This window comes from Janibacter terrae NBRC 107853 (assembly GCF_001591405.1).
Lineage (GTDB): Bacteria > Actinomycetota > Actinomycetes > Actinomycetales > Dermatophilaceae > Janibacter > Janibacter terrae.
Genome location: NZ_BCUV01000010.1, coordinates 54,891 through 110,765, shown reverse-complemented (window position 1 = coordinate 110,765; position 55,875 = coordinate 54,891). Strand labels below are relative to the sequence as shown.

Sequence of the window (55,875 nt, the reverse complement as noted above, 5' to 3'; positions counted from 1 at the left end):
GGCGCTGGCTCTAGCGGTGTCGGTAGGGCGCACTTGAGGTGGATACATCAGCGTCCAGCCCCTGCCCCGCGAGGAGCTTCTCGACTGCAGTTCCCTGCCGAGGCGCACTGCTTGGTCCGACCCTCACCGCTTTGATTGCGTCTCCGGAAAATGGAAGCTTGAGGTAGGGCAAGAGCCCGCCTGCTCGCGTGCGTAGCGACGGCAACTTCTGCGGGCTGACGGCAATCAAGGGGACTGCTGCACGAATAGGTGACAACTGAACTGGCTTGCCCGACGGGCAGGCTTGAGAGGATGTCGCTGTGCCCAAGCCCTACCCCCGCGAGTTCCGTGACGACGTTGTTCGTGTCGCCAGGAGCCGGGATCCGAAGACCCCGCTGGAGCAGATCGCGAAGGACTTCGGGATCCACCAGACCACGTTGAACTCCTGGATGCGCGCCGCCGACGTCGAAGACGGCACCAAGCCCGGGATGACCGAGGACCAGAACGCCCAGCTACGCGAGTTGAAGCGGCGCAACCGGCTCCTCGAGCAAGAAGTCGAGGTGCTGCGCCGGGCGGCTGCCTACTTGTCGCAGGCCAATCTGCCGGGAAAATGATGTACCCGCTCGTCCGCGAGCTGGCCGTCGACGGGATCCCCGTCACGGTGACGTGCCGGGTACTCAAGATCGCTCGCCAGCCCTACTACCGCTGGCTCCAGGCGCCGGTCACCGACGCAGAACTGGTCGAGGCCTACCGCGCCAACGCGCTGTTCGACGCCCACAAGGACGACCCGGAGTTCGGGTATCGGTTCCTGGTCGACGAGGCCGCTATCGCAGGTGAGGCGATGGCGGAGCGGACCGCGTGGCGGATCTGTTCCCAGCTGGGGTGGTGGTCGGTGTTCGGCAAGCCCAAGCACGGCAAGGCGAAGAAGCCCGGTCCACCGGTCCACGACGACCTGTGCGCCGTGGTCGACAAGCACGGCGTCGTCCGGCACGAGTTCAAGGCTGATGCCGCGAACGAGTTGTGGCTGTCGGACATCACGGAGCATTGGACCGCGGAAGGCAAGCTCTACGTCTGCGCGATGAAGGACGTCTACTCCAACCGGATCGTGGGCTACTCGATCGACTCGAGGATGAAGTCGCGACTGGCGGTCGCGGCGCTGAACAACGCGGTCGCCAGGCGCGGCGACGTGGCCGGCTGTGTGGTTCACACGGACAGAGGATCGCAATTTCGAAGCAGGAAATTCGTCCACGCACTCAACCGGCACGGCATGGTCGGATCCATGGGCCGCGTCGGTGCGGCCGGGGACAACGCGGCCATGGAGAGCTTCTTCTCACTGCTCCAAAAGAACGTCCTCGACCGCCGCGCCTGGGCCACCCGCGAGGAGCTCCGGATCGCGATCGTGACCTGGATCGAGAGGACCTACCACCGACGCCGACGCCAGGCCGGCCTCGGACGATTGACCCCTGTTGAATACGAAGCCATCATGACCACGCCCGCCACTCAGGCTGCGTGACCCAACCTGTCACCCGTTCGTGCAGCAGTCCCCTTCTTCCGGAACGAAATTATCTGGAAGCGAACCGGGGCGCATGGGTCGGCGAAGCGGTACGCGCCCTTGCACGACGTGGTGTTGATGTACAGCAAGTCAGCCGCCTACACCTGGAACCAGAAGTACGGACCGTACGAGGAGGACTACCTCGACACCAAGTTCGCCAAGACCGACGACTCAGGTCGGCGGTTCCAAGACATCAGCCTGACCGGCCCGGACACGAGGACGGGCGACAGCGGTAAGCCATGGCGAGAGGTTAACCCCACCTCGATCAATCGGCATTGGGCGTTGCCGAAGTACCTCGTTGACCAAGGAATCGTCACAGCGGGAGCAACGACGCAGGAGAAGCTCGATCAGCTCGACGAAGCGGGATACATCTACTGGACCTCGAGGGGAACCCCCCGGCTCAAGTTCTTCGTAGAGGACGCAGCGGGCATGCCGCTTGCCGACATCTGGCCAGATATCCGCCCGCTGAACTCCCAAGCTGCCGAACGTCTCGGGTACCCGACTCAGAAACCACTGGCACTCATGGAGAGGATCATCGAAGCCAGCAGCAACCCCGGTGACGTAGTCCTTGACCCGTTCTGCGGATGCGGGACCACCGTCGACGCGGCGCAGAACTTGGGGCGACGGTGGATCGGGATCGACATCACGTACATCTCAATCGACCTCATCATCAAGCGACTCCAGCACACCTTCGGCGACTCGATACGAGACACGTTCACGACCAACGGCATCCCTCAGGACCTCGGGGCTGCCCAGGCGATGTTCACGAAGTCAGCGTTCGAATTCGAACGTTGGGCGGTCACGTTGGTGGCGGCTCAGCCGAACCAGAAGCAGGTAGGGGACAAGGGTGTTGACGGTGTTGGGCGTTTCCTCCTCGATTCCAAGGGCAAGAATGTCGGCCGCGTTCTCGTCTCCATCAAGGGGGGGAAGACCATTACCCCCTCGATGGTGCGCGACCTCGACGGCACATTGACCGCGCAGAAGGCTGAGATGGGCATCCTCGTGACGTTGGCTCCGGCGACGAAGGGGGTAAATGACGCTATCGCTCACGGAGGGGTCTACACCCACCCAGCCAACGGGCAGGCGTTCCCACGCCTCCAGCATGTGACCATCGCTGACCTGCTTAAGGGTAAAGGCCCAGCATTGCCGCCGATGCTACGTCCGTACATCGAAGCCAAGCGACAGGCCGAGACCGCGGAGCAGTCAGGACTTTTCTAGACCTCCAACAGAGCAGTACTGGGCCTTGAGCGGGCGTCAGAGGTCTTGAGGTGTCTCACTCGCGTCGGGGCGAGAATGTTCGTTGGAAGGGTCGCGTTGGAGGAGTCGCCGACCGATGTGTGCGAAGCGTGCCGGACTGTAGTCGACTGGAAGAAGCGTGGTCGCGAACAGCAGTGCCCCGGCACCAAGCAGCAGGATGGCGACGCCGAGCAGGGTGGTGCCGTTGATGAGGGCCGCGACTCCAAAGAGCGTGCCTGCCACCCCGAGCGGCAGGAGCGCGATGTTGAGCAGGGTGGTGCCGTTGATGGGGGCCGCGACCCCCAACAACACGGTCCCGACGCCGAACAGCAGGAGCGCGACCCCCTCCAAGGCGGCGCCGTTGATGAGACCCGCGACCCCGAACAGCATGCTCGCGGCACCGAGTAGCAGGAGCACGCCTCCGAGTGGCCGGGCCGTGGCCCGGACCGTGGTGGCGCCGGCGCCGTTGATGAGGCCCCTGACTCCGACCACCAGGGGCGCGGCGGCGAAGAGCAGGAGTGCGACCCCAAGCAGGGGGTCGCGGTCGAGGTCCCCGAATCCGAGCAGCAGGACTGCGACCCCGACCAGTAGGACGGAGACCCCCTCCAAGGGGCCGACGTTGATGAGGGCAGCGACCCCGAACAGCATGCTCGCGGTACCGAGCAGCAGGTACGCGACCCCGTCCAGGGGGGTGCCGTTGATGAGGGTCGTGACCCCGAGCAGCAGGATCGAGATGCCGAGCAGCAGGCACGCGACCCCCGTCGCTACGTCGCCTATGTGTGCTTGGGTCCGAAGTGATCGCCATGTCATCAGGACGGCGGCTAACCACAGGAGAGCGATGGACCCGAGACTCAAGGCGATGTTGTCCACATTTGCCAATAATGGAGCAGACCCTATATAGGCGCTGAGCAGGACGATGGAGACGCCTCGACCCAAGGGGGTCGGCCCATAACCGCCGGTGGAACGACTGAAGAACCCGCCGGGCAAGGTCAGCATGATGACGACCGTCAGCACGGCAACTAGCAGGACAATCCACCACTTGGCCTGTGTGGCCGACGATATCCAGCTCACTCCCAACCCCACGATGAGCACGCTTACGATCCAGAGCGCAGCACGGTTGGCTGGAGACGATGTGGGGACCACCCCATTCATCGTGCCACGGGCCCGGATCTGCACCCTCGCCTTACATGTTCCGCGCTACCCAGGGAACCGTCCCCATGCCGAGCACCAGTGTGTGTGCGTTGACGATCGTCAAATGCGACACTGCGATGGCAATGACCGTTCATCGCACAGGCGGCCCATGTCGAGAAGCGCTCAAAATTGGAGCAACGCGATTTCTATCTAAGATACGAAGATTCTGGTTGGGCGCACTCCGCCGATGAGGCCGTGCGGCATGATGTCGCGTCCAGCCAAGGTGGTCGGCGCTACTGACTGTCAAAGGCCGATGGCTCGTTGATATTCAGCCCTGGCGGGTATCTGGCGCGGTCAGGAGTCCTGTTGTCTGGCACTGGTGAATTCTGATCACGCTTCCCGACGATCGGAGGATTCTGCGCGTGCGTTTGGAGAGGATTCTGATCGACCCGACCTTCGCGTAGGTTGCTGGGCATGACTGAAGTCGGCCCCGAACTCATTCGTGAACTGTTGAGGGACCAGCATCCGGATCTTGCGGAACTACCGTTGCATGAGGTCGACGGTGGGTGGGGCAACCAAATGTGGCGATTGGGTGAGGATCTTGCCGTTCGCGTCCAGCGGATGAACGCCACGACGGAGTCACAGCTTCTGGAGAGACTTTGGTTGCCGCAGCTCGCTCCGCGCCTTCCTTTGCCCATCCCCGTCCCGGTCCGTGAGGGGGTGCCATCACGGGCGTTGCCGAAGATCTGGACGGTAGTGACGTGGATTCCTGGACTGCCCTTGGACCAGACCGTGATCACTCGCCCCGATGATGCAGCTGAAGCCCTCGGTGGATTTCTTGAGGCGCTGCATCGGACAGCGCCCGCGGACGCACCTATGGACACCGTTGGTCGGGCCGCGCATCCGAAGGACTGCGACGACGGATTTGATTACTTCTTCTCTGCTCTGGACCCGGCGACGCTCGACGGGCAAGGCGCACGGGCGCGGGAGATCTGGAATGACGCGACCGCGGCCCCCGCGTGGGACGGCCCTGCGGTGTGGGTGCACGGCGACTTGCATCCAGCCAACGTCGTGGTCAACAACGGCAGCATCTCCGGGATTGTCGATTTTGAAGGCGTGCATGCCGGTGATCCCGCCGCTGATATCGCTGCCGCGTGGGTGCTGCTACCGGATGGCGCTGCTGAGCGATTTTTTGCCGTCTACTCGGGCGCCGATGAGGCGATGGTTCGCCGAGCTCGAGGTCACGCTCTCCTGAAAAGCCTGTTCCTGATGTTGATGGGGCAGAACGGTCTTCGAGGAGTCCCGGGAGGTAAGCCTGCGTGGGGGGCCCTGGGCAGGGCGTCGCTCGACCGCGCCTTGGCCTAGGGCGTGTCTGCCAATGATCGGGCGTGGGGCGGCGCAGGGTGGATGGCATGGTTCGTGGCGATGTGATCAGTGATGAGTTGTGGCAGGTGATCTCGTCGGTGTTGCCGCCGTGTCGCGAGACGGTCGCTGCGCGACCTCCTCAGCCACCGAAGGGGTGGGCCGCCGTCATCCCCACGGGTCCGCGGACCAGGCCGGGTCCACCGGGCCCCGCCCGGCGACCCAGGCCATGAGCATCTGCCGATCCTCCCCATCCAGCCGCTCCGGGAGCGTGGCGAGCAGGACACCGAGGTCCCAGGCGACGTACTCCTGCGGCCAGTCGGCCGCGGTGTAGGACAGGCCGAGGTCGACGTGGTGCATCTCCACCTCACGCAACCGGTGCGCCGGGCAGGCGGTCACGGGGTATCCCTCGCCACCGGTGAGGTACCCGTACGGCCACCCCTGCGTCTGGGCCTCGACGAAGGCATCGCGCAGCGCCTCCTGGCTGGAGCGCAGATCGGCGAGGATCTCGGCAGCAGGTCGACCTGAACCGTCCTCGATCTCCCCGGCCCGCTGCTCCTCCCCGCCGGCGTACTTGGCCAGACCCGTGCCGTCGAGCGCGCCCCGGACCCGACGAGCGTGCCCGTCGGCGTTGCGGGCGAGGTGGGTGAGGACGTGACCCACGGACCAGCCCGGCAGCAGGCTCGGCGCCCGCACGTCCTCGTCGTCGAGGGCGGCTGCCGTGGCCTCGAGCCGTTCCTCCGCGGCCAGACACAGGTCGATGGCCAGATCTGCTTCCTGATCGAGGTCACTCATGGCCCACAGCGTCTCAAAACCGTCGACGACCCCGCTGCCCTGTCCGCCCCGCGGCGATCGGTCGCGCACCTTCAGTGACTGTCGCCTGGACCCTCTTGACGCCCTCTTCTGTGCCGCCCTATGCTGCATAGCATTGTATAACAATACATGAGCCAGCGACGACAACGAGGTCAGAACACATGCAGATGGACGAAGGGCGTTACATCACGACGGGCTCCTTCCGAACCCACTACTACGAGGTGGGGACCGGTGAGCCGGTGATCCTCATCCACGGCGGCGGCGCCGGAGCCGACGGATGGTCCAACTGGATGACCGGCTCGGCCGACATTTTCGGTCAGCGGATGCGAGCCATCGTCCCTGACCTCGTCGGTTTCGGTCGCTCGGACAAGCCCGACCCTGCGGCATTCACCTACGACCAAGACACGCGTAATCAACAGCTCATCGACTTCATCGAGGCGCTCGAACTGGAACGCGTCAACCTCATCGGCAACTCGATGGGCGGGGCCACCGCGCTCGGAGTGACGATGGAGCGCCCTGATCTGGTCGCCAACCTCGTCCTCATGGGCAGTGCCGGCTACAGCAACACTGTCAGCCCCGAGTTGTCGACGATCGTCAACTACGACTTCACCCCTGAAGGCATGCGCCAGGTGGTGTCGGCGTTGACCAACCCGGACTATCGGGCCTCAGACGCTCAGATCGACTACCGCTACCAAGCCTCGATCGATCCAGCAACCCGCGAAGCCTATGCGGCAACAATGGCGTGGGTGCGCGACGTCGGAATGGCATATCCACACGACGAGATCGCCAAGATCAAGACGCGGACCCTTGTTGTCAACGGCAAGGACGACAAGGTCTGCCCCCCGGACTTCGCCTACGGCATTCTCCAGCTCATTGAGGACTCGACAGGCATCTTCCTCCCCCGCTGCGGTCACTGGGCAATGATCGAGCATCCCGAACTCTTTGCCCGTCTGACGCTCGACTTCCTCCTCCCTTCGCAGGACACGGCCGCCTGAGCGCGAGCCGAAAGGACCACAGCCATGGATATCAAGCAACTGGGCTACCTCGGGCTCAACTCCACCCACCCCGAAGCCTTCACCACGTACGCCACAGAATTCCTGGGACTACAGGCCACGCCTGGCGAAGGCGGGACCACTCAGTTCCGCATGGACGAGCGATACCAGCGGATCACGGTCGAACCCAGCCACGTCGACGGCGGCGCCTACTACGGCTGGGAGATCGCCGACAACAGCGCGTTCGCTGCCGCGGCCGATGAACTCAGCGATGCCGACGTCCGGTTCGAGGAGGCCAGCCAGCTCGAGCTGGAAGTCCGTCGCGTCGAGCGAATGATCCATTTCCGCGACCCCGCCGGCAACCGCGCCGAGCTGTACACGGGGGCAGCTGACGGCGATGGGGAGTTCACCTCCGCCCGCGACATCCCCGGGTTCATCACCGGGGACATGGGACTCGGTCACGTGGTTCTCGCGGGGCCGGACGTGTCCGCGCTGCAACGATTCTACGTGGACACCCTGGGCTTCAAGGTCAGTGACACCATGCGCCAGCCCTTTCAGGCGACATTCCTGCACACCAACCCACGCCATCACAGCGTCGCTTTCGTCGACGGGCCGTTCTTCGGCATCGACGAGCCCTTCCTCCATCACTTCATGCTCGAGGTGGAGCAGATCGACGACGTCGGACGCACCTATGACTTGGCCCAGGACAGCGGCGTCCCCATTGCCATGTCGCTCGGCCGCCACACCAACGACAACATGTTCTCCTTCTACGCGACCTCTCCTGTGGGCGTGCACACGGAGTTCGGCAGCGGCGGCATCCTCATCGACGACGACTGCTGGGAGGTCCGGGAGATCCCCGGCCCCGATCTCTGGGGACACCGACACTGACCACCTCGCGCCACTCCCGACGCATTCCACCGCTTTCCAGGAGAATCCATAAGTACACCACACGAAGTCGAGACCGAGGTCCTCGTCGTCGGCGCCGGACCGTCAGGGGCTACGGCCGCCGCACTGCTGGCGACGTACGGCATCGATTGCATGGCCATCAACAAGCACGCGAGCGTGGCGAATTCGCCACGCGCTCACATCACCAACCAACGCGCCCTCGAGGTATTCCGCGACCTCGGCATCGAAGATCAGGTGACCGGCTGGGCAACCCCTCAGTCCCAGATGGGCGAGCACGTCTTTGCCACGAGCCTCTCCGGTGAAGAGCTGGGACGCCTACGCACGTGGTACACCCACCCCCGCTTCCAGGCTGAGCACGATCTGGCCAGCCCCACAAGCATCTGCGACATACCGCAGCACCTCCTCGAACCCATCCTCGTGAACACCGCCTCCTCTCGCGGCAGCACCGTCCGGTTCAACACCGAGCTGCTGACGATCACCGACGCCGGCGACCACGTCGTTGCGCATGTCCGAGACCGGGTCACCGGTGGCGAGTACTCGATCCGAGCTCGCTACGCGATCGGGGCCGATGGAGGTAACTCCATCGTCGCTCAGCAGGCTGGTTTGCCGTTCGAGGGCGAGATGGGCGTGAGTAGCTCCATCAACGTCGACTTCGAGGCCGATCTGAGCCACCTCGTCAGTCACCGGCAGGGTGACATGTACTGGTTCATCCAGCCCGGAGTGGGCCACGACGGCAACGGTATCGGTGTCCTGCGCATGATCCGTCCATGGACGCGCTGGGTGGGGGTCTGGGGTTTCGAACCCTCCGATGGTCCGGCAGACCTGAGCGACGCCAACGGCGTACGTATCGCTCACAAGCTGATCGGGGACTCGTCCGTGCCTGTCCGGGTCGAGTCGATGTCCACGTGGGCGGTGAACAAAATGGTGGCCACCGACAACACCGCTGGACGCATCTTCTGCGTGGGGGATGCCGTTCACCGGCACTCCCCGATGAACGGACTCGGTTCCAACACCTCCGTCCAAGACAGCTTCAACCTGTGCTGGAAGCTCGCGCTCGTGCTGCGCGAGCAGGCCTCATCCGCGCTGCTGGAGACCTATCGGGATGAGCGGGTTCCAGTAGGTCGCCAAATCGTCGACCGGGCATCGCGGAGCAACGACCTCATGCCTCCACTCTTCATGGCGCTCCAGGTCCCACCGAACTGCGACGAGCAAACTCTCGAGACTGCTATCAAGCGGCTCGCCGAGCCGACGCCCGAGGGTCTGCAGCGCCGCCAAGAGTTCGACGCCGCCCTCGCCGGCACCCTGCTGTGCTTCAACGCCCACGGCATCGAGCTGAACCAGCACTACGACTCCGCAGCGGTTGTCACCGACGGCAGCGACGTCGAGATCCCTGAGCGTGACGAGGAGTTGCACTACTTTCCCTCCACGCGGCCCGGTCGGCACCTGCCGCACGCCTGGCTCACACGGGACCAACGTCGAGTGGCCTTGCTCGACCTGTGCGGTCGAGGACAGTTCACCCTGCTCACCGGAGTGGCTGGCGACGTCTGGCACGAGGCGGCCCGCACCGTCGCTGACGAGCTAGGTGTCGCCCTCACCATCCACGCCATCGGTCGTGGTTGCGAGCACCAGGACAGCTACGGCGACTTCGCTGCTGTCAGGGACATCGAGGACGACGGTGCGCTGCTCGTGCGCCCTGACCACATGATCGGGTGGCGGGCAGCCGACTCCTCCGGGGACGCGGCTGCTCGGTTGCGTGCCGCTCTGGGCGCGATCCTCGGGCGCGCGTAGTACTAGTCACGCCAGCCGGGATTGAAGACCCCGTCGAACTCTTTCTGGTCCAAGGACAGCACCCGCTGGACAACCCGATCGAGGTGCGCGACCATCTGCTCGCGTGCCTCGTCGGGTCGTCCCGCAGTGACCGCCGCGAGAATCTCCTCGTGGTCCTGCATGGAGGCGGCGAAATCCCACGTGTTGGTACCCGCGAAGTGCCGTAGCCGATGCAGCGGTAGTGGTAACAGTTGCCACTGGCGGGCGAGCAGCTTGTTGCCGCACCGGCGCACGATCCCACCGTGCACCAAGTCGTCGTGCTCGGTGAACGCCTCCGCCCCATGGTCCGGGTGGGGTCGCCTCATGTCGGCAACCACCTCGAAGAAGTAGTCGCGGTTGTCAGCCCGGTCGATGTGCGCGGCGACGAGCTCCGAGGCGAACCCCTCTAGCGCCATCCGCACCTCGAAGTAGTCATGGATGTCCTCACGACTGAGAACCCTCACGACGGCACCCCGGTTCGGGTAGAGGTCCAGGATCCCCTCCGCAGCCATCCGCTTGAGTACCTCACGAAGGGGGACTCTGCTCACCCGGTGACCGGTGGCAAGCCGCGACTCCGTCAGGCGTTCACCGGCGACGTAACGTCCCGCCGCGACCTCGGCGAAGATCTCCGCGTAGACCCGATCGGCCACCGATGGCGCCGGGGACGGGTCGACACCGGTGGAACCACCCTTCGGTGCACGGGACGCGGGCGGTGCACTCACGCAAACGAGGCTACCTGCACCGGACCGCAGTCGGCGTCCACCGCTGCGACGGGACAGCGCAGTCAGCCCGCTGCGCACTCGATGCACAGCCGGGCGGTGGGCCGGGCCTCGAGGCGGGCCGCGGCGATCGCTCGACCGCACCCTTCGCAGGCGCCGTACGTCCCGTGCCCGACCCGCTCGAGAGCCGCGTCGATCTCGCCGAGACGGGCCCGGGCCTGCTGGACCAGCGCATCCAGCTGCGAGCGCTCGAAGGCGATCGTCGCTCCCTCCGGGTCGTGCTCGTCGTCGGCATTGCTCCCTTCACTCGCCTCGACGAGGGCAGTGAAGTCCCCGGTGAGGGTCGCGAGGCGGGCGAGGGTCTCCCTTCGCTCGTCCTCGAGCAGGGGGCGTGGGTCGGTCATGCCGTCAGCGTGTCATCTTCTCGACCGCAGGAACGAGCACCTTCTCGACATCCGGCTTCATGGTGCGCGTGTACGTGTCGGTGACGTGCGAGGTCTGCCGGTAGATGAACACGCCGCCGATGACGGGGACGCAGGTCTTCTCCGGGCAGATGGCCTCCCGGAAGTCGATGATCCTGACGCTCGGCACCTTCTTGGCCGCGGCGCGGAACTCGTCGACGGAGCTGGACTCGACGCCCTCCTGCTTGTCGAAGGTGCACGCGGCGAGGTCGTCCATGTGCTCGGCGGCGCACTTGTAGACCTCGATGCCCGGACTCGGGTTGTCGAGGATCGCGAGCACCGGGATGCCGTGGTCGTCGAGCTCCTGCCACGACGCGGCGAGGGCGTCGGTCATCCCCTTGTGGGAGAGCGACTCGAGATCGTCGGGGTCCTCGAGGGCCTGGTCGATCCGGCTCGTCGTGAGGACGAGGTCCGGCTTCATGTCGAGGGCGATGTCCCTGACCTTGCTGTTCCAGTCGGCGCAGCTGGTGTAGATCTTCCCCTTCGCCAGCTGCACACCGGAGCTGAAGGCGCACGCCGACTTGGTGTACGACACCATCTTCCAGCCGTTCTCCTTGGCGAGCTCGTCGAGGACGGTCTGCCACTGGAGGATCTTCGAGTCGCCGACGACGAGGATCGTCTGCTTGCCGTCCGGGTCGCCGTACTCGCAGCGGATGGGCTCGGAGCTGTCCAGGCCGGCCTGGCACTCGTCCTCCTCGGCCATCGGCGCGAGGTCCTCGGTCACCCGGCTGATGTCGGGGACGAAGCCCTCCACGTCCTTGAGGCTCGCGACCGTCCCGGGGCGCGGCTGGCCGGCGGCGGGCTTCTCGTGCAGGACCGCCGCGCCCGGGGCGGCCGCGCCCCCGTCCGCGCCCGTCCCGCTCGAGGCCGGGACGGCCAGGACGAGGACGAGACCGGCGACGACGCCGATCGCCGAGAAGTTCGCGCCCATCGACAGGCTGAGCGGGTTGGAGACCGACAGCTTCGTGGAGAAGCGGATCGGGTTCTCGATGAAGCGGTAGGACAGGTACGCCGGGATGACGGAGAAGGCCGCCACGGCCAGTCCCCGCTTGAGGCTCAGCCCGTCCCAGTACGACTCCGCGGACACGAGCAGCGGCCAGTGCCAGAGGTAGAGCGAGTAGGAGAGCCCGCCGACCCACACCATGGGGCGAAGGGAGAGCACCGCGCCCGGTCCCATCGGGCTGCTGCTGAACCCGGAGACGATGACGGCGGCGGAGCCCAGGGTCGGCACGAGAGCGGCGTAGCCGGGCCACGCGGTCGCGGACGACAGGAGGAAGCCCCCGGCGACGACGGCGGCGAGGCCGACCCAGCCGAGCCCGGCGGGCTCTTCGCGGTTCGTGGTGAACGGCCGGGTGTGATCGGTGTTCACGCCGCTGTTCGGGAGGCGCTGCTCAGCAGGATACGGGTGCGGTAGTTGTGCGGGTTGCGGAAGCCTCGTCCGGTGCGCTTGATTTGCTTGATGCCGGTGTTCGCGGCCTCGACCTTCGCGGTGGTCGCGCCGGTGACGACGAGGACCTCGATGGCGTCCCACCATGCCACGACGGTCTCGTACAGCGCGGTGGTCTCGGGCATGTCCGCGACCACCGCGTAGTAGCCCAGGCGCATCCGCTCGTTCCAGGCGTCGGCGAGCGTGTCGACGGCCAGCAGGCGGCGTAGTTGTTCCTTGATCGCCCACGCTGCGGACAGCTCGTCGGTCGGGTCGTCGATGGCGAAGACCCGATCCAACCGGGCCCAGGCCCGCTGCGAGAGGGTGTCCGCGCCGCGCAGCAGCAGCAAGCGGTGCGCCCACGCCGGGTCGTTCTTGCGGCCGCGCCGGCCGTGCTGAGCGCGGGTCAGGCGCTGCCGCACCCGAGTGACCATGTCGTTGCCGAGCTTGACCAGGTGGAACTTGTCCACCGAGACCGCCGCTCGGGGCAGGTGCTCGCGCAGCGCCTTGCGGAACGCCGCCGAGGGGTCGATCGCGACGACTTGCACCTGCTCGCGCCACGCGGGTGAGCGCTCGGCCAGCCAGGCGCCCACGGCGGTGGAGTCGCGCCCGTCGACGATGCCGAGGACCTGCCCAGTGGCCAGGTCGACCAGCGTGGTCATCCACGGCTCGTACCGGCGCCCGGCGCCAGCTTCGTCGCGGAAGAAGCGCACTGAGCGGTAGCGGTGCTCATCGATGCCCAACCGGGTGACCGCGATGTCGTCGACGTCGGGCAGCACAGCCGCTGCCGCGCTGGTCAGGGCGGTCTGGACCAGCCACCACGAGATCCGGTGGGCGCGCGCGACCTCCGCGGCAGCACGGCCGGAGTCGATGACCGCCGCCACGATCTGCTCCTTCAACCGCCTCGTCGAGCGCGCGAACCGCGGAACCTGTGTGGTGGCCTCGGCGAACGTGCCTCTGCTGCAGCGTGATTCGGAGCAGAACCAGCGTCGTTTGGCCCACAGCACCTCCACGGCGCCGGCGACCGGGACGTCCCGGACCCGTTGCAGACGACGGGAGTGGGCCTTCGTCGCGATCACGCCGCACTCCGGACAGCCGGGTGGATCGGTCGAGGCGACCGTCACCCGCCGGCCGCCTTCGGGCAGGTCGACGGCGTCGATGACGCGGTAGTCAGGCAGATTGAAGATCGTGCTCGCAGCATCACGCCGCGAGACCGTAGGCTCGTTCACAGGCTCGTGGTCCTCTGTTCTGGGATGTCTCGACAACACCCATCACAGCAGGGCCACGAGCTCCTACGCCGCTACGACGCGGACCTCTCCTTCACCACGAACCACGGAGAGCCACATAACATCGATCTGATGATGGGCTTCGACGGTGTGCTGAATAAGTGCTGCGACCTCATCTTCAGACGTGACGTCAACCCTAAAAAATGAGGCATTCCCGCCCTCTGTGACGATTTTCCTTCGGCCTGAATCCATCCTCGTTTCCAAACGATGGAGAACCCAGGATGCTTCATTGTCGCGTCAAGCCGCTGACGGCATGGCCTCGCGGCCAGGGTAAGCTGCGGCGAGCGTTCGGAAGATCTGCCGGCTGATGTAGCGCTTGAGCTCTCTTGGTCAAGTCGCTGCGGCAAGGAGCTGTTCGCCGCGGTGTCGCGAGGGGTCGTAGACGCTGTCGGTGGTCCAGCATGCCCAGATGACTCGGATCCATCCGCGGGCGAGGATCCGGACGGCGTGAGGATGTCGGGCGCCGCGCGCACGTGCTCGTTGGTAGGCGTCGGCCGCCCAGGACGAGGAGTGTCGGGAGTTGTCGGCGAAGCTGGTGATCGCGACGCGTGCAGGGGGCCCTGACCCCGGTTCTTGGACACGCTGAATCCAGCATCTGCTGGGAAGCGAGATGATCGAAGAACCATGGCCAGGAAGAACTACTCCGAGGAGTTCCGTCGTCAGGCCGTCGACTTGTACGAGTCCACACCGGGGGCCACGGTCCGCGGTATCGCTGAGGACCGGGGCATCGTGCGTGGCACGCTGCGCCACTGGCTCGAGGCGTACGAGACGGGCAAGAAGACCGCGGCTGACGGAACGTTGACCTCCAGCCCACTGCAGTCCAAGCCGCCGACGAGCCTTGCGGGGTCCGTCGATGAGACGCCGGAGCAGAAGATCGCCCGACTCGAAGCCGAGAACGCGACGCTACGCCAGTTCGTCTCCCCAGCGAAATACTTGGCCGCCGAACGCAGAAACTCCCGCTTGGTGGTGAGCTTGTTCTCGCTGGCCTCCAGCTCGGCGACCCGGGCCGAGAGCCGGGCGATCTTCTCCTCGGCTGTCTCCTCGCCACTACCGTCTGCGGCACCCGAGGACGCGGACCGTCCGGTGCGGGTGGACCGGGCGACGCTCACCCTCGGGTACGCCGGCGTCTACTCTTCGTTCCTGCGGCATGCGGAGAACGTTGCCGCCCGACACGACGTCGACTCCCCGGGTACGGACGGCAGCGGAGGCATCGTCCTATGCGCCATCACGATCTGGCTTCATGGATGAGCGACACGCCCGAGCGCACGCAATGAGACGGCCGGGTCGATCAGGTCCGATGCCATAACGGGAACTCGTCCCTCGATCAGTGGCTTGGTCGCCCGCAACTCCTTCGGCGAGTCGATCGCAGCCGCCGCGGTGACCCGCCCATCGCGGACCCAGAATGCGACGAACTGCGCCGTGGTCACGCCAGGTCGGACGACGAACTGGTCGCCTGGCTGGTGTCGGCCATACATCTGGAGCCGATGTCCGTATTGATCGGACCAGAAGTACGGCGCATCTGTGTTGACTGCCGGTACCCCAACCATGTTGGCTCCGGTGACTGTGCCTAGACGATTGGCGACGTCCCAGTGCTCGATGCGCTGGCGACGCCCGGTGAACGGACTGACGAAGGTGGCGACGTCGCCGGCCGCCCAGATCCAGGGGACACTCGTGCGACCGTGACGGTCCGCGACGATGCCGCCGTTGCAGTACACCCCTGCGTCTCGGGCCAGCTCGTCGTTGGGCTCCACCCCGCAGCCAACGAGTACGGTGGCCGCATCCAGAACCGAGCCATCGTCCAGGACGACCTTCTCGACCTCCCTCTCCCCCACGAACTCGGTCACAGTGCGCCCCCCCAGAATCCGCACCCCCTCACGCTCGTGCATCCGCTGGACGTGGGCTGCAAGGGCAGGGCCCAGCACGCCGGCCAGCGGCACCGGCATCGCCTCGACTACCGTGACATCGATCCCTCTTCCCCGCGCGACGGCCGCCGCCTCGAGGCCGATGAACCCTCCTCCGACGATCACCCAAGGACCGCCCACGTCGAGGCGCGCCGCCAGCGCACGTGCATCCGCCAGGCCACGCAGCACCAGGACATGCTCGAGATATTCTCCCGGAACTCCCAGACGCCGAGCGTTGACACCGGTCGCCACTAGCACGGCATCCGCCCCGAGTCCCTCGCCGTCAGGCAACCGCACCACCTTCCGGTCGACATCGAGCGCTGCGACCGGCATGCCGAGCAGCAGGTCGATGTCTTCCTCGACGTACGTGCTCGGTGGGAGGATCCGACGCGGCGCGTCAAGGTCGGTGAAAGACTTCGACAGAGGCGGTCGCTCGTAGGGCTCCTCGGAGGCTGCTTCCACGAGAGTGATCCGACCCTCGAAGCCATTTCTCCGCATGGCTAGTGCCGCTGCGACACCGGCAGCACTGCCACCGACGATGACGTGGTGCGGTGCGGTCATTGGTGCACCCTCTTCCTGGCGGGGATCGAGATGATGGTTGTTGTTCGGACTCGGTGAGGCTCGGTGTGATGGCCGGTGGGGGTCGCGCGCGAAGGGCCTCCCAAAACACCGCCGCCCCCGGGCTGTCCCGAGCCATGGAGCGCCAGTCAGTAACCGCCCGACATCCAGCCTCTCCTCGCCGACCCGTCGCTGCCACCTAGAATGAACTGTGGGCTGACTCTCTGTCGGTGTGGCTTCACCTCGGAGCGGTCGAAGGCGACGACGCGAGCGCCCTCCTCGACATACCGCTCGACGATGTCGCGCGACCGAGACCGGAACCGGCTCCGGTGACGATGACCGAGTAGTCCTGAAGCCAACCCACGGCTCTCACTCCTTGATGAGGTACGTGCTCGGAAGCGCAACATAAAGGACCCCGTCGACGAGTGCGACGGGATGGACGGCCACAGCCGTCGTGGCGGGCGGCGCGAGCGGCTCGCCGGTGCGCAAGTTGAACTTAGCGAGGTGGAGGGCGCATTCGACGAAACCGTCCGCGACCCACCCGTCCGCCAACGAGTAGGTCTCGTGGGTGCACGTATCGTCGATACAGAAGTACTCGCCCTCTGTTACAAACACCGAGACGGGCGGCAGCGTACCGAGGCACAGACCTTCGTCCTCGGGCACGTCGTGGGCCGCACAGGCACGGCGCCATGTGCGGCCCTCGACGTTCGGCAGCGCCACTTCCACGTCGTTGTTGGTCATCGTGCCCGAAGCCAACTGCTGATACTTGACCGCGCGCAGCGGGCTATCTGCGTGTGATTCAACGTCACTGTGACCTCGCTTCTCAGAAGAAGATGCTCAGATTCCTAGACAGCAACACGTTGTTGTCTAGGATGACCTCGCGGCGGGCGATGAGCAGACCGTCCGTGGCAGTCCGGCGGAGGATGTCGCGCCGACATCCAGCGTGCAGGTCAACATCGGCTTCCATGCGGTTGCGATAGACGAGGAAGTGGGACCGGGCCCGGTAGTCTCCTACACCGGAATCGTCCGACTCCACTTCGACGTTCGTAATGAGGCGCCTGGTGCGCGTCGGGGGATCCTCGGCCCACGCCTGCCCGGTCTCCAACCCCCGCACCCGCTTCTCGAGATTCGGTTTGTCGTCGTCGAAGTATCCGAAGTCGTCTTCACCGGAATACTCGAACTGCTGCTCCCGCCGAGACAGGTTATACCGGAGAGGCGCCCACAGGTGGGCATCGTCGGCCCACAATGTGAGCCACTCCGTGAAGAGCCTGTCGTCAAGGAGTCGCGCCTCCTTGTAGTAGAACTTCTCGACCGCACGGGCGACGTCAATAACCTCTGTATTCGTATTCTCAAGAACGCTCATCAGGATTCTCCCGCCTTCGCCATGTCGCTTCGGTCGATTACCTCGGTCGTACGCACCGGCACGGAGATGTCCTTCCAAGACTCCGCCGCCATGAACTCGGCCCAGCGTCGGTACAGACTGCGCTGGTTCTGCTCACTGTAGGTGTGACTGACCTTGCCGGGCAGCGTCGGATGCGAGCGCTCGTGTCCCACTCCCATCTCGACATGCAACTTGGAGAGTCGGGTCACCACTCCCTCCTGACCCCCAGCACCTGAGCAGTAACTCCAGTTCTCGCCGTCGTCCTGTTCCCAAGTGCCACCGGGGCTGAAGTGTCGGATGGCCTGCGTGCGCCAAGCATTCTTCACCTCCTGCGGAGCCTTCTTGTCGACGATGCACCACGACCAGGCCTCCATCTCGGTGGGACTCTTGGGCATCCAAACGCGCAGGACCGAGCTGTCGTGGAGGTAAGAGAAGTTGGGGAACACGTTGGCGTGCGTCCAGGACATCCCCTCTACGCGCTCCTTACCAAGGCGGTTGATGGACTCCTGGCGCGTCTCGTCGCGCCAGCGCAGGATCGCCTCGCTGCTCCCCGCCGAGAACGGCGCTCCGGTCGGCGAGTACATAACACCAATACCATGGCCTTCCGCTGGGTTGATCTCGAGCCCGTCGATATTCACGAAGGCGTCCGCCGCCTCGGGCGGGAACTCAGACAGCAGCACCGATATATGGCTGGAGATGGTGTGGTAGTTGTCTCCACTGAACTGCTCGGCGGCAAGCTTCCAGTTGCCCCGCATCTTCCACTTGTGGACACCGGAGATGACTTCGGTGCCGCCATCCACACGGTCAAGCAGGATGTCCAAGTAGTAGGTCATGTCGCCCAAGAAGTCGACAAGCGACGGCGCTTCGGGATCGAAGCAACCGAAAACCAGCCCTTTGTAGGACTGCACCTGTGGAACCCGCAGCAATCCCAACTTCGACTTGTCGATCTCGTTGTAGTAGGCGTATTCCTCGCGGGGCACGCTCACCAACGAGCCATCCGTGCTGTACGACCAACCGTGGTACGTGCAGGTGAAGGCCTTCGCGTTCCCCCAGTCGGCGCGGCAGACCTTCATCCCACGATGGCGACAAGAGTTGAGCACCGCGCTGATCGATCCGTCGCGCTGTCGGGTCACCACGACGGGATCGGCGCCGATGTAGGTCGAGAAGAAGTCCCCGGCCTTGGCCAGCTGGCTTTCATGGCAGAGAAAGGACCATGATCGTGCAAAGACGCGCTCAAGTTCAACCTTGTAGATCTCAGGGTCGAAAAACATGCGCCGGTCCAGCAGGCCACCCTCGCTCTCGGACAGTTCCTTGAGCTGAGACGACAGGGCGGGATTCAAAGGTGGTGCCTGAGGTGTCTGCCCGTTCGGGCTCACCAGTTGACCACTGTCATTCACAGTCAGCATTGTTGCCTCCATTCCTAGCTTCAGTTGCGACTTCGTTTGTCGGGGGGATTCGAACGCGCTGCATTTCTTGGGGTCAGCGCTGTAGAGGACTTCCCGGTTACCTGGTCGTCCTGTACACCACCGCCGAACTCCGTCCCGTCATCAAGTCCGTCTCACGGGTTCGAGGGCTGGTGCGTTGAGTGTTACATCACACCGCAGCCGTCGTGAAAATCCTCCCTCGGGTGAGGCCAAATATCCCCCAAAAGGGGCTCTGTCCGGGTCAATTCCGCTGGGTGGTGCCACCGCCATCCTCGACCGACTCCTGCACCACTGTGACGTCCCCCTCACCCTCGACCTCGCTCACCACCGAAGGGCCCAGCCGTGGCCGACATCCAGGCAAAGCGCTGCGGTCGGGAGCTCCGAGCAGGGCGGTCACTTCTGCTCGGCTGAGATTGGTGACCTGGGGCCGGTCGTAGCGTTTGGGCGGGATCGCGAGGACCCGGGCGATCGTCTCGGCATGTTCTGGATGACGCAACGCGGCAAAGGTGAACATGGAGTGGATCGCTGCGAGCCGACCGTTGCGTGTTCTGGTGCTGTTGCCGCGCTCACTCTCCAAGTGGTTGAGGAACTCCCCGACCAGAGGCGCGTCGAGATCAGCGATGTCGATGTGGCGTGACCCCCGTTGGTTGGTCCGGGTGGTGTGAGAGTCCTTGCGGCCCACGAGGGTGGGCAGGAAGGCTCCATCACCATGACAACGAGGAAGCGACACACGCCTGAGCAGGTCGTGCGCAAGTTGGTCGAGGCCGACCGGCTGCTGGCCGGGGGCGCTGACACGGCCGAGGTTGCCCGGCAGCTCGGTGTCTCCGAGCAGACCTACTTTCGGTGGCGTAACCAGTTCGGCGGGCTGAAAGCCGAGGACGCCAAGGAGCTGAAGAAGTTGCGTGCCGAGAATCAGCGGCTCAAGCGTCTGCTTGCTGATGCCGAGCTGGACAAAGACATGCTCCGCGAGGTCGCCAAGGGGGAATTCTGAGCCCGGCCCGCCGACGCGCGGCCGTTGTTCACCTGCGTCGAGTCTTCGACGTCAGCGAACGGCGTGCGTGTCGGCTGGTCGGGCAGCACCGATCCACCCAACGCCACACCCCGCCCGCGCAGACTCCTGATGATCCCGACGCTGGGCTGCGGGCCTGGCTGCGCGCCTACGCCGGGGCCCATCCCCGGTGGGGACACCGGCGCGCCTACCACGACGCCCGCGGCCAGGGCTGGGTCGTGAACCACAAGAAGCTCCAGCGGCTGTGGCGCGAAGAAGGGCTACGTGTGCACGTGCGACGCCGCCGTAAACGGGTCGGATCCTCGACCGTGCCACCAGTCCCGACCGCCACCTCGGCCAACGTGGTGTGGGCGATCGACTTCCAGTTCGACTCCACCACCGACGGCCGACCGATCAAGATCCTCTCCGTCGTCGACGAACACACCCGCGAAACACTGGGCGGCCTTGTGGAACGCTCGATCACCGCCGAGGCCCTGGCCGCCGAGCTGAACCACATCGTGGCCGCCCGTGGCGCCTCGCCGGCGGTGCTGAGGCTCGACAACGGCCCGGAGATGATCGCGGCAGCACTGGCCCAGTGGGCCGGCACCCAAACCGGGATGCTGTTCATCCCACCCGGCGAGCCCTGGAAGAACCCCTTCATCGAATCGTTCAACAGCAGGCTGCGCGACGAGTGCCTGAACATCAATCTGTTCTGGTCGATGACCCACGCCCAGGTCGTCATCGGCGACTGGAAGACCGAGTACAACCACGACCGTCCCCACTCATCCCTGGGCTACCTCAGCCCGGTGGCCTACGCTGCGGTCTGCACCCATTGATCGGACTCTCACACGACCTGGACCGATCCACGGGGTCCTGCCAGATGTTCGTCGGCGCGATGTTCGTGCGCGCCGTGGTGAAGGCGAGCAGCAGGCGCCAGGTATCGCGGTAGGCAGCGATCGTGTGTGCGCTGGCACCAAGTTGATGACTCAGCCGGTCGGTGAAGAAGGCCTGCAGCGTCGGCGCGAGGGCGGTCATCCCCGAACCGGTCACGGTGCTGGTCGATGTAGTCGACCAGCACCGCGGTGGGCACCTCTACTTGATCTTGCGGTCGAGCTCCGCGGCCGCGAAAAGCCGCGGACGTTTTCAGGATCTCGTTGGCCCGACGCAGTTCCCGCACCTCACGCTCGAGCTCGGCCAGCCGCTGGGCGTCATCGCTCGTGGTGCCTGGCCGGACCCCGCCGTCGACCTCGGCCTGACGGACCCAGTTCCGCAGCGCCTCGGGGTGGACCCCGAGCTGATCGGCGACCCGCTTGATCGCTCCACGCGCGGACTCCGGATCCTTCCGGGCGTCCAATGCCATTCGCGTGGCCCGCTGCTGGAGCTCAACGCTGTACTTCCTCGGTGCTGCCATGACTCTCATCATCCTTCCCAGGATTGAGAGCCTCCATCAGACCCGCGATTCATTCTCGTCATCAGCTCGGACCTCAACACGATCGAGCATGCAAGACTTCGACACCAAGAGGGTGCTCCCTTGACTCTGACTGATCATTGGCGTGGTAACCGTGATCCTGCAGGTCAGGAGCACCCTCTTGCATCAGACCCGCCGCTACCGCGGCATCCGAGCGGTGGATTGTCAATGATCTTGTCAAGCCGTTCGGGGCATCGGTTCTCGCAACGGTGGGGTCAGTTCGAAGGGCCGGTTCTCGCGGAGCAGGGCCCACAGGACGTCGACGCGTCGCCGGGCCAGAGCGATGAGCGCTTGGACGTGCCCGAGGCCGGCACGACGGTGTGCTGGGCCTTGGCCGCGGCCAGGGCATCTGTTGCGATCTGGTCGGCGCTGCGGACCTTCCGCTTGACCAGCCACGTCCGCAGCCGCGACTGACCGGCACGGCGGATCGCCTGCGGCGTCTGGTAGCCGGTCAGCAGGGTCAATGCGCCGCGGCTATGGGCGTAGTCGAAGACCGCTCCAGCGCAGGGAAGTAGCCGCTGAGCACGTCGCGCAGCCGGTTGACCATGCGGACCCGGTCACCGACCAGGCCGGTGCGATGGGTCACCAGCAGCCGCAGCTCGGTCACCAACGAGGTGGCGACCTCCACCTCGGCAAGGTCGCCGCGGTGCCGCAGCGTCTCGGCCATGACATAGCCGTCGCGGGCGTCGGTCTTGGCTTCACCTCGGTAGGCGCTGGCCATCTGGTTCACGGTGCGGCCGGGGACGTATCTGACCCGCTGACCGTGCGCCGCCAACAGAGCAAGCAGGAGCCCCGACATGGTCCCGGTGACATCGACTCCCCAGACCACCTCCTCCGCGCGGGCAAGAACACCGCCGACCGCGTCGAGGATTGCGGCCTCGTCGTTGATCACCTTCGTCGACCAGACCGTGGTATCTGCCTCGTCGATAAAGCAGATCCAGTGGTGGCCCTTGCCGACGTCGATGCCCGCCCACCCGAGCGGAACCTGTTCCTTCATCTACTCCTCCTTCGAGCGCACAAGGCATTGTCGTGGCCCGAAGGAACACCCCGCCGACAGATCCGTAAACAGCGACCAGGACGCGCATCTCAATCAGCAGTGAAGGCGTCCCAGGAGGAGCTGGGCGGCCAATCCATCGGAGCCATCAAGGGCGATCAAGCCCTCCCGGGCCACCCAAGAACTTACGGATCCAGGCTGAGGAGGCGTACCAGCGGTGCGGTGCCGGTCCAGGAGGCGAACCGGTTGCGGTCGGCGAACCTGGCCACGTCACCGACGTCGGCAAGGATCCGCGCGGCTACCACAGGATCGATGCCGTGGATGTCCATCAGGGTGCGACCGTCGGGCCTGGACCATCGCCTTGAGCTCGGCGGTTCATCTTGGTCTCGATCGCAATCAGGCCTTCGCTATCACCTTCGCCGACCGGATGCCGGCCGCGGAGGACCTCTAACAATGGAAACGCTGCTTACACCGTTCTTCGGACAGACCCGCCGTGCACGCCTGCCTACATGGCAGTGTGGCCGCCATCGACGGCCAGAACCTGTCCGGTTATCCACGAGGACTCATCCGAGGCAAGGAACAGGGCGGCGGCGGCGATGTCATCGGGGGTTCCAGGTCGCTTAAGCCTCGATCCACCGATGAGCTGCTGAGGAGGTCGCTGTCGGCGGCAGGATGTCGGGGCTGGAGTGAGGGCGTGCAGGAGTTGCCGGTCTGCCCGGCTCTTCCACTGGGGTTCCTGCTTGTAGGGACTGGGTCTGTGGGTCAGATCGGCGCGGTCGCTCGGCGCGGGGCGAGGGCGTCGTAGAGCGCGGACCACGCTGTTTGCCATGGCCAGCCCTGTGGAAGGTGCAGGTGCAGGCGCCGGGCGGAGGAAGCAATACGTGCCGGGACGTTGATGAGCTTGCGGCGGATCGTTGCCGTGGTCGCCCGAGCCAGCCCCGGGGCGTTGGTCAGTGTCGCGGCGGCGCGGGTGAGGTTGAAGGCCATGACCGCGCAGACGAGCCAGGCAGCGTTGGCGTTGAAAACTCCCGAGGGCATGTGCGCCAGCGCGGAGGCCTTGAGGTCGGCGTGGACGTTCTCGATGATGGCGTGTGCCCGGTGGACCTTGTCGGCAGCCACGGTGTCGCGCTCGGCGGCGGGGGCGGTGGTGAAGAACGCGTGGAAGCGCCACGTATCGAACAGTGTGGCCTGCCCCTGGTTCTTCTTCGGGTTCAGGTCGGGGATTCGGCGCACCACCAGGCGGCCGGGGATCTGCTCGCTGGTCTTCTTGGAGGTGAAGGCGGTGAAGGGGATCTCGGCGACCTCGGCCCGCGAGATCCACCTGCCGCTGTCTTCGTCGAAGATCGCGTCGGTGTACTTGATCGTGGTCCAAGCATCGTCGCTGATGGCGGCGATGGCGCGCTTGACGGCCGGGTCCATCCGCACGGTGACCGATACGTGCGCCCCGGTCTTGAGCACGGCGGTGACCAGGGCGTGGGAGTAGAACGCTGAGTCCGCGCGCACCAGCACTGGCCGCCCGGCCAGGCAGGTGCGCCGGATCAGAGCCAGGGTGTCAGCGGCCAGGCGGACCGCTCCGCGCGGGGAGCCGGCCGAGCCCTTGCGCAGCCGCTGGGCGGCGATCACCGGGGCGATCTGCTCGGTGCTCACGGTGGCCAGCAGCGCATTCAGGCCACGCACTCGGGTATAGCCGAAGGATGCTCCCTGCTTGTGGTGGCCGTGGACCTCGATGATGGTGTCGTCGATGTCGACCATCACCGTGCCGCTGTCCCCCTCGCGGCCCAGGAACTCGGAGCGCTCGGCCAGGGCAAGTGCGAACCGTGAAGCCACCGCGTCAGCCTGACGCACGTGTCCGAAGGTGAAGGCGCGCAGGAAGGAGCCCAACGTCGAGGGAGCGTAGGCACGGTCGAAGATCTTGCCCATCGCCCCGTGGCGCAGCAAGGCCATGTCATCGATGCTGTCCGCCCCGGCGGCCATACCCGCCACCAACGAGGCAAGCTTCAGGCCCGCGTTGGCCCCCTTGTCCCTCGCCACGCTCAGGTGCTCATCTCCCAGCCGACGCAGCCCGGCCTCCTGAGCCAGAGCCATCAATGGGACCAGCCCGGCGGCCGACACGAGGTTGGGCTCGTCAAACGTCGCTGAGACCACTGAAGGGGTGTGAGACAGTTGCATCTACGAGATGCCCTTCTTGAGCGGGTTATGCGGACCTTAGACAAGTCGCATTTTCCCAGGTCAGGAGGGCATTCTCACTCTCCCACGCCGCCCACCGGACACAGTCGATCGGTGGATCGAGGATAAGCAACCGCAGCGCGCACGATTCGGACACTCTGGCGCTGCTGACTTTGGTCACGGGCCGCAGCGTGGCGGCTCAGCGTCCCCGCATCCGTCCCCCCGAACCGTCGAATGGCGGGGGGACGTGGCGCCCTACACCGCGTTTATGCAGGTCAGGAAGCGTCCCCCCGAAACTCAGGAGATTCCAGAGCCGGTGGCTCGAATGGTGGAGGAGGAGTCCCGTTAAGCGGATCCACTTCTCGCGGAGCTCGGCGCGACAAGCGTTCGTGGTCGGTCAGCTCACCGGCGTCGCGAGTCCGCGACGCTGCGGCCCTGCGCCGAGCTGGTCGATCCTGGAGGCTCCCACGCCGCAGCCCATTGGGCTATGGACTCGATCACCGGCGCCAGGGAGTGACCCTTGGTCGTCAGCGTGTAGTGCGGCACGGTGGTCGCGGAGGAGGAGGGGCAGGCGCGTTCCACCACGCCCTCGCGCTCGAGCTCGCGGAGCCGCTGGGCGAGGAGCCGATCGGTGAGCCCAGGGATTCTTGAGCGGATCTCGCCGAAGCGGTCGGCTCCGTCGAGGAGTGCGCGGATGATCGGGCCGTTCCAGCGCCGCCCGATCAACTCGACCGCGCGGTGGAAAACCGGACAGTAGCCCTGTGTCTCGTCCATGCAGACAACCTCCGCGGCCGACGAGTCGCCGGACCTTGACTCTTGCCAACGCCGTTCCCGGAATGATACTCCTAGAGTCACTTACAAAGAGTAAGTGACTACTTCGCATACGAGGAGCTCTCATGGACGCTCTGGTCCTCATCGGCCGGATCCTTTTCGCGCTACTGTTCCTGGGCGCCGGGATGGGCCACTTCAGCCAGCGGGAGATGATGACCGGCTACGCGGCGAGCAAGGGTGTGCCGGCCGCCGGGTTGATGGTGCCCTTCTCTGGTGCGGTGAGCATCCTGGGCGGCCTCATGGTGGCCGTCGGGGTCTGGCCCGACCTCGGTGCCCTGCTGCTGGTCGCCTTCCTGGTGCCGACGGCGGTGCTGATGCACGGCTTCTGGCGCGAGACCGACCCGGCGAGCAAGGCCAACGAGCAGACCCAGTTCCTCAAGGACCTGTCCCTCGCGGGTGCCGCGCTCGCCCTGTTCGCGTTCTTCGCCTCCGCGGGCGACGAGCTCGGCCTGCTCGTGCTCGGCCCGGTGTTCACGCTGTGACCGGCTTGCTGGTCGACCTGCCCGCCCGCGGCGGCGCCAGGCCGCGCACTACCCCGAGCAATCCGCACACTCAGCTCGATCAACAACCGGACGACGATCGGCCGCGCCGCCTCCTGGAGGAGCGGCTCGCCCAGCTGCCGGACGTGGTCTGGCGCCCCAGCATGATCTCGGTCCCGGGAGCGCGCGCCCTGACCCTGCCGGAAGACGCCGCGCAGGGCCCGCCCGAGGCCTTCATGATCGGCACCGAGTTCGCTCACCTGCACCCCGCCCCGGACCACTCACTGCACCTGGTGCTGCCGCCCGACGTCGCCTCCCGCGTAATCGAGACAGGCTGGGCAGAGCAACACCCGATCGCCCGCCGCGGCCTGATCACCTCGGGCGCGGTGATGATCTACGCACCCCGCGACGAGGAGGAGGCAGAGCTGGTCTCCCAGATCGTGACCGCCGCCTTCGAGTACGCCACCAACCCCCCGGCCTGACCAGCCGTACTGACAGAGCGCCGACGTGCCCGGCATCCGGGCCACTCGGGTCCGGACCAGTCGAACAAAGATCGGAGTCATCCATCATGCGCATCCACGAGCTCGGCCACCTGGTGCTCTACGTCCGCGACCTGGAGCGCTCACGGCGGTTCTACCGAGACGTGCTCGGGTGGAACGAGATCCGCGGGGAGGTCCCCCTGCCGGTCCCCGCGGCGGCGTTCTCCTCCGGACGCACCCACCACGAGCTGCTGCTCATCGAGGTGGGCCCGGCCGCGGCGCCGATGCCCCCGGGGCACCGTGTGGGCCTGTACCACTTCGGCCTCAAGGTCGGCGACGACGACGACGACCTGCGCGAGGTCGTGCGTCACCTGACCGAGCACGGGGTGCAGATCCAGGGGGCCAGCGACCACACGATCACCCACTCGCTCTACATCGCCGACCCCGACGGGCACGAGATCGAGCTCTACGTCGATGTGATGGCCACGGAGGAGTGGCTCGCCGACCCCTCGGTGGTCTTCGCCCCGATCCGTCCCCTACGTCTGTGACCCTCCGTGCCTGGAGCGGCGCAGGCCGCAGCGTCTGGCCATCGGCATCCAGTCCGCTGCCCAGATCACCGGCCGTGCTGAGGTGACAAGGCCGGCACCGTGTTGCTGCGCTACTCACTTACGACAATCATGCCGTCTCTCAGATGAGTATGACGGCGGCCGATTGCGCGATGGGTCACGAGGGGTGAAGGGAGCGAGCGAGCCCCGCACGCGCGGGGGGTCCGGATCGCCGCGGTGTCCGTGCTCCTCGCAGTCCAGCATGCCCCGGTGCTCGGACGGCTGACGGTTCACCTGCATCGAGCGCGTCACTGCGAAACGCCTGGGCGTGCCCGGAGACTACGGATCGTGGTGTTGAGGTCCCATTCGGTCAGCGGATGTTGGGGCCGGTCTTCTCGTCGAGGTTACGCACGTGCCGCTCCACTCTCCGCAGGGTCCGTTGGAGGTTCTCGAAGTAGCCGGGGAGTTCTTCGAGGACGGCGGTGCTTCGGTTGAGCCGGTCCAGACTTCCGGGCAGTGGTCCGGTGGTGGAGGCGAGCCTGCGCAGCGGCCGTTCCATCTTGTCCAATGGTTCGACGAGGCTTTGGTCGAGGCCGGCGAGGCGGCCGTCGAGCCGGCGCAGCAAGGCCATGTCATCGATGCTGTCCGCCCCGGCGGCCATACCCGCCACCAACGAGGCAAGCTTCAGGCCCGCGTTGGCCCCCTTGTCCCTCGCCACGCTCAGGTGCTCATCTCCCAGCCGACGCAGCCCGGCCTCCTGAGCCAGAGCCATCAATGGGACCAGCCCGGCGGCTGACACGAGGTTGGGCTCGTCAAACGTCGCTGAGACCACTGAAGGGGTGTGAGACAGTTGCATCTACGAGATGCCCTTCTTGAGCGGGTTATGCGGACCTTAGACAAGTCGCATTTTCCCAGGTCAGGAGGGCATTCTCACTCTCCCACGCCGCCCACCGGACACAGTCGATCGGTGGATCGAGGCTAAGACCGGTCAGAGCCGCTGCTCACATCGCACATGCACCACGTCCCCGTGCGCGACCTCGACGAACTTCAGCATGGAGTACCGCTCGAGGATGAACTGTCCGCTCTGGCGTTCGAGCATGAACCCCGTACGCAGGTCGAAGGGGTCAGGTTCGTCCTCCGCGGGCAGATAGAGCGAGGACTGACCGATCTGGATCTCGAAGAGCACCGGGACCAACGCCTCGTCGCCGTCGGGGTAGATGCCCTCGATGTCGCGCTCGTCATCATGGAGGTGGCACTCGGCCTCCTCCCGGCAAGGCGTGGCGAAGCCGTAGCCATGGTCCAAGAGGTAACCGTCGCGCACCATCTGTTTCAGGGCCCGTGAGCCGAAGGTACAACCGCGGTAGGCGATCCGGCCGGCGTGATCGCCGAGCGCGCCCCGGCGCCACAGGTCGTAGAAAGCCAAGCTAGCCGCCTCGGCGAACTGCTGCTTGCTCTCCCAGCCCTCCCAGTCCAGGTAGGCCCCGCACTCTCGCTGAAGGGACCCGCTGCCCCTCAGTGCGCGGTTGATCGAGTAGAAGTCGACCGACATCATCCCGTCGAGCACGGCTCGCGCCTGCGCGAGGTGCTCCATCGGCCACTCGATCGTCACGAGCGGTGCGTGCCCCACGTCAGCGACGGCGCCTCGCCCGTTCCCCCCTCGGGCCCGATCGCGTCGAGGGCTCGTGCGGCGGCAACGCGGTGGAACATCGCACCGAAGGGGGCCAGGTCGGGTCGCACAGCGGTGAGCTCGTCATCGGTGACGTAAACGGGGACCTTGCCGGAGTCGCGGAGCTGCCTGGTGAGCTCGTCGACGAGATCGGCGCTGCGGGCGACCCAGGCGTGGACGTGATCGGCCACGCCCGTGGGGATGCTGGCCTGCCCGGCCCACCACCGGGAGACCGAGGACTCGCTGACCTCGAGCAGGCGGTGCACGTCGCGTCGGGTCAGGCCAATCGACTCCACGAGTGATCGCATCTCGGCACCGCTCATCGAGCTCGCCCTGCCGAAACGGCTGACGGTCCCCGCCACGTGTCTCCTCCTGCTCATTCGTCCTCCAGCGCCCTGGCTCTGCGCCGGGCCATCGCGTTGGCCGCGGCGCTGCCGCCGGTGGCCTTGGCGATGGTGATGGCACGATCCCACATCCTCGAGTCCTCGGGCACGGCTTGCAGACCGACCTCGACAGCGCGCAACGCGAGGAGCTGGTCACCATCTCTCTGCCCCCGCTCGAGGAGCTCGCGGGAGACGCCGGCGATCTCCCAGCACATCTCGGTCTTGAGTGCTTGGGCCCACTCCCAGTGATCTTCCTCGATCCCGGTCAGGGGCCGGCCCTTGACCAGAGCGAGCGCAGCGAGGAGCTCCTTGGTGGTCCTGGCAGCAGGGTCGCCATCCACGAGCGCTGTGAAACGTGCCCAGTCGACGTCAACCTCAGCGCGCAGCGTGTAGCTGCCCTCGGCCACCAGCGGGATCCACGGCCGAGCGTTCTCGTCATCGCCCAGCCATCGGCGAGCGATTCTCAGGTACTCGTTGCGGCGCTGCCGCAGCTTCGGTGAGCGCATCTCCCCGGGGAAGATCGCCTCGGTGAACGCCGCCTCGGAGCTGCCTGGGAAGAGAGCGAGGTAGGTGATGATCTCTCGGGCCCGACGCCACATCGCGGGACGCTCCTGGCCTGCTTCGATCTGCACGTCGCCCAGGACGCGCACGCTCGGTGTCCCCATCTCGCTCACCCCCTTCCCGACCATCTATTACGCACTACATTAGCGCGCGCTGATACGTGGCGCAATGGGGCGCATGGCCTCCGCCCCCCGCCCGTCGATCTTCATGCACCCAGCCCGGGCTCGCCACACGACGCGCTTGGAGCCGCCCTGCCGCGTGACAGGCATGTTTACAGGTTTATGCATGGCTATAGGATTTCCACATACGTCTTCATACTTTGGTAGAAGTGGGCCCCATGGACGCACTGAGCAACCCCTACTCCCCCGGTGCTGGCCGACGCCCCGCCGCCCTGGTCGGTCGCGACGAGCAGCGCGCCTCCTGGGCAACCGCACTGGCCCGGGTCGCCGCCGGTCGTGGCGAGCAGTCGATGGTCCTCTACGGCTTGCGCGGTGTCGGCAAGACCGTGCTGCTGGTCGACCTGCAGAGCGCGGCCGAGGACGCCGGGTGGATCGTGGGGTACGCCGAGGCCGGCGCCGGGAAGTCATTGCGCGAGATGCTCACCGACGCCCTGCAGCTGCCCCTGGCCGATCTCGCGCGACCCTCCGCAGGTCAAAAGATCCGCACCGCGCTGAAGACCTTCCTGTCCTTCAACGCCTCGGTGACCTCCGAGGGCACCTGGACCTTCGGTCTCGACCTCGACGGTGACTCCGGCGGCGGCGCCAACTCCGGCGCGTTGGACCTGGACCTGTCCAAGGTCGTGCGCGATATCTCATCGGCGGCCGGCGACGAAGGGGTTGGCCTGGCCCTGCTCATCGACGAGGCCCAGGACCTGAGCACCGAGGAACTCACCGCCCTGTGCTCGATCGCGCACATGGCCTCCCAGCGCAACTGGCCGGTGCTGCTCGCGCTGGCCGGACTGCCGAGCCTGCCCGTGCAGCTCGCCGAGGCGAAGTCCTACTCCGAGCGGCTCTTCTCCTACCACCCGGTGCGAGAGCTCGCCGGTCACGACGCCCGAGCGGCGATCGTCGACCCAGCCCGCGACCAGCAGGTCTCCTGGGATGACGACGCCGTCATGCACGTCATCGACGCCACCGGCGGCTACCCCTACTTCCTGCAGGAGTACGGCCAGTCCTCCTGGGAGCAGGCCGACGACGCCGGCGACATGATCACCTTCGCTGACGCCCACGCGGGTGGGATGCTCGCCCTGCGCGACCTGGACAACGGCTTCTTCCGCGTCCGGTGGGAACGTGCCACACCCAAAGAGCGCGAGTACCTCCAGGCCATGGCCGTCGACGGCGACAGCGGCAGCAGCTCCGGCGAGGTCGCCAAGCGCCTAGGCAAGAAACCCACCTCCCTGGGGCCCGTCCGGGCCAACCTGATCAGCAAGGGCTTGATCTACGCCCCGGAGCACGGACGAATCGCCTTCACCGTCCCCCGCATGGCCGACTTCATCACCCGCCAGCCCACCTGAGGCGATGCCATGCACACCGCCCACTGCACCCTGGACGACACGACGTACTCAGCCCTGCAGTTCTCCCACCTGAACGAGCAAGACCTCGGGGAGAAGCGCCGCCACCTGATCTGCCCGGGCCAGAACTGCGCGGCCCGGTCCTTCTACCGGCGGCGCTCGCGCGACGGTCGTGCCGCGCACTTCGGCTCCACCTCCCACCGCGTCGGCTGCGACGCAGCAGCGCCGGGCCCACCTACTGCCGGCAACGGACTCGACGAAGAACTCACCGAGATGCTCAACCTCGGCGAGGAGCTGATCATCGACACCCGCACCTCGAGCGTCCCGACAGGTCAGCACCACGACCCGACCGAGGACTACTCAAGGCCGACGCCGACCCCTCGACACACGCGCGGCGACGACGACGGCCCGCGCCGAGCCCGCAGCTCCAAGAGGCTTCGACCCATCCTCCGAGAGCTGCGCCGCTCACCCGACTTCGCCCGCGCCGGGCGCAAGGTCCGCCTTCACACGTGGCCAGACCTGGCGATCAGCGACCGCGACTTCTTCCACGAGATCGCCAACCTCACCACCGATCACGCAGAACGCGATGACACCCGCGGCGGGTACTGGGGAACGATCATCAGCACCGGTGACACCGAGACCGGGCTGTGGCTGAACTTCGGGCCGCCGGGGACCGCGAGCGTCGTCGTCTCGGCCCCCTCGGTCCAGCACTTCCTCGACGGCACCGGAGCCGCGACACTGGAGGACCTTGTCGGCTCAAGCCTGATCGTCCTTACTCATCTGGAACTCTCGCACCGCGGCAAGCTCTACCTTCGACTGCCATCCGAGACCGACTGGGCATGGCTCCCCTTCCCTGACCCCTCACCGTGACCTCCACCAATGCCGTCGACGTGCTCCATCCGGACTGGGTGGCCGCGCTCGAGCGCACCGGGCTGGGTGTGACCTCCCCGGCACACGCAGCACTCTGGGCAGAAAGTGGGCGGCACCCGATCCCCGATCAGCATCTCGAGCTGTTCCACAGGCGGGCCGCCGGGGAACGCCTGGCCGACCTCGGCCGTGACGTCGACGAGCACCACGCGCGCGTACAGCAGATCCTGCGCCTCACCGGCCTCAGGCTCCTGGCTCCGCACCTGGAGCAGATCCCTGACTGGAAGAAGGCGATCGACCGCGGGGCGAGCTACACCCTGATCGGCCGCGCCTTCGACGTCCCACCAGATCTTGTCCGCGTCGCCTTCGAGGGTTGGCCCGCCCCCCTTCGTCACTCTCCCGAGCAGATGCTCTCCGCGACGAAGGCATGGCGCGAGGGCGCTGAGATTCCCGACATCGCGGCCGTCCTGGGTGTCACACCCGCACGGCTGGCTGGCGACATCAACGCCGGCCGGGTGATCCTCGGGCCGCCGCGGTGGCGCACGATGGACGTCGCTCGGCGACTGGGGTGGGTCAGCTACGTGCTGAGCAAGCGTCGCGAAGAAGGGCGCCTCCCCCCGCCGGACGGGCGCGATCGCGCACCGTGGTGGTGGGTCACGACGATCGAGCAGCACATCACCCTCAGCGGGTGGACCTGGTGCACCCAGTGCTCACGTGCGTTCGTAGAGGTCCGCGGGCTGCGGGCGCATCTGACCCGCTGTCACCCCGACTTGCGCCAATAGACGGCCACGCTCCCTCGAAGATGGCGGGTCATGCGGCAGTCGTCGCGGCCTCGTTGCGGGCGAACCGAGCGCGCAGCCCCGGCGCCTCGTGGCGGTTGAGCCACCGGTCGATCGAGCCGGGCCGCACTCCGAGACGATGCGCGGCCTGCTCGCGGGTCATTCCCCACGAGGCGCAGTCGGTCAGGGAGTCGACGCTGAGCCGGCTCCCGTGTGTCGGGGCCTGGGCGGTGTGCTCGGCGTCCTCCCTCGGGTCGTCGACGTCGTCCCACGCGGCAGGCGGTGGCCACCCCTTCGTGGCGGCGTGCCGGCGGGTCCGCTCCGAGGGCCCGGGGGTGCTCTCCAGCTCGAGGTAGATCCCCCGGATGGTCCGGGCGACCCGGGCGGTAACCCGGTGCGCGCGCAGGCTGCCGGCGAGGGCCTGCTTGCTCACCCCGGCCAGGTCAGCGACCTCCTGCAGAGACCACCCGATCGCCGAGAGGGCCTGCACACGGCGCCGTGTCCCAAGACCGGGGACGTGGCACCCGTCGGGGACCAGGTCCAAGGTCGGCTCGAGGTCCAGGATCCGCGCCTCGCGCTCGCGGGTGACCCACCGTCGGGCATCGGAGTGCCCCTCGTAGACCAGGTTCGACAGGTGACCCTGAGACTCCCCGATCATGGCCTCCAGGGCCGCGAGGGACCACCCCTGCTGGTGGAGCTCGAGGACTCTCGTACGGGCGGGGCCGGCGGGGACCAAGGTGCTTTCCCAGGTGCCCTCGAGCAGCCGCAGCCGGCGCCTCTTGGCGTACCTCGAGCGGCGGGCCCGGTCACGCGCGCGACGCTGCTCGTGGGTCGCCTGAGCCGGTGTCGTGGTCGTGGTCGTGGGTGTGCTGGTCATCTCGGGCACCTCCTGTGCCGTCGTGTCGGTGCTTTGCGTGGTGGTGGTCGGGGCGGTCAGGTGCGCCTGGATCTGGGCGAGGATCTCGGCGGGGATCTCCTCGATGCCGATGCGCTGCTCGTGGCACCACGGGCACAGCCGGTCGCGGATCTCGCCGCCGGCATCGGCCTCACGGCGGCCGCAGTCCTGGCAGGCCTGGCCCAGGCGGGTGTCGATCGCCAAGGCGCTCAAGGCGGACTGCGCGGCCGGGATGAGGGACTGAAGCAGCTCGGCCGCGTCGTCGAGCTCCCCGGCCGCGCTCTCGGTGAGGACCATGGCGATCGCCTCGGGGGTCAAGCCCCGCTGCAGCGCCGGGGCGACGGCCTTGGCGAGGATCCCGTTGAGCCACTTCCGCCGAGCACCCCACCTCCACGCCCGATCCTGAGCCAGTAGGTCCGCGACCTCTCTGACACCGTCGACCTGGTAGATCCCTCCGCTCGGCCGCTTGCGGCCGCTCGTCGCGCGCGTCGCGTTCTTACCTAGGTGACGAGCACTACGTGAGGAGGGGGAGATCTCGGGGGTTAGAGAATCGGGGGCTAGATACATGGACCCCGCGTTGGTGTCGCAGGACCCCGCGTTGGTGTCGCACCCCTGCAGCGGCGCGTCGGCGAGCTCACCCTCGATTTCGTCGACCTGCGTTGCAGTCGTCGCCGCGGTGCTCGCCGGTCGGGTCAGGACCCATCCCGTGGCGGTGTCCTCACGCTCGAGGAAGCCGAGCGAGACCAGTGCCGTCAGGTGCCGCTGCACCGTGCGGGCACTGACCCCGACCCGGGCCGCGACCTCGGCCGCGGAGTCTCGGGTATACCCCCGGTACCCAAGAGCCTGGTCCAGGAACAGCCACGTGCGCAGCTCCCCCGGGCCGATCCCACCGTCGCGCAGGGCCTGCATCATCGCGTGCGGGACGACGTCAAAAGCGACCTTGCCCGGGCAGGGCCGGTGCGCGAGCCGGTACCGGGTCACACCGGCGCCTCGGCGCGTGCGGCGACGCACGATCCACCCAGCGTCCTCGGCCGCGCGCAGCCGCGCGCCCAGCGCGTCCGGGCGGGCCCCGGGGCGTCCCAGGGCCGTCATGATCGCGCTCTGACGCGCGATCACGTCACCGTCGTTGGACCACGAGTAGAGGACCACCAGGTCCGCCAGACGTGCCGGATCCGTGATCGCGTCACGCAGCAGACGGGGCACCCAAACCCCAGAATCAAGGGGCTGAAGCGCGGGTGGAGCAGGGTCAAAAGTCGGCGTGTCGATACCCGCATTTGGGTATGACGACATCGCCCTCGGTGCTAGCATGGAGATGCCTTTCCAAGGATTGAGCTCGTTCCCTCCGAAGGTCTGGAGCTCTTTCGCGGTGACAAGGCCGGTTGGTACCCGGCCCCTATACGGATCAGATCGCTCCCTGTTGGCGCAGGGGGCGATCGTCCTTTGCTATGAGGCTCTGAGCTGGCGCTCCCCCTTCGCGGTCGAGACGTCGAAACCGAGATCGAGCTGGCCGCTCGATCCCGAAGCGGTGAAACCGGCTGCGAGGTGCAGAACCCCGCGGAGGTAGTCGGTGTACGGGACGCCGAACCCTCGAGCGCGCTGCCGCAGAGGATCGGCCAGCGGCTCGTCGAGCTTGACCGTGACGTACGGAGACTGTCCCCCGCGAACGCTCGGGCAGCTATGCCGATCAAGAGAAGCCACAGCGCGGCGCAGCGACGTGAGAGGGATGCTCGTCGGCAGCGTGTCCATCGGCGTGAGGTAGGGACCCGAGTACCTGAAGGCGTGAGCGACGACGTGCTCGAGGTACGTAGAGAGGGGCATCCCAGCGTCCTGAGCCTGCGCTTCGAGCTCGCGCTTGACGGGGGCGTCGATGCGAATGTTGGACTGCACGCGGGGAACGCTGCGTCGTGGTCGGCCGGCCATGAAGACGACACTTCCACCCGATAACCGGTTAATGACGTAGGCGCGCCGTGTGTCGTCTCCACGATCTGCAACTCCTCTCGTCCGGGGCGATCCCTTCACAGAGGAAGAGGTCGCCCCGGACGCGAGGTCTGGAAGTCAGAACCGCAGAAATCTCGAAAACTTCTTGACTTTCTAGCGCTCCACCAACTCACACGGCAACGCCTGAACGCCCGACCGCCATCAGGCGATCAGGCTCCGTCAGCGGCCCACGACTACCCCGTCGCGGACCCCCAGCTCGACGACGACACCACGCTCATCACGACCCGTTCGACGACACAGTCGTCTGGATCTCACGCACCGTGACCTGCTGCGTCGACGACATCGTCTGCGAGTCCGACCCGGTCACAGAGCCCGACCAGTCGACATCCCACACGTAGGACGCCGTCAGGGTGTACGTCCCGGCCTTCTGCCACCCCTTCTCGAAACCACACTCCGGGGCCGACCAGCCGTGCGTGGCCTTCTCGTACGGCGTGCCCGAGCCCGAGCAGATCGTCGTCTGCCCATCTCCCAGGCTCCACTCGACCTGGCGGACCTTGGCGCTGACGTTAACCGTGTAGGGGCCGGCCGACGCGCTCGCGGAGTCGGACGGTAGCGAGCTGCCGTCGCCGACCCAGAGCCAGACCGGGACGCCGACGGTGCCCTTGCAGCCTCCCCCGGCCAGGCATGGTGAGGCCTTGAGGTCTGGGGCGCTCAGAGTGATCTGGTCGGTTGCCTTCTCCCGGACGTCTGCGACAGAGACTCGCGGCTGCGCCGGGGCATTAGGGACGGCCGCCACCATGCACTCCTCCGGTACTTCCCCGGCGATGGCCGTGACGCCCTTGCACGCTGTGCTGGCGGCTTCTTGCGCGGCCTTCTGCTCCGGTGTCAGCACCACCGGCTGTGCGTTGGACCCGGCCGAGCTGGAGCCGCCCCCCTTCGGTGCACTAGAACCCGCGCTCGACGAGCCACCGCCCTGGCTCTCAGCAGTGGCGGTGTAGACGCCGTCCTCGTGGTCGATCTTGCCGTCCATGGGGATCGGTGCGCCGGCCCATGCAGGTGCGGCCAGGAGCAGCCCCGTACTGGCTGCGCCCACGGTGATGATCACTCGTCGCATGATTCGTCCTCCACCTGCTGCGTGTCGTTGACCTGCCAGGTCTTGCCCTTGTCCGGCGTGGTGAAGCTGTAGAGGGCGACGACATCGCGCTTCCCCTTCGGGAGCGGCTTGCCGTCAGCCCCGAGGCTGACGTCCTTGCTCCCCTTGTAGGCACGGGTATCCGACCTCGAGCAGACGTAGGCGGTGAGGTCCCAGCCGCCGGCTGCGTCAGGGTTCGACATTCCCCGCTTGAAACCGGTCCACTCGGTGGTGCCCTTCAGGGTGATGCCCTGCTTTTCGTTGTCTGCGAGTGCTGCGGCGCGGTCTTGTCGGTAGGTATCAGTTGCCCAAGTGGCGTCCTCTGGCACGGGCTCGTTGCGGTCCCGTGCGACGGCCTTCTTGGCGGCCTTCTCGGCCTCGGTGAAGGCGTGCTCGTCGTCGTAGGTGACCTCGCTCGTGGTCGGCGAGGCGGTGCTCTCGGTGGCGGTGCCCTTCGGGTCGGTGCTGTTGCTGCAGCTCGCGGCCGAGAGCACGACGACCGCAGCGACGGCCGCGGAACTCACGGTGGTCTTCAGATGTCGCATGACGGTCCTCTCGTCGGGGTCAGGCATGGCGCCGCTCCTGGGCGATGACGTCGTTGATCAGCTGCACGGTCTCGTCCTCGAGGTCATCGCCGAGGGGCTCCAGCGCCGCGCGGGCGGACTCGATGGTGTCCCGGGCCCGGCCGGGGATGCCCGAGCTCCAGGCGGCGGTGATGAGGTCCCTCCAGAGGGTCTCGCTCACCGGCTCAGCGAGCAGACCCTTCTCCGCGGCCCAGGTCGCGGTGCGGGAGTCGCCAGCGCGAAGGGCTCGGGTGCTCAGCTCGTGCGCGACGTCGGCGACGGTGGCGCACACCTCGGCGATGTCGTCCTGGGCCCACTCCCAGCGGCTCTGGTCGATCCCGGTGAACGGGGTCTCGGTGACCAGGCTGAGGGCCTCGTGCAGAGCGTCGTCGGGGGTCTGGGCGATGTCGGAGCCGATGAGGTCACGCATCCGGTGCCAGTCGAGCGTGACGTCTCCGGTGACCCGGTATCCGTCCGCGTCGACCTCGACGACGAAGGGGCGACCGTCGTCGTCACGACCAAGCCATCTGCGGGCTGTGTTCATGTAGGTCTGCCTCTTGTGGGAGAGCTTGGCCCCGAGCTCCTCGCCGGGGAAGATCGCGGCGCTGAAGACCTTCTCGTCGCCGCCGGGGTGCATCGTCAGGAAGGTCACGAGCTCGGTGGTCCGGCGGTGTGACGCCGGCCGCGGGCCGCGGGCACCGATGATCTCGACCTTGCCCAGGACCCGTACGACCGGGCCGGTCGCGCCCGGCAGGGAGCGCACTCCCCGGTCTTCACTGGCGGTCTGCCCGGTGGCGCTGTCGGCGGCGGTCTGGGCTGCGGCATCGGGAGCTTCAGTGTCGCCGGGGGTGCTCTGGGCGGGTGTCTCTGTCGCTGTTGACGCGGGGGATCCCTGGTTGTCATGCGTGGTGTGGGAGGTGATCCAGGAGGACGCCGAGAGCGGCACCGGGGTGTTGTACCCGCCGTCGCCGTCGACGACGTACTCCGGCGTGCTCAGCTCGGCGTCGACCGTCTCCAGGAACTCGTCGACGTCTCGGGTCTGGGAGGTCGGGGCGGGCAGGGCCACGACCTCGGGCTGGGGCAGGTCCTCGAGGTCGAAGGGGGTCCCGTCGGTGATGTTCTCGGCCCAGTCGGGGCCGGGGACGTCCTCGTGGGTGGTGGTGTCGAAGAGGTCGAGCTGAGCCAGGTAGGCCTGGCGGGTGAGGTGTTGCGGCACCAGCCGCATCCCGGTCGGGGACAGGGATGCGCTCGGCAGAGCGTCGCGGCCGGGGCTGACCTCGAGGACCCAGGGGCTGGTCGGAGCGGTCCCTGAGGTGATCGCGGCGACCGCGAGTCGCGGCGTGGTCTCGACGACACTGCGCAGACGATCTGCCTGCTCGCTCGTGAGGGTCTCGCCGGTGAGGATGAGGTGCGGGGTCCAGGCTTCGTCGACGACGCCCTTGGTTCGTGCGGCTGCGGCGTCGTCGACGCCCTCGCGGGTGAACGCGGAGCGGTGGACCTCGGCGCTGTGCTCGAGGCCGGCCAGGACGTGGTCGATGTCGGTGGCGTGGACGACCCGCTCGTTGCCCAGGGCGCTGACGAGCTCGGGCATGACGTCGACGAGCGTGATCTGGGCGTCGTCGCACCACCGGCTCGTGATGAGCTCGATCCCCAGGCCGGCGACGACGGCGGTCGCGGTCGCGGGGTCGCCGGTGATGGCCAGGGTGCCGATCTGCTCGAGGTTGAGCAGGACGTGCGCGTGCTGCTCGTCGATGCCGACGGTGACCAGTGCCGGCCACGGCGCCGGCAGGTGGTCGGTGCCGGCCAGCGAGTCCAGGTCGCGGCGCAGCAGCACCCAGGTGCCGGGGTCGGCTACCCCTCCCCCGTCGGCCTGGTCGGTGCGCATCCACGGGGCGGGGAGCAGGTCGGTGTGCTCTTCCACGGTGTAGAGCTCGATGCGCTCGGGAAGGAGACGGGCGGCGCGCAGCGTCGGCAGCGCGTGCGCGCCGATGCTGGCGCCGTGCCCGAGGGAACGGAGCGCCTGGTCGAGAGCGTCGACCCCGATGGGGTCGGCCGCCTCGCGGATGGTCCGCTCGAGGTCTGCGGCTGCACCGGCGGGTCGCGCGATCCGCCGTCCGGGTGCGCGGTGACGGTCCTGCTGCCGGCGACGCCGCACCAGCAGCGTCACCAGGCCGGCGCAGGCCAGAGCTCCGATGCCGATGACCGGCGCGACGGGCATCCGGTCTCCGTCGACGGCCGCGGCGGGGGCCGGGTCAGCGGCCGGTACCGCGGTGGTCGTGGGCGCGCCCGAGCTGGGGGAATGGGTCGGGCTCGGGCGCGCCTCGCCGGCGGTGGATGAGATCGCCGGCGGGACAGCGCCGTGGGCGCTGTCGTCCTGACCGGAGGGGTCAGGGGTCGTGGTCGAAGCGGACCGCTCCTGCTCCTGCTGGGGCACGGGCTTCGGGGTGCTCTCACGGGAGGAACTCGCGGTAGCGGTGGTGCCGGGCAGGGTGAGCTCCCACCCGGGCTGGATCAGGTCTGGGTCGTTGATCTGGGCGCGGTTGGCCTGGGCGATGTCGGTGTAGCGGTGCCCGTCGCCGAGCTCGTCCTCGGCGATGCCCCAGAGGGTGTCACCGTCCTGGACGGTGACGCTGCGCTGCTGATCACTGGTCGTGGCCGGGGTGCTGGGTCGGGTCGCGTCCTGAGCGTGAGCCTGGGTCGTCGCCTGTGTCACCGCGGGTGCGTGGGTGGTCGGGGCGGCGGTCACTGCACCGGCGCCACCGAGGGCGAGCATCGCGGCGACGGCACCGGTCATGGCCGCGGCGCGACCCTGCTGCCACGACAGGCCCGGCAGGCGAGGCGCGGGCACGCCGCGTAAGGCCGCTGGGATCTCGACGAGCAGCGAGGCCGCGAGGCTGGCCCACACCGCCCACCCGGCGATCGTCAGGACCGCGATGAGCAGCCGGCCGTCGTCGGGTCGCGTCAGTGCATTCCAGGCGCCGTCGAGATTGCTCGGCAGGGCCTCGAAGGGGTTGCCCCCGAAGAGGGCCAGGGCCGCGGGGACTGCGAGCAGGATCAGCAGGATCCCGGTCAGCGCGGCCAGGCCCTTGGCGATGGTGGCGGAGCGGGAGGTCGTCATGGGGCTACCTCCTGGGCGTCGACGGTGGCGGTGGCGGTCAGGGTGTCGGAGGGCAGCGGGAGAACCGAGGGCTCCCACGGGAGGCTGGTCCGGATCACGACCTGGGTGCCCTCCACGCTCACGCTTCCCTCGGCCCCGGCGGAGTCCAGGTAGGTGCGGGCGGCATCCGCGGCTCCGGCCAGGTCGATCGAGACCCCTTCGCCGGCGACGACGTCGGCGGAGAGCTCCTGGCTGGCGGCGCGTCCGGCCTCGTTGGCGATCATCGTGGCCCGCCGAGCCTGGTTGGCCTTGTCAGCGCCGTCGTAGACCATGCCGCCGGCGGTCATGATCGTCACGCCGATGATCATGACCCAGATGGTCACGTGCCCGTCCTCGCCGCGCAGGCGACGCCACACCGCGGGGATCACGGGGCACCCCGGTAGGAGTCGATGGGGCTGACCGCGGTCGCGGTGAACGTGCGCGTGCCGAACGGCAGCACCCCGGTGACCTCACGCATCGGCACGGTGCAGGAGATGGTCACCGCGACCTCGGCCCGCTCCCCAACCGCGCGGGCGAACCCGGTGGTGTCGACGTCCACGACCTGCGGGTCGCAGGTCAGCCCTCGCTGGTCCAGATAGTCGCGAGCCGTGGCAGAGGCGGCGGTGTCGGCGGCCGCGGAGCTGCGCTCGATGGAGGCGGCCCGGGCGGTGGCGAACGCGGCACCATCGACGTGACTGGTCGCCGTCGCCGTGCGACCGAACGCGATGAGCATGAGCAGCAGGGCGATGATCACCGGCGCCATGATCGCCAGCTCGAGCGTTGACGACCCTCGCTCGTCCATCAGGTCCTGGCGGCTCACGGCGCGGTCACCCTCTCGAGCGGACCGTCGATGCTGCGCTCGATGAGCGGCAGGGTGACGAACGGAACCAGGGACGGGGCCTGCCCCGTGGCCAGGACCGTGACGGTCTCGGGGCCGCGCTGCACGCTCACGCCCGGGTCGGTGACCATGCTCTGCCTCGAGAGGTAGCTCGTGGCGGCTCCTTCGCCGGCGGAGGCGCTGGAGGAGTCGGTCCGGGCGGTCTCCAGCGCGATCTGCGCCGCGTTGGTCACCGACGTGGTCGCCATGAAGTAGATCGCGGACTGCACCAGGGCCATCGTCGCGAAGAGCAGCACCGGCGCCAGGATCGCCGCCTCAAGGGTCGCGATCCCGTCGTCAGCACCCAGCCGGGAGCGCAGGCTCCGGGCTGGGTGCTGGGCGCTGACGGTGCTCATCACTGGTGTCCGGGTGGGGTCAGCCGCCGGGGACCTTGTCGAACCAGCTCGTGATCTTGGTGCCGAAGGCGGCCGCGACGGTGACCACGACGGCCAGGACGATCGCGGCCATGATGACGATTTCCATCGTGTTGATGGCTCCGGCCTCGGGGTCCTCGCCTCGGGCCTGGATCTTCTGGTCCATGCGAGTGACCGGGGCCATCAGGGCACCGATCATCACGGCGTAGACGGCGACGCTCATGGTGAGCACGGCACTGGTGACGCTCTTGATGCTGTTCATCACTCCCCCTGCTTGCGGGTTTTGGGTTCTAGTTTGGTGCTCGGGTTCCAGTCTGTCGCGCTGGGTCAAGGAGTTTTGGTGGAGTCCTTACCCTTCGGGGGCTGGTCACGGGTTGACTCCGGCGAGCTGGACGAAGGCGGGGATGATCAGCGCGATCAGGAAGGCGCCGGCTAGCCCGGCCATGGGGATGCCCATGGAGGTGGTGGCCGTGTTGGCCTCGGTCTCTTCCTTGGTCAGGAGCCGGTCACGCAGGGATGCCGCGCGGGCCATGAGGTTGTCAGCGACCGCCGCTCCGGAGCTGTCGGCCAGGCGGATGATGTCGGCGACCTCACGCAGCTCGGGGACGTCGATGCTCTGCGCCAGGCCCTCGAGGGCGTCCCAGGCGGGGATGCCGGCGTACTTGGCCAGGCGGAGCTCCTCACGGATCCGGATGAACATCCACGAGTCGGAGGTGCGGGCCGCGGACTCCAGGGAGGCGACGAGACCGGCGCCGGCGGCCCGGGAGATCGCCACGAGCCGCAGGTAGGACACGGCGGCGTAGGCGAAGTCCTCGCGGCGCTGCTTGGCGTTGTCGCGGACGGTGAAGTCGGGGGCGAACCAGCCCACGGCAGCGAAGGCGAGCCCGAGGCCGAACGGCAGGACCAGGCCCATCCCGGCGAGCATCGGCAGGAGGGTGGCTGCGGAGAAGCCGATGAGAGCGCCGAGGGCCTTCTTGCCGTAGTGCTCGGTGGTGGGGATCTGCATCAGGTCCAGGTCGCGCTCGGGAGCCCGGAGGAAGGTCCACCGGTGGGTCTTGGTGCGTGCCCACTCCCCCACCGACTCCAGGCGCGTGCTGGGGCCTGCGGGTGCGTCGGGGGCCACCCTGCGGATCCCGAGGTGGCGCGGTCTGAGGTTGTCGATCGCCGAGGCCAGGTCGGGTCTGGGGGTGACGGCCCCGGCCAGCGCCACGGTCAGGGCGATCCCGGTCAGGAGCCCGAAGAAGATGGCTAGTGCGGTGGCGGTCATGCTCGCTCCTTCGGGGCGGGTGCGACGAGGAACCGTGCCAGGGGCGTGGTCGTGGCCGCCTTGCGCAGCCAGTACAGGGCCCCGAGGAACAGGCCGAGGACGAGCATGAGCATCAGCTGCCCCGACGAGGTGCGGTAGTACGACCCGAGGGGGGTGACGAGCACGAAGAGCGCCAGGACGCTGAGCGCGATGATCGTCACGATCCGCGCCTGGGCGCGAGTGCCGGCGCGGGAGGCCTCGATGTCGCGGCGGGCACGGACCTCTTGCGTGACGTCGACGGCGATGCCGTCCAGGGCCTTGCGCAGGGCCGCGCCCTCGTGGCGTGAGGCCTGGATCAGGGCGGTGGCGATGAAGTCGCCGACCTGGTTGTCGACGTCGTCGGCGAAGGCGTAGAGCGCCTCGTCCAAGGGGCGGCGGGCGTAGAGGCGGGCGATGAGCCGCTCCAGTTGCGGCCGGATCCGCTCGGGGGCGGACGCGCGGGTGGCGATGATGGCGCTGGAGATCCCCTGCCCGGCGCCGATCACGCCGGCCAGAGACCTGGCCCACTCCTCCAGTGCTTCGAGGTCATCCGGGGAGACGCTGTCGTCCTTGCGGACCAGGTAGGGCAGCAGCACCGCCAGAGCCGGGGCCAGGACCAGGGCGATCACCCACCCGGTCAGGGCCAGGACGACTCCGATGCCCAGCCCGATCAGTGCGTTGCGTCGGGCGGTGGCGCTGAGTCGCCGTCGCTGCGGTACTGCCGACACGGGCCGGGAAGGCCGCGGCCCGCCGGGGCGAGACGCGGCGATGACCAGGGTGAGACCGACGGCGACACCGATCGCGGAGAGGACTGCCAGGACGGTCATGCCGCGCCCCAGGCGCCGTCGTCGCGCACGAGCAGCTCGGGCGGCGGGCCCCACGAGGAGACCCTCCCGGTGAGCAGGGACGGGTCGAACCCGTGCCGGCGCAACTCACTGATCCACTTCGGCACAGTGCCGCTGGGCACGGCGCGGCCGTGCTCGTCAGGCGCGAAGATCTGGTCGAAGGCCACTCCGGTGTCCTGGGAGACCTCGACGGCGACGATGTCGTCGACGAAGCGCCAGCGGCGGCCGCCTTCGAGCGCGGACTCGTCAGTGAGGTTGAGGTGGACGATCAGGTCGACGTTCTGCGCGACAAGCCGGTACCCGAAGAGGGGGTCGACGTTGGCGCGCGCTCGGGTGATCAGGGTGACCAGTCGCTCGATGGTGTCCCGCGCCGAGCTTGCGTGGATCGTGCTGATGGATCCGCGCCCGCCCTGCATGGCCTCCATCATCGACATCACCTCGTCGCCGACAACCTCGCCGACGACGATGCGGGTGACGTTCTTCTGCAGGGAGAGCTCGATGAGCCGGGTCAGGGTGACCTCGCCAACGGGGCGGCCGTCAGCGCCGATCTCTCCGCCGGGCTGGGCCTCAACAGCCCACACGCGGTGATGCCGGTGGGGCATCTGGTCCATGAGCAGCTCGTACTGGGCCTCGATGGTCGCGAGCCGTTCGTTGGGGTCCAGCTCGTTGAGGATCGCCCGGACCAGGGTGGTCTTGCCGGCAGCGGGGTCGCCGGAGACGATGATGTTCTTCCCGGCGCGGATCGCGGCGCGCAGGAACTGCTCGAGAGTCTCGTCGATGGCACCCAGGTCACGCATCTGGGCGAGGTCGGTGTCGACGAAGCGGTGCTTGCGGATGCTGATCGAGGGGCGGCGGGAGACCCAGGCCTCGGCGGCGAACCGTGACCCGTCGGGCAGGGCCAGGCGCACCCAGGGCCTGTGCTGGCTGAACACCGTCTCCCCGGTGACCGCGGTGCGGGCGATGTAGCGGATCTCGTCGATGAGCTGCTCGTCACTGTCGGCGACCGCCGGGCCGCGCTCGAGGCGCCCGTCGGCGAACTGGAGCGTGACGTTGTCGCACCCCTCGCACTCCAAGTTCTCCAGCCCCTCGAGGTCGAGCAGCGGCTGGAACCGGCCCGCGCCGAAGAGGCTGACCATGACCGCCCGGTGCAGCTCGGCTCGCGCCTCCGCCGAGAGGCGTCCCCCGCCTGTGCTCAGCTGGCTGTCGGCGTGGTCGTCGAGCGCCTCGTTGACCATGAGGGAGACGGCTTCGCGGTGCTGCTCCTCCTTCAGGGGTGTGTTGGGGAAGCGTCGGGAGATCTCGCCGCTGACCTGCAGGCGCAGTCGGGCGACGTCGTCCCAGTCGACCGCGCTGATCCGTCGGATCGCGTCGTGGATCTGGTCTGCGCGCTCGGCGGTGACGCCGTCGGTGACGGGCCTGGAGGGCTGGGGCTCGTGGTGAACCGGCTCCTGCGGCGCAGGGGCCATGGATCCGCCCAGTCCTCGGGCGGCGGGGCTCTGCCGGTGGGCGAACATCGGCAGCGAGGTCGGCGACTGGACCTGATCCTGCTCGCTCATGCTGTCTCCTGGCTGGTCGAGAGGTAGTCAGAGGCCGTCGCGACGTGCTTGTCGTTGGCCTCGATGAGGTGCTGGATCGAGAGCGGGTAGGCCGTGCGCGGCCGGAGCTTGTCGGTGGCGCGAACACGTTGACTCTCACCGGTCCACCGCCTCTCCCCTGCGGCCTTGGGGTCGCGGGCCACGCCGGGCAGGACGGGCACGGAGTCGGTGATCTGTGCGATCTCTCGGGAGCCGTAGGGGCGGTGCCCGGTGCCCTTCTCCTGTCCGAGGACGGGAACGACGCCGAGCTTGTGGGTGCCGCCTGAGGCCTCGAGCTGCTCTCGGATCACCGACAGCCCGAGGGCGAGGGAGTTCAGGGCGGTCAGGGTCGTATCAGTCATCACCAGGATGCTGCTGGCTCGAGCGAGGACAGGTTCGGCGAAGCCTGCGGTGTTCCATCGTCCGAGGTCGATCACGACGTCGACGTCGGAGTCAGAGCTGATGCGGGCCAGAGCGTCGCAGACCGGGGCCCAGAGCTCACGCATCGAGCGGGCCTGGGCCGGTGAGCCCACGGCGGGCAGCACCCATGCCGCCTTGGGGCGCTGCGGCAGCGGCAGCGCGAGCTCCCAGATGCGGTCGGGGTACTCGCTGGCCGGGAAGTGCGCCAGGTCGAGCACCGACCGGTCGTGGGGCTGGGACCCCTGCCAGGCGATGCAGAGCATCGGGGAGCCGCCGGTGGGGTCTGCCTCGACGAGCAGGGTTGGCTTCTTGGAGACCTGCGCCCAGGTCAGCGCGGTGGAGGTCACGCCCGGGGAGGCGCTGATGGAGGTCAGAGCTGTCAGTGCCATGTGCTTACCCCTGTCCGTTGTCGGGGCTGAGGCCGACGGGCAGGACGTTGACGATGGCGACCTTCTCGGTGCCGGCCGCGGCCGCGGCGAGGTCGGCGTCGCTGGTCCCGATGGACAGGTCGACGGTGCGGCGACCGTTGTTGTCGACATCGCCCACGGCCAGGACGGTGGCGGTGAAGGCCTTGCCCGGCGGCAGCTCCTTGATGCTCTGCCCGCCGCCGGTGACCACCAGGCGCACCGCGTCGCCGCGCTGCAGACCGCTTGTGGGGTACTGCCCCGGGGACAGTGCGACACCGACGATGGCTTGTCCCTCGCGGGGGGAGATGCGCGGGATGGTCATGGCCTTGGTCGCCAGAGAGCCCGCGGGCATGGGCACTGATGCCCGCTCCCCCACCAGGGCGCGCAGCTGCCCTTCCGGGGTCGTGGTCAGGTTCTCTCCCCCGGTCACCAACGTGGTGCCGAGGGCGTCCTCGGTGATGACGTCCCCGGCGGCGATGTCCTTGGTGACCACGACTACCGAGCGAGGTGTGCTGGCCCGATTGACGGCCCAGTAGGCCGCCAGCCCGCACAGCAGCGCCAGAAGGATCCCGATCAGCAGCAGCCGCCGGTTCCACCGTGTCTTGACGTGCGGTGCCGGGTCGACGACCGGCCCCCGCCGGGTGGTCGTGGTGGATTCGGGTGCAGCTGTCATGGGTCCCCCTTTGGTGGGCGGGTCAGTCGGTGGTGGTCTGGGGATGTTCCGTGGCCCAGCGCCGCAGCGCTGCGGCGTGCAGGACGGTTCGGGTGATCCGCTTTGCGGTGCCGGGGTCGACGCCGGCGTCGGCGGCGGACTGCTTGATCTGCTCGAGGAGGTCGAGCACGATCGCGTTCTCGTTGGGCAGGAAGGTTGGGGCGATCTGTCTCGTGTTGCTCTTGGGTGCTGCTCCACGGTTGATGCGCGGGGCGCGGGAGACCTGAGCTCCGGCTCCGAGCGAGGTCAGCACGTCCTCGACGATCTGATCTGGGAAGTCGATGCACGACCAGGTGATGAGCTGGCCGAAGGTGCCGTCGGCCCGCTCAGAGATCTCCTTGTGCAGGTCGGCGGGGATCAGGCTGGCGGCGCGCACCATGGGCCCGTCCGCGACGTCGTCCACACTCGTCTTCGGAGAGGTCTTGTCCGGCTTGGGCGCGGCCTTCTTCGGGGCCTTCCGGGGCGTCGCCTGGGTGGGCTTGGTGGCGGGCTCGGTGTCTGTGGTGACCATCGGGCCGGCCTGCGCGGCGTTGGCTGTGCCGCGGGCCAGGAGGTTGGCCAGGTTCTGCTGGCGGCTCATCGCGTGCCGCCGTCGTTGGCCGCGAGGATGTCGCGGATCTCCTGGGCGACCTGCTTGTAGAGCCGGGCGCTCTTCTTGCCGGGCTCGTCGGTCAGCTGCGTGACCACCGCCCCGGTGCCGGGCGCGTCGGTCAGCGTGACGTAGGAGCGGATGTAGGTCCGGAAGCACGGGAGGCCGGCGGCGGCGAGCGTGTGGATCGTGGTGATCGGCCAGGCCGGTCCCCGACGGTCGGAGACGTTGTTGAGCAGCACCCGGAAAGGGACACCTGTCGGTGTGAGGACCTGATGGACGGTACGGGCCAGCGGCTCCATGCCCAGCGGGTCCCCCAGCGAGGGGATGACCACGAAGTCGGCGATCGGGATCAGGGCCTGGTTCTTCTCGACCTCGACGAGCGAGCCGGGGGTGTCGACGAGGACGTAGTCGTAGTCGACCTGCTTCAGGGATGACAGCAGCCCGGGGTCGTCGCTGGCGGCGAAGTCGAAGGGCAGTGCGTCTCCGGCCGTCTCCGCCCACCCGACCGCGCTGCCTTGGGGGTCGATGTCGACGACTAGGACGCGCTCCCCCTCCGCTGCGAAGCAGGCCGCAAGGTTGATTGTGGTCGTCGACTTCCCCGGCCCACCCTTCTGACCCGCGACGACGATGAGCTGTGGCTCAGGCATCTCGATCCCATCCCTCCGGTGCCCAATCGGCGGCTTATCCAAGGCCGCCATCGGAAGTAAACCGGGCACGCAGATGACGGTACATCAGAAGATGCAGATGAGGACACATATGCGGCGGCATATGCATAAACAGACGCAGCAACAGGTGGGGAAGCATATGAGCAAGCAGACGAAGACGCAGAAGGGCCACATATGCCGCGCCATATGACCTCACAGATGCACGCGCATAGGGGGGCACATCTGGGGACACATACGAAGCGGCATAGACGGAAGCATATGAGCACACATATGCGGTGACATATGAGGCGCTTGCAGCCAGACCTTCAGTCCAGTGGTGGTGGCAGGGGAGTCAGGTCGTCTCGAGAACGGCCGCGGTGATCTTCTCGACCACGCGGGAGTACCGACCGTGCATGGCACGGCTGGTCACTCCCTCTTCGGCAGCGATCTCCGTGAGAGCGGCGTTGATCGAGGCGCTGGCGTCGAGCGTCGCGCGGTAGAGCAGCGCCCCTTCGTCCTGGGAGATGACGTCGTGATCGAGCGCCCAGAGAAGGAGGCGAGCGGCCTCGCAGGTCGCGCTCACGGGTGCGTCGTCGGCAATCCTCGGTCCAAGGTCGTCGGCTGCGATGGGCGTGGGCTCCTCGTGAGCGTCCGGGATGGCGTTGAGCACCCTCATGGACAGGTTGATCCTTACCTTGGTCGTGCGGGTCAGCGGATAGGTCATGACCGCGGACCAGGCGGCGGCGTAGGCGCTGGCAGCCACGTCATCCAGGCCCCGCTTCGCGGCGGTCCCGAAGAGCTGGCGGCAGCGCGGCTGGAGGCGCTGAAGCAGGACCCTGCCCGCCATCGCCTCACCGGCCTGGGCGCGGGTGATCAGGGCGAGGTAGACGCGGTCGCTGTCGGCCAGCGCACCGCGCGGGCCCATGGCGTCAAGCAGGTGGCCCAGGGTGGGAAGAGCGGCAAGCGTCGGGTCGATGACCGTCCACTCGTGGGGGAGTGGCTGGTCTGCGTAGGCGCTGGCCCACTCGTCGGTGATCTGGCGATCGAGGTCTGTGTCGATGGTCTGGTACATCCCTGGCTCCTGGCGGTGAGCGGTTGGTTGGACCGTTCGACCGTGGAGAGCACCCCCTCCTGAGAGACCTCCAAAGGGATTGGTGTGCCGCGCCTGGAAGAGGGATGGAGACAGGCGACTTTCGCCCCATTTCCCGGGGTTCTTGGGGCACCGAGAAGAAATCTGCGCTGGCGCCTTCCAGGACCGCCGCAACGGGGCACCTCTTCACCTGTGAGAGGTCCCCAACCTGCGAGGAGAACCCCATGGCCTGCGAGGAGAGCCAGCTACGGCTGATGGACGCAGCCCGGGTGCGGAGCGTGCGTGAGGAGCTGGACGGCGTGCTGCGCCGCGGTATCGACGCACCGCACTTCGGTGGTGTCGAGGCTGTTGAGCGTTACCTGCGCAGCGGCCGGGTCGACGAGGCGCGTGAGGCGATGGGTCGGCTGCAGGAGCGGTCGCGATGAAGGGTTTGCTGACGCGGCCCGCGAAGGGGGAACAGGGAACGCGGCCGGGGCTCGGCGGGTCTCTGGCGGGGCCCGCCGACCCCGACCGTCTCGACGTCGAGGACCGCCCGAGCCGAGCGTGGGGATGGCGCCGCACGAAGGCGGGCGCGCCGTCGCCCGCGGTACAGGAGCGGTGGACGACGGGGAGCGCGATACTGACCCGGGGTCTGTCGCTGCTGCTCATGGGCGCGGTTGCAGCTGGGCCTATCGCGCTGGGCCGGCAGGTCCTGGGGGACGACACGGCGCCGGTGGCTCAGGCCAAGCCGGAGGTCACCCGCGACAGCATCGCTCGGCGCGCCCTGGCCTCGGAGCAGGCGGCCGCTTGGGTGCAGGCGTGGTTGACGACGCCAGCCTCCCGGGCCGTGGACCTGCGGGCGTGGTGGCCGGGGCCGGTTGAGTTGCCGAAGACCGCCGGAACTGCCACGGACGTTCGTGTCGTCGATGCGGTCGCCACGGCGCCTGGGGTGTGGGCCGTGACGGTCACGGCGACGGTGGCCCCGCCGAAGGGGCAGCCGAGCCGGCGTTTCTACATGGTCCCGGTTCAGGTCGACGGGGGAGCTGGCGACGCAGCGGCTTCGGTCAAGGCCGTTCCGGCGGTCGTGCAGGCTCCGCCGGCGGCAGCCGTCCCTCCTTCGCCGTACACCGTCAGCGTGCCGTCGGGCAGCGCAGTCAACGAGAGTCTCCAGGCGTTCATGAGTGCCTATCTGACCGGGGATGGAGACGTGGCCCGGTACGTCACTCCGGGCTCGTCCTTGCAGGCTGTCTCGGCCGAGGCGCAGTACGAACTGACGACGGTTCAGGACGTGCGGGTCACCGAGCGGGTGGAGAACCTGCGCAGCGGGCAGGCCCCGCAGGAGGGGCAGGTGCTGCAGGCGCTGGTCGTAGTCCGCCTCGTTGAGCCGGGGGAGGGCAGCCAGGTGGCGCGTCAGCGCACTGCGTCGTGGCCCCTGACCCTGACCGCCCGCGACGGTCGGTGGGAGATCACCGCCATCGACGGGACCTTCCAGACCACCGCCGAGGCCTCGGCGGGGAACACCACACCCAAGGAGTAACGATGCACCCCTTCATCACCCCGCCGTCGGCCGACATCTTCGAGGCCGGCCAAGACTTCTTCTCGAACATCGAGTCCCTCGGCCTGTCCGCCGTCGGCGCGATCATCATCGTCGTCCTGATCAAGCAGGTCTTCAAGGCACCCACCGTCATGGCCTCGATCGCTGGGATCGTGACCGCCATCTTCGTCGGCTGGCTGGTCCAGCAGTACCAGAACGATGACATCGGGCAGGTCTTCGACGATACGGTCTCTGAGACCGTCGGGGCACCCGTGGTCGTCGGTGACGCCCCCGGCTCGGCATGAGTTCGGGGCGCGAGCAGGTCGAGGTCGCCCGGTGGTACACCCCGGCCCTGCGCATCCCCAAGCTCATCGGCAAGCTCCCCTCGGGGGAGCGGATCTGGGGCGGGCCTTACCGGCCTGTCCAGCTCGGCACCGCGGTTCTAACCGCCGCGCTCGGGGTCAAGACAATGGGCGTCTGGGGGCACTTCCACCCCCTGGCTGACTACGCCGTCGTCATCGGTGCGGCCTACGCGCTGGGCTGGCTGGCCCGGTACATCCCGCACGGGTCGACAAACCCCCTGGCCTACATCTCCGGCAGCGCCCGGGTCGCCTCGCGGCCCACGCACGGCACCTGGGGCCGCTACGCGGTCACGAGCGCAGAGCCGGTCCGTGTGCGCTCCCAGTTGGCCGTGCACGCCCTCCCTGGGGCGCCTGAGATGGCTGCACGTTCCCGGCCCGTGATCACTGCGGAGCCTGACCCGACCCCTGTCCCGCCGCAGCCTGCTTCACCGGCTGCCGTGGAGGACAAGCTCGCTGCGCTGCTCGCGCGCTGATCCCTGAGGAGACCCGAGATGACCACGACCATGAGGATCCGCCGTTCGCCGGTGACCGACCTGGCCGGGCACCTGATGTGGACCCGGTCGGGCACGGTGTGGGCGACGTGGCGGCTGAGCGGGCTGCGCTACTCGGGCACGATCGCCGACAAGCGGGCTGTGAGAGACCTCCACCGGCTGCTGATCCGGTCCTTGGACGGTGAGGCGCTGCTGCTGTCGTACATGCTCAGCGAGGATCCAGTGCAGGTCGTCGAGCGGATGATCGAGGGCGTCGACCTGGCCCAGACCCCCGGGTGGGTCGAGGAGTGCGAGGCCACGCTCGATGCTCTGGAGGACATCCCGATGGGGGAACGGTTCCACTGGCTGGCCGTGCCTCTTGCCAACACCGGCTGGGAGCGATGGACCACGGCCGGCCGTGCCGCCTGGCGCGACTTCAAGGACCGTCTGGATGTGCCTCTGGCCCACCGGACGCCAGCAGATGTGCAGGCGCGGGTGGTGCAGGCGGCGCAGATCGAGTCGCTGATCCCGGCACCGTTTCGTCCCCGGCAGGTGTCGGTGGCCGAGCAGGCCTGGATCGCCAACCACGCTCAGCGCCGCGGGATGCTCGACGAGCCGGTCCCCGCGCAGATCCCGCAGGACATGCACCCCGGGGCCGACCTGGTCTCTGCAGCGGTGATCTCCGAGCCGGTCCTGGACGAAGGGGCTCGCTCCGACCTGGTCGACGCCGGCGCTTTCGCCAAGGTCAACGTGCTGCGGCAGCGGGTCCTCAAGGTCGCTCACCCAGCCACACCGGCCTCTCACCAGGCGATCCTGGCCGTTGCCGAAACGCCCAGCGGGGGCCTGACCTTCCCGGGCAGCGAGTTCCTGCTGCACCTGGATCAGACGGGCTATGACGTCGACTGGGCGATCCGTCTGCGGATCAACTCGCGGGAGAAGGTTCTGCCGCGCAACCGCAAGGCCGTCAAGGACCTCAACGAGCAGTTCGACCACCGCGACAAGGAAGAGGCCCAGGGCACCGGCCTGCACGACCTTCGGCTGGCCGCCGAGCTGCTCACCGAGTACGACAAGATCTTCGCCGACGACAAGCTCGAGGTCGAGGTCGAGCACACCATGCTCTTCGCCCTCGGGGTGGCCCGGACCAGCCCCGAGCAGAGCGATGCCGAGCTGACGTCCCTGGTCGACGAGCACGCCCACGCCCTGACCAAGACCCTCAAGGACTCCGTGGGGATGCGGCTCGAGCGGATCGCCGGGCACCAGAGCGAGCTGTGGTGGGGGATGCAGCCTGGATCGCCGCGCACCCCGATGATCAAGACCTACGCCCAGTTCACCTCTTCGGAGCACTTCTCCAAGCTCGTCCCGTTCGTCGGCAACCAGCTCGGCGGGCAAAGGGGTGCCGCGTTCGCACTGAACAAGGGCACCTCCCGGCCCCAGGTCGTCCACGTCGACCTCGCCGGCTACCCCGAGCTCGACGTCTCCGGGGCGATCCTGGCCGTCGGGGAGATGGGAGCCGGGAAGAGCGTGCTGCTCAAGACCTGCGCCTCCGACCTGGTCGACAAGGGCGGCCAGTGGTGGGCCATCGACAAGTCCGAAGACGGCGAGTGGGCCGTCTTCGCACGCACCTTCGAGTCCCACCAGGTCGTCGACGCCATGGACCCCCAAGTGACTATGGACCCGTTGATGACGCTGCCGGCAGAGCAGGCCGGGGACGTGCTGCGGACCTTCCTGGTCCAGCTGCTCAACATCGACACCACAGGCGGGCTGGGAGTCGTCCTGGGGCAGGTCACCGAGGCCACCTACCTCCAGGGGCACCAGATCACCAGCAGCGCCCAGCTGTGCGCTCACCTCGCCGACGGCGGGTGCGACCTGCCCGACGAGGAAGACCGTCGCCTGGCGCGTCAGCTCGGCCAGGCGATGCGGAACTGGACCAAGACCGGGGTCGCTCGAGTGATCTTCGACGACTCACTGCCGCCGGTGGATCTGACGGTCTCCGCGACCGCGTGGCGCACCCACGGCATGGAGCAGCCCACGGACCGGGAGATGTCCAACGAGCACCTCTTCAAGCAGCTGCCACCCGAGAAGGTCTTCGGCCGCGCCTACTACCGGATGCTGTGTCGGCTGGCCCGTCGCCTGTGCTTCGCCGACCGCTCCCGCGCGGCCGCGTTCGTCACCGACGAGATGTACGACATCACCCAGAACAGCGAGAACGTCGGCGACATCCAGCACTTCCTGCGCCGAGGCCGCCGCCCCAAGGCGCTGCTGCTGGCCGGCACCCACGACGTCGGTGACCTGCATGACGAGGTTCTCGCCGGGCTCATCCCCACCCGCGTCCTGGTCCGTCACCGCGACGCCGGGCTGGCCGCCAACGGGCTGCGCTGGCTGGGCATCAAGGAGGACGACCCCGCCTGGGCCGACATGCTCAAGAAGGTCACCGAGGACCTCTCCCCAGTCCAGGGCGACCAAGGGGTGCCGCTCGAGCGACGCGGCGAGGCCTTCCTGCGCGACGCCTTCGGAGGCATCGGCCTGGTCAAGATCCTTCCCCCTGCACGCCCCTCCCGCCGTGCGGCCGTCTTCACCACCCCGCCGAAGTCCCGGAGCGCAGCCTGATGGCCGCCCCCAGCCGTCTCCTGACCGGGCTACTGACCCATCGTGCGGCGCAGACCCGCGCGCTGGTGCGACGGGTGGCCCGGGTCAACACCCGAAACCGGCTGACCCGCAACCGGACCCGTCTAACCCTCGGCCTGGCTGCCCTGGCCGCGCTCGTGGTCCTGCCCGCCGGGCTGGCGATCGCCGACCCCGGCGACGGCGCCGCCAACTCCTGGGTCAGCCCCTTCCAGACCAAGGACTCCCAGGGCATCCCGATGAGCTCCTACCGGCTCTCGATCGACGAAGGGGGAGTGACCAACCCTAAGAACATGTTCGCGGCGACCTTCCTCCAGTTCGCGTGGGAGCTCTACCGGATCTACGTCGGCACAGCGCTGTGGCTGTTCGACTACGCCCTGCAGTTCCAGATGCTCCAGACCCTCCGCGGCCCCGCCGCCGCCATCGCCGGGGCCCTCCAGGAGACCATCGGGCAGATCGGGGTCATCCCAGCCCTGACCGTCATCGCCTTCGGGATCTGCGCCGTGTGGATCCAGACCGGGAAGGCGGCCTCCGGGCTGGCCGGCCTCTTCATCGCGCTGCTCATGGGATCTCTGCTGACCACCGCCGCCGTGCGTCCCATGGAGGTCATCGCAGGCGACAGTGGGCTCATCATGGGCTCCCGCGACCTCGGGGTGGGCCTGTCCTCCCAGATCGTCAGCGGAGGCGAGAGCGACTCCACCGACGCCACGGAGCTGCAGTCACGCTCCAGCGCCAAGCTCGTCGACGTCTTCATCCGCACCCCGCACCAGCTCATCAACTACGGCGCCTCCATCGACAAGGACACCAAGTGCGTCAAGGTCTACGACGAGGACCTCAAGAAGGGCTATCCCGTCAACGGCGGTGACGACGACCGGCCACGCAAGAACATGGGCAAGTGCAACAAGGCCTACCTCGAGGCCGCAGACAACCCCCTCAACGGGCTCATCGGGATGGCGTTCTTGTACCCCTCCGGCGGGGCGCTCGTCCTCTTCTTCGTGGGCCTGTCAGTCGTCCTCAACTTCTTCATCGCCCTGGCCATGTTCGAGGCCGTCCGCGCCGCCTGGGTCATGCTCAAGGCCATCATCCCCGGCGGCGGCACCGCCGAGATCTGGTCGGCCATCTGCATCGTCGGCGTCGTCGCGGGATACATCGTCGCCACCTTGATGGGCATCGGCGCCTTCCTGCTGCTCTTCGAGGCCCTCATGACCGCTGAGGGACTGGACCCGCGGATGGTCTACATCCTCATCGACTGCATCCTGGTCGTCGCTCTGGTCGTCATGACCTCCTACGTGATGCGCGCCCGGAAGCAGGGCAAGAAGCTCGGCCAGAAGATCCAGTCCAAGACGATGCCGGAGGCACGATCGGTCGACACCACCAAGGCCAGCCCGATGCGCGTGGTGACCAGCGCTGCCAGCCTGGCCAGCCCGGCCGCGTCGATGATGGCCACCCGCAGGCTGGGCAACACCCCAGGGGCCACCGAGGGCGAGAGGCAGACCCTGCCGGGCGGACCCACACGGCAACCGACCGGCTCCACGCTGGGCTCAGCCGTCAAAGGCACCGGCAAGCTCGCCTGGTCAGCGACCAAGCTCGGGCTGGCATCCACCGTCGGCGCACCGGTCTACGCACCGCGCGCGTACGGGGCCGCCAAGGCCGGTCTGAGCGCCAAGCGCACCCAGATGGGGGAGAAGTTTGCCCAGGCACGCCAGGACACCGCGCAGCGCGTCGACGCCAAGCGCGCCCAGGCCACCAGCTTCGGTCGCGAGTACGCCCACAAC

General features: G+C 67.7%; 57 protein-coding genes and 3 pseudogenes (1 of these 60 cut by a window edge). 21 read left to right on the top strand and 39 right to left on the bottom strand.

The annotated features are described in order from the left end of the window. Positions 1-299 precede the first annotated feature (299 nt). Both JT1_RS17400 and JT1_RS17395 read left to right on the top strand, forming a co-directional pair. Positions 300-1,492, top strand: a protein-coding gene (locus JT1_RS17400; RefSeq protein WP_169701965.1) for an IS3 family transposase whose coding sequence is annotated in 2 segments (ribosomal slippage) — positions 300-584 and positions 587-1,492 — 1,191 coding nt in all. Because the reading frame shifts where the segments join, the coding sequence is not laid out codon by codon here. Positions 1,493-1,498: 6 nt separating this feature from the next. Next, positions 1,499-2,749 (top strand): DNA methyltransferase, encoded by a 1,251-nt coding sequence (locus JT1_RS17395; RefSeq protein ID WP_255218361.1) that lies wholly within the window; start codon positions 1,499-1,501, stop codon positions 2,747-2,749. Positions 2,750-2,785: 36 nt separating this feature from the next. On the opposite strand, the gene JT1_RS17390 is transcribed toward JT1_RS17395, so the two are convergent. Then, entirely contained in the window at positions 2,786-3,859 is a 1,074-nt protein-coding gene (locus JT1_RS17390; RefSeq protein ID WP_068329977.1) for a hypothetical protein, read from the bottom strand. A 513-nt stretch (positions 3,860-4,372) separates the two neighbouring features. On the opposite strand from JT1_RS17390, the gene JT1_RS17385 reads away from it, so the two are divergent. Further along, positions 4,373-5,263, top strand: a complete 891-nt coding sequence (locus JT1_RS17385) for an aminoglycoside phosphotransferase family protein (protein ID WP_068329974.1) — start codon at positions 4,373-4,375, stop codon at positions 5,261-5,263. Positions 5,264-5,428: 165 nt separating this feature from the next. On the opposite strand, the gene JT1_RS17380 is transcribed toward JT1_RS17385, so the two are convergent. Next, positions 5,429-6,055 (bottom strand): maleylpyruvate isomerase N-terminal domain-containing protein, encoded by a 627-nt coding sequence (locus tag JT1_RS17380; protein WP_068329971.1) that lies wholly within the window; start codon positions 6,053-6,055, stop codon positions 5,429-5,431. Between the two features lie 179 nt (positions 6,056-6,234). On the opposite strand from JT1_RS17380, the gene JT1_RS17375 reads away from it, so the two are divergent. From JT1_RS17375 to JT1_RS17365, 3 genes are read left to right on the top strand one after another with little or no spacing between them, the layout of a single operon-like run. Beyond that, positions 6,235-7,068, top strand: coding sequence for an alpha/beta fold hydrolase (locus tag JT1_RS17375; protein WP_169702105.1), 834 nt, complete (start codon positions 6,235-6,237; stop codon positions 7,066-7,068). A 24-nt stretch (positions 7,069-7,092) separates the two neighbouring features. Beyond that, positions 7,093-7,953, top strand: coding sequence for a VOC family protein (locus JT1_RS17370; RefSeq protein WP_068329969.1), 861 nt, complete (start codon positions 7,093-7,095; stop codon positions 7,951-7,953). Positions 7,954-8,001: 48 nt separating this feature from the next. After that, positions 8,002-9,759 carry an FAD-dependent oxidoreductase gene (locus tag JT1_RS17365; RefSeq protein ID WP_068329965.1) on the top strand — a complete coding sequence of 586 codons (1,758 nt, stop codon included), beginning with the start codon at positions 8,002-8,004 and terminating at the stop codon, positions 9,757-9,759. 2 nt (positions 9,760-9,761) lie between these two features. Here the strand turns inward: JT1_RS17365 and JT1_RS17360 are convergent, their stop codons facing one another. From JT1_RS17360 to JT1_RS17345, 4 genes are all read right to left on the bottom strand, one after another. Beyond that, positions 9,762-10,499 (bottom strand): GntR family transcriptional regulator, encoded by a 738-nt coding sequence (locus tag JT1_RS17360; protein ID WP_169702104.1) that lies wholly within the window; start codon positions 10,497-10,499, stop codon positions 9,762-9,764. Positions 10,500-10,561: 62 nt separating this feature from the next. Beyond that, positions 10,562-10,900 (bottom strand): TraR/DksA family transcriptional regulator, encoded by a 339-nt coding sequence (locus JT1_RS17355; RefSeq protein WP_068329959.1) that lies wholly within the window; start codon positions 10,898-10,900, stop codon positions 10,562-10,564. A gap of 4 nt (positions 10,901-10,904) precedes the next feature. Then, positions 10,905-12,326, bottom strand: a complete 1,422-nt coding sequence (locus JT1_RS17350; protein ID WP_032492313.1) for an acyltransferase family protein — start codon at positions 12,324-12,326, stop codon at positions 10,905-10,907. After that, complete coding sequence (locus tag JT1_RS17345) at positions 12,323-13,612, bottom strand: ISL3 family transposase (RefSeq protein WP_032492314.1); 1,290 nt, start codon at positions 13,610-13,612, stop codon at positions 12,323-12,325. The genes JT1_RS17350 and JT1_RS17345 overlap by 4 nt, the downstream gene beginning before the upstream one ends. Before the next feature lie 681 nt (positions 13,613-14,293). Here JT1_RS17345 and JT1_RS19050 point away from each other — a divergent pair. Next, a pseudogene (locus JT1_RS19050) lies at positions 14,294-14,578 on the top strand (transposase); the annotation flags it as partial. Between the two features lie 54 nt (positions 14,579-14,632). Continuing rightward, the gene (locus tag JT1_RS19045) at positions 14,633-14,917 is read left to right on the top strand and encodes a 4-hydroxy-2-oxovalerate aldolase family protein (RefSeq protein ID WP_255218360.1); all 285 of its coding nucleotides are present in this window, start codon (positions 14,633-14,635) and stop codon (positions 14,915-14,917) included. Here JT1_RS19045 and JT1_RS17335 read toward each other — a convergent pair. The 5 genes from JT1_RS17335 to JT1_RS17315 form a co-directional block, all read right to left on the bottom strand. Further along, the gene (locus tag JT1_RS17335) at positions 14,908-16,131 is read right to left on the bottom strand and encodes an NAD(P)/FAD-dependent oxidoreductase (protein ID WP_032492315.1); all 1,224 of its coding nucleotides are present in this window, start codon (positions 16,129-16,131) and stop codon (positions 14,908-14,910) included. The two genes, JT1_RS19045 and JT1_RS17335, sit on opposite strands and share 10 nt — an antisense overlap. 366 nt (positions 16,132-16,497) lie before the next feature. Further along, the gene (locus tag JT1_RS17330) at positions 16,498-16,869 is read right to left on the bottom strand and encodes a non-heme iron oxygenase ferredoxin subunit (RefSeq protein ID WP_068329956.1); all 372 of its coding nucleotides are present in this window, start codon (positions 16,867-16,869) and stop codon (positions 16,498-16,500) included. 82 nt (positions 16,870-16,951) lie between these two features. After that, positions 16,952-17,491, bottom strand: a complete 540-nt coding sequence (locus JT1_RS17325; protein ID WP_032492317.1) for an aromatic-ring-hydroxylating dioxygenase subunit beta — start codon at positions 17,489-17,491, stop codon at positions 16,952-16,954. Then, on the bottom strand, positions 17,491-18,915 hold the full coding sequence (locus JT1_RS17320; RefSeq protein ID WP_082807803.1) for an aromatic ring-hydroxylating oxygenase subunit alpha: 1,425 nt from the start codon (positions 18,913-18,915) through the stop codon (positions 17,491-17,493). The genes JT1_RS17325 and JT1_RS17320 overlap by 1 nt, the downstream gene beginning before the upstream one ends. A 259-nt stretch (positions 18,916-19,174) precedes the next feature. After that, on the bottom strand, positions 19,175-19,615 hold the full coding sequence (locus tag JT1_RS17315; RefSeq protein ID WP_068329949.1) for a site-specific integrase: 441 nt from the start codon (positions 19,613-19,615) through the stop codon (positions 19,175-19,177). 27 nt (positions 19,616-19,642) lie between these two features. On the opposite strand from JT1_RS17315, the gene JT1_RS17305 reads away from it, so the two are divergent. Next, positions 19,643-20,757, top strand: a protein-coding gene (locus JT1_RS17305; RefSeq protein WP_156811799.1) for an IS3 family transposase whose coding sequence is annotated in 2 segments (ribosomal slippage) — positions 19,643-19,916 and positions 19,916-20,757 — 1,116 coding nt in all. Because the reading frame shifts where the segments join, the coding sequence is not laid out codon by codon here. 8 nt (positions 20,758-20,765) lie between these two features. Here JT1_RS17305 and JT1_RS18565 read toward each other — a convergent pair. From JT1_RS18565 to JT1_RS17280, 7 genes and pseudogenes are all read right to left on the bottom strand, one after another. Further along, complete coding sequence (locus tag JT1_RS18565; RefSeq protein ID WP_169702103.1) at positions 20,766-21,332, bottom strand: transposase; 567 nt, start codon at positions 21,330-21,332, stop codon at positions 20,766-20,768. Between the two features lie 272 nt (positions 21,333-21,604). Beyond that, positions 21,605-21,853: a hypothetical protein gene (locus JT1_RS19225; protein ID WP_169702102.1), complete on the bottom strand. Its 249-nt coding sequence runs from the start codon at positions 21,851-21,853 to the stop codon at positions 21,605-21,607. Continuing rightward, positions 21,850-22,386, bottom strand: coding sequence for an IS110 family transposase (locus JT1_RS17290; protein ID WP_068329938.1), 537 nt, complete (start codon positions 22,384-22,386; stop codon positions 21,850-21,852). Before JT1_RS17290 ends, JT1_RS19225 begins: the two co-directional genes overlap by 4 nt. Before the next feature lie 209 nt (positions 22,387-22,595). Continuing rightward, positions 22,596-22,752: pseudogene (locus JT1_RS18110) on the bottom strand (transposase); the annotation flags it as partial. 136 nt (positions 22,753-22,888) lie between these two features. Then, complete coding sequence (locus JT1_RS19105; RefSeq protein ID WP_082807801.1) at positions 22,889-23,212, bottom strand: SDR family oxidoreductase; 324 nt, start codon at positions 23,210-23,212, stop codon at positions 22,889-22,891. Continuing rightward, positions 23,146-24,552 (bottom strand): IS1380 family transposase, encoded by a 1,407-nt coding sequence (locus JT1_RS17285; RefSeq protein WP_068329933.1) that lies wholly within the window; start codon positions 24,550-24,552, stop codon positions 23,146-23,148. Before JT1_RS17285 ends, JT1_RS19105 begins: the two co-directional genes overlap by 67 nt. 399 nt (positions 24,553-24,951) lie before the next feature. Then, on the bottom strand, positions 24,952-25,323 hold the full coding sequence (locus tag JT1_RS17280) for a winged helix-turn-helix transcriptional regulator (RefSeq protein ID WP_032491541.1): 372 nt from the start codon (positions 25,321-25,323) through the stop codon (positions 24,952-24,954). A 122-nt stretch (positions 25,324-25,445) separates the two neighbouring features. On the opposite strand from JT1_RS17280, the gene JT1_RS17275 reads away from it, so the two are divergent. The 3 genes from JT1_RS17275 (at position 25,446) to JT1_RS17265 (ending at position 26,886) form a co-directional block, all read left to right on the top strand. Beyond that, positions 25,446-25,862, top strand: a complete 417-nt coding sequence (locus JT1_RS17275) for a DoxX family protein (protein WP_068329929.1) — start codon at positions 25,446-25,448, stop codon at positions 25,860-25,862. Next, positions 25,859-26,341, top strand: coding sequence for a luciferase domain-containing protein (locus tag JT1_RS17270; RefSeq protein ID WP_013601282.1), 483 nt, complete (start codon positions 25,859-25,861; stop codon positions 26,339-26,341). Before JT1_RS17275 ends, JT1_RS17270 begins: the two co-directional genes overlap by 4 nt. A gap of 86 nt (positions 26,342-26,427) precedes the next feature. Then, entirely contained in the window at positions 26,428-26,886 is a 459-nt protein-coding gene (locus tag JT1_RS17265) for a VOC family protein (protein WP_068329926.1), read from the top strand. A gap of 613 nt (positions 26,887-27,499) precedes the next feature. On the opposite strand, the pseudogene JT1_RS18100 reads toward JT1_RS17265, so the two are convergent. The 4 genes and pseudogenes from JT1_RS18100 to JT1_RS17245 all read right to left on the bottom strand — a co-directional run. Continuing rightward, positions 27,500-27,739, bottom strand: a pseudogene (locus JT1_RS18100) (IS1380 family transposase); the annotation flags it as partial. Between the two features lie 132 nt (positions 27,740-27,871). Further along, positions 27,872-28,492 (bottom strand): hypothetical protein, encoded by a 621-nt coding sequence (locus tag JT1_RS17255; protein WP_068329920.1) that lies wholly within the window; start codon positions 28,490-28,492, stop codon positions 27,872-27,874. Continuing rightward, positions 28,489-28,911 carry a helix-turn-helix domain-containing protein gene (locus JT1_RS17250; protein WP_068329916.1) on the bottom strand — a complete coding sequence of 141 codons (423 nt, stop codon included), beginning with the start codon at positions 28,909-28,911 and terminating at the stop codon, positions 28,489-28,491. Before JT1_RS17250 ends, JT1_RS17255 begins: the two co-directional genes overlap by 4 nt. A 14-nt stretch (positions 28,912-28,925) precedes the next feature. Beyond that, positions 28,926-29,597 (bottom strand): AfsR/SARP family transcriptional regulator, encoded by a 672-nt coding sequence (locus tag JT1_RS17245; RefSeq protein WP_169702101.1) that lies wholly within the window; start codon positions 29,595-29,597, stop codon positions 28,926-28,928. A 233-nt stretch (positions 29,598-29,830) separates the two neighbouring features. Here JT1_RS17245 and JT1_RS17240 point away from each other — a divergent pair, with 233 nt between their 5' ends. From JT1_RS17240 to JT1_RS17230, 3 genes are read left to right on the top strand one after another with little or no spacing between them, the layout of a single operon-like run. Next, on the top strand, positions 29,831-31,006 hold the full coding sequence (locus JT1_RS17240) for an ATP-binding protein (RefSeq protein ID WP_068330020.1): 1,176 nt from the start codon (positions 29,831-29,833) through the stop codon (positions 31,004-31,006). Between the two features lie 9 nt (positions 31,007-31,015). After that, on the top strand, positions 31,016-31,873 hold the full coding sequence (locus tag JT1_RS17235) for a hypothetical protein (protein ID WP_068329911.1): 858 nt from the start codon (positions 31,016-31,018) through the stop codon (positions 31,871-31,873). Positions 31,874-31,911: 38 nt separating this feature from the next. Beyond that, a complete protein-coding gene (locus JT1_RS17230; protein WP_169702100.1) occupies positions 31,912-32,652 on the top strand; it encodes a hypothetical protein in 741 nt (246 codons plus the stop codon). Positions 32,653-32,680: 28 nt separating this feature from the next. On the opposite strand, the gene JT1_RS17225 is transcribed toward JT1_RS17230, so the two are convergent. From JT1_RS17225 to JT1_RS17145, 17 genes are all read right to left on the bottom strand, one after another. Beyond that, the gene (locus JT1_RS17225) at positions 32,681-34,747 is read right to left on the bottom strand and encodes a dimerization domain-containing protein (RefSeq protein ID WP_068329904.1); all 2,067 of its coding nucleotides are present in this window, start codon (positions 34,745-34,747) and stop codon (positions 32,681-32,683) included. Positions 34,748-34,987: 240 nt separating this feature from the next. Continuing rightward, on the bottom strand, positions 34,988-35,431 hold the full coding sequence (locus tag JT1_RS17220) for a hypothetical protein (protein ID WP_068329900.1): 444 nt from the start codon (positions 35,429-35,431) through the stop codon (positions 34,988-34,990). A 328-nt stretch (positions 35,432-35,759) separates the two neighbouring features. Continuing rightward, positions 35,760-36,587 carry a hypothetical protein gene (locus JT1_RS17215; protein WP_068329897.1) on the bottom strand — a complete coding sequence of 276 codons (828 nt, stop codon included), beginning with the start codon at positions 36,585-36,587 and terminating at the stop codon, positions 35,760-35,762. Continuing rightward, positions 36,584-37,186, bottom strand: a complete 603-nt coding sequence (locus tag JT1_RS17210; protein ID WP_068329892.1) for a hypothetical protein — start codon at positions 37,184-37,186, stop codon at positions 36,584-36,586. The genes JT1_RS17215 and JT1_RS17210 overlap by 4 nt, the downstream gene beginning before the upstream one ends. Beyond that, positions 37,179-40,295: a LysM peptidoglycan-binding domain-containing protein gene (locus tag JT1_RS17205; protein WP_068329889.1), complete on the bottom strand. Its 3,117-nt coding sequence runs from the start codon at positions 40,293-40,295 to the stop codon at positions 37,179-37,181. Before JT1_RS17205 ends, JT1_RS17210 begins: the two co-directional genes overlap by 8 nt. Beyond that, positions 40,292-40,702 carry a hypothetical protein gene (locus JT1_RS17200; RefSeq protein WP_068329886.1) on the bottom strand — a complete coding sequence of 137 codons (411 nt, stop codon included), beginning with the start codon at positions 40,700-40,702 and terminating at the stop codon, positions 40,292-40,294. Before JT1_RS17200 ends, JT1_RS17205 begins: the two co-directional genes overlap by 4 nt. Next, entirely contained in the window at positions 40,699-41,133 is a 435-nt protein-coding gene (locus tag JT1_RS17195; protein ID WP_218005632.1) for a TadE family protein, read from the bottom strand. Before JT1_RS17195 ends, JT1_RS17200 begins: the two co-directional genes overlap by 4 nt. Beyond that, positions 41,130-41,546: a TadE family protein gene (locus tag JT1_RS17190; protein WP_068329880.1), complete on the bottom strand. Its 417-nt coding sequence runs from the start codon at positions 41,544-41,546 to the stop codon at positions 41,130-41,132. Before JT1_RS17190 ends, JT1_RS17195 begins: the two co-directional genes overlap by 4 nt. A gap of 19 nt (positions 41,547-41,565) precedes the next feature. Beyond that, complete coding sequence (locus tag JT1_RS17185) at positions 41,566-41,826, bottom strand: hypothetical protein (protein WP_068329877.1); 261 nt, start codon at positions 41,824-41,826, stop codon at positions 41,566-41,568. Positions 41,827-41,931: 105 nt separating this feature from the next. Continuing rightward, entirely contained in the window at positions 41,932-42,831 is a 900-nt protein-coding gene (locus JT1_RS17180) for a type II secretion system F family protein (RefSeq protein ID WP_068329873.1), read from the bottom strand. After that, on the bottom strand, positions 42,828-43,676 hold the full coding sequence (locus tag JT1_RS17175) for a type II secretion system F family protein (RefSeq protein WP_068329870.1): 849 nt from the start codon (positions 43,674-43,676) through the stop codon (positions 42,828-42,830). Before JT1_RS17175 ends, JT1_RS17180 begins: the two co-directional genes overlap by 4 nt. Beyond that, positions 43,673-45,250 (bottom strand): TadA family conjugal transfer-associated ATPase, encoded by a 1,578-nt coding sequence (locus JT1_RS17170; protein ID WP_068329867.1) that lies wholly within the window; start codon positions 45,248-45,250, stop codon positions 43,673-43,675. The genes JT1_RS17175 and JT1_RS17170 overlap by 4 nt, the downstream gene beginning before the upstream one ends. After that, positions 45,247-46,077, bottom strand: coding sequence for a hypothetical protein (locus JT1_RS17165; RefSeq protein WP_068329864.1), 831 nt, complete (start codon positions 46,075-46,077; stop codon positions 45,247-45,249). Before JT1_RS17165 ends, JT1_RS17170 begins: the two co-directional genes overlap by 4 nt. A gap of 4 nt (positions 46,078-46,081) precedes the next feature. Next, the gene (locus JT1_RS17160) at positions 46,082-46,768 is read right to left on the bottom strand and encodes an SAF domain-containing protein (protein ID WP_068329861.1); all 687 of its coding nucleotides are present in this window, start codon (positions 46,766-46,768) and stop codon (positions 46,082-46,084) included. Between the two features lie 22 nt (positions 46,769-46,790). After that, positions 46,791-47,387, bottom strand: a complete 597-nt coding sequence (locus tag JT1_RS17155; RefSeq protein WP_068329858.1) for a hypothetical protein — start codon at positions 47,385-47,387, stop codon at positions 46,791-46,793. Then, positions 47,384-48,046, bottom strand: a complete 663-nt coding sequence (locus JT1_RS17150) for an AAA family ATPase (protein ID WP_068329847.1) — start codon at positions 48,044-48,046, stop codon at positions 47,384-47,386. Before JT1_RS17150 ends, JT1_RS17155 begins: the two co-directional genes overlap by 4 nt. 349 nt (positions 48,047-48,395) lie before the next feature. Continuing rightward, positions 48,396-49,115: a hypothetical protein gene (locus JT1_RS17145; protein WP_068329846.1), complete on the bottom strand. Its 720-nt coding sequence runs from the start codon at positions 49,113-49,115 to the stop codon at positions 48,396-48,398. A gap of 242 nt (positions 49,116-49,357) precedes the next feature. Here JT1_RS17145 and JT1_RS17140 point away from each other — a divergent pair, with 242 nt between their 5' ends. The 6 genes in view from JT1_RS17140 to JT1_RS17115 are tightly spaced (at most 18 nt apart) and all read left to right on the top strand, a layout consistent with a single transcriptional unit that may run on beyond the window. Beyond that, entirely contained in the window at positions 49,358-49,558 is a 201-nt protein-coding gene (locus JT1_RS17140; RefSeq protein ID WP_068329845.1) for a hypothetical protein, read from the top strand. Beyond that, positions 49,555-50,649, top strand: a complete 1,095-nt coding sequence (locus tag JT1_RS17135; RefSeq protein ID WP_068329836.1) for a conjugal transfer protein — start codon at positions 49,555-49,557, stop codon at positions 50,647-50,649. Before JT1_RS17140 ends, JT1_RS17135 begins: the two co-directional genes overlap by 4 nt. A gap of 2 nt (positions 50,650-50,651) precedes the next feature. Next, positions 50,652-50,951 (top strand): hypothetical protein, encoded by a 300-nt coding sequence (locus JT1_RS17130; RefSeq protein ID WP_068329832.1) that lies wholly within the window; start codon positions 50,652-50,654, stop codon positions 50,949-50,951. Next, positions 50,948-51,481: a hypothetical protein gene (locus JT1_RS17125; RefSeq protein ID WP_068329831.1), complete on the top strand. Its 534-nt coding sequence runs from the start codon at positions 50,948-50,950 to the stop codon at positions 51,479-51,481. The genes JT1_RS17130 and JT1_RS17125 overlap by 4 nt, the downstream gene beginning before the upstream one ends. An 18-nt stretch (positions 51,482-51,499) precedes the next feature. Then, a complete protein-coding gene (locus JT1_RS17120; protein WP_068329827.1) occupies positions 51,500-54,085 on the top strand; it encodes an ATP-binding protein in 2,586 nt (861 codons plus the stop codon). Then, positions 54,085-55,875: the 5' portion of a hypothetical protein gene (locus JT1_RS17115; RefSeq protein WP_169702099.1), read on the top strand. Its footprint extends 432 nt past the window's final position; 1,791 of the gene's 2,223 nt are visible here — the first part of the coding sequence; it begins with the start codon at positions 54,085-54,087; the stop codon falls past the right edge of the window. The genes JT1_RS17120 and JT1_RS17115 overlap by 1 nt, the downstream gene beginning before the upstream one ends.

Excerpts from the sequence above, each read along its gene's own strand:
- JT1_RS17385 (WP_068329974.1), top strand. The coding sequence starts at position 4,373 with ATGACTGAAGTCGGCCCCGAACTCATTCGTGAACTGTTGAGGGACCAG.
- JT1_RS17380 (WP_068329971.1), bottom strand. The coding sequence starts at position 6,055 with ATGAGTGACCTCGATCAGGAAGCAGATCTGGCCATCGACCTGTGTCTG.
- JT1_RS17375 (WP_169702105.1), top strand. The coding sequence starts at position 6,235 with ATGCAGATGGACGAAGGGCGTTACATCACGACGGGCTCCTTCCGAACC.
- JT1_RS17370 (WP_068329969.1), top strand. The coding sequence starts at position 7,093 with ATGGATATCAAGCAACTGGGCTACCTCGGGCTCAACTCCACCCACCCC.
- JT1_RS17355 (WP_068329959.1), bottom strand. The coding sequence starts at position 10,900 with ATGACCGACCCACGCCCCCTGCTCGAGGACGAGCGAAGGGAGACCCTC.
- JT1_RS17335 (WP_032492315.1), bottom strand. The coding sequence starts at position 16,131 with ATGACCGCACCGCACCACGTCATCGTCGGTGGCAGTGCTGCCGGTGTC.
- JT1_RS17330 (WP_068329956.1), bottom strand. The coding sequence starts at position 16,869 with ATGACCAACAACGACGTGGAAGTGGCGCTGCCGAACGTCGAGGGCCGC.
- JT1_RS17325 (WP_032492317.1), bottom strand. The coding sequence starts at position 17,491 with ATGAGCGTTCTTGAGAATACGAATACAGAGGTTATTGACGTCGCCCGT.
- JT1_RS17320 (WP_082807803.1), bottom strand. The coding sequence starts at position 18,915 with ATGCTGACTGTGAATGACAGTGGTCAACTGGTGAGCCCGAACGGGCAG.
- JT1_RS18565 (WP_169702103.1), bottom strand. The coding sequence starts at position 21,332 with ATGGCAGCACCGAGGAAGTACAGCGTTGAGCTCCAGCAGCGGGCCACG.
- JT1_RS17290 (WP_068329938.1), bottom strand. The coding sequence starts at position 22,386 with ATGAAGGAACAGGTTCCGCTCGGGTGGGCGGGCATCGACGTCGGCAAG.
- JT1_RS19105 (WP_082807801.1), bottom strand. The coding sequence starts at position 23,212 with ATGGCAAACAGCGTGGTCCGCGCTCTACGACGCCCTCGCCCCGCGCCG.
- JT1_RS17285 (WP_068329933.1), bottom strand. The coding sequence starts at position 24,552 with ATGCAACTGTCTCACACCCCTTCAGTGGTCTCAGCGACGTTTGACGAG.
- JT1_RS17280 (WP_032491541.1), bottom strand. The coding sequence starts at position 25,323 with ATGGACGAGACACAGGGCTACTGTCCGGTTTTCCACCGCGCGGTCGAG.
- JT1_RS17275 (WP_068329929.1), top strand. The coding sequence starts at position 25,446 with ATGGACGCTCTGGTCCTCATCGGCCGGATCCTTTTCGCGCTACTGTTC.
- JT1_RS17265 (WP_068329926.1), top strand. The coding sequence starts at position 26,428 with ATGCGCATCCACGAGCTCGGCCACCTGGTGCTCTACGTCCGCGACCTG.
- JT1_RS17245 (WP_169702101.1), bottom strand. The coding sequence starts at position 29,597 with ATGGGGACACCGAGCGTGCGCGTCCTGGGCGACGTGCAGATCGAAGCA.
- JT1_RS17240 (WP_068330020.1), top strand. The coding sequence starts at position 29,831 with ATGGACGCACTGAGCAACCCCTACTCCCCCGGTGCTGGCCGACGCCCC.
- JT1_RS17235 (WP_068329911.1), top strand. The coding sequence starts at position 31,016 with ATGCACACCGCCCACTGCACCCTGGACGACACGACGTACTCAGCCCTG.
- JT1_RS17210 (WP_068329892.1), bottom strand. The coding sequence starts at position 37,186 with ATGCCTGACCCCGACGAGAGGACCGTCATGCGACATCTGAAGACCACC.
- JT1_RS17205 (WP_068329889.1), bottom strand. The coding sequence starts at position 40,295 with ATGACGACCTCCCGCTCCGCCACCATCGCCAAGGGCCTGGCCGCGCTG.
- JT1_RS17190 (WP_068329880.1), bottom strand. The coding sequence starts at position 41,546 with ATGAGCACCGTCAGCGCCCAGCACCCAGCCCGGAGCCTGCGCTCCCGG.
- JT1_RS17185 (WP_068329877.1), bottom strand. The coding sequence starts at position 41,826 with ATGAACAGCATCAAGAGCGTCACCAGTGCCGTGCTCACCATGAGCGTC.
- JT1_RS17180 (WP_068329873.1), bottom strand. The coding sequence starts at position 42,831 with ATGACCGCCACCGCACTAGCCATCTTCTTCGGGCTCCTGACCGGGATC.
- JT1_RS17175 (WP_068329870.1), bottom strand. The coding sequence starts at position 43,676 with ATGACCGTCCTGGCAGTCCTCTCCGCGATCGGTGTCGCCGTCGGTCTC.
- JT1_RS17170 (WP_068329867.1), bottom strand. The coding sequence starts at position 45,250 with ATGAGCGAGCAGGATCAGGTCCAGTCGCCGACCTCGCTGCCGATGTTC.
- JT1_RS17165 (WP_068329864.1), bottom strand. The coding sequence starts at position 46,077 with ATGGCACTGACAGCTCTGACCTCCATCAGCGCCTCCCCGGGCGTGACC.
- JT1_RS17160 (WP_068329861.1), bottom strand. The coding sequence starts at position 46,768 with ATGACAGCTGCACCCGAATCCACCACGACCACCCGGCGGGGGCCGGTC.
- JT1_RS17155 (WP_068329858.1), bottom strand. The coding sequence starts at position 47,387 with ATGAGCCGCCAGCAGAACCTGGCCAACCTCCTGGCCCGCGGCACAGCC.
- JT1_RS17150 (WP_068329847.1), bottom strand. The coding sequence starts at position 48,046 with ATGCCTGAGCCACAGCTCATCGTCGTCGCGGGTCAGAAGGGTGGGCCG.
- JT1_RS17145 (WP_068329846.1), bottom strand. The coding sequence starts at position 49,115 with ATGTACCAGACCATCGACACAGACCTCGATCGCCAGATCACCGACGAG.
- JT1_RS17140 (WP_068329845.1), top strand. The coding sequence starts at position 49,358 with ATGGCCTGCGAGGAGAGCCAGCTACGGCTGATGGACGCAGCCCGGGTG.
- JT1_RS17135 (WP_068329836.1), top strand. The coding sequence starts at position 49,555 with ATGAAGGGTTTGCTGACGCGGCCCGCGAAGGGGGAACAGGGAACGCGG.
- JT1_RS17130 (WP_068329832.1), top strand. The coding sequence starts at position 50,652 with ATGCACCCCTTCATCACCCCGCCGTCGGCCGACATCTTCGAGGCCGGC.
- JT1_RS17125 (WP_068329831.1), top strand. The coding sequence starts at position 50,948 with ATGAGTTCGGGGCGCGAGCAGGTCGAGGTCGCCCGGTGGTACACCCCG.
- JT1_RS17120 (WP_068329827.1), top strand. The coding sequence starts at position 51,500 with ATGACCACGACCATGAGGATCCGCCGTTCGCCGGTGACCGACCTGGCC.